The organism is Ruoffia sp. FAM 26255 (assembly GCF_045528525.1).
In the GTDB taxonomy this organism is placed as follows: Bacteria; Bacillota; Bacilli; order Lactobacillales; family Aerococcaceae; genus Ruoffia; species Ruoffia tabacinasalis.
In genome coordinates this window covers 1-57671 of the sequence record NZ_JBGQQX010000001.1, presented here as the reverse complement: position 1 = coordinate 57671, position 57671 = coordinate 1, and the positions used below count along the sequence as shown (strand labels likewise).

Below are 57671 nucleotides of genomic sequence, written 5' to 3'. Positions count from 1 at the left end.
TCAAGCAGCATCGCAAGCTCAAGCAGGTTATTCACAATTGGTTGAAGGCCAAGCGGCACTTGATGCCGGTTATAGTCAATTGGCTGCCGGAAGACAAGAATTGCTAGACCAATTAAGTCTTGCTACAAACGATCAGATACCACCAGAGCAATTGTTAGCTGCAATTGAAGATCAGATTGATGTTATTAACGGCTTCCTTCAAGTTCTTGAGCAATCGGATACCGGAACAAATCCGGATATTGTATCTTGGATTAATTCATTAAATATTGAACGAGATATCTTAAGAGAGAATCTTCAAGAGCTCACAGGTATAGTCAATGAATTAGGTGAGGCTGAAGAGCTAGAGCAAACGTTAGCTGATTTGGAACTTTCGACAGAACAAATCACTTTACTAGAACAACTTGTTGGAACTGAATTGAGCCCAGCAACTTCAATTGATGATGTTCTACAATTATTAAATAATCGAATAGCTGAGTTAGAGACTCAAACAGAAACACTCCCAGAAAACCCTTCTGGAAGTGACAATGAGCTAATTAATAAAATAGCTGAAATACGTGAATTAGAACAGCAATTAACAAACATCGAAACGGAATTAAACCAACTCCAAACAGAATACAATAATATTGGAGATATTTCGGGACTTATTGCACGAAGAGATGAATTGTTAACTCAGATTGAGTCTTATAATCAACAAATGGCTGAATTATCACAAGCAATCAGTGCATTAGAATCACAATTACAAAATCCAGAATTAACTGAAGCGGAATCCATTCAAATTGAAAGTGATATACAAACACAAAGAAATGAATTGAATGAATTTAGCACTTTACTTCAACAAAATAACTCAGAACTGGCAGAGTTGAATCAACAAATTGAACGATTCAATTCTTTAGAAGCTCAAATTGAAGAGCTTAATAGTCAGCTCAGTCAAACGGAAGCGGCTCTGACGACTGCGCAAGCTGAATTAGATCAACTTCTCGAAGATGGTGGTTTAAATGAACTACCTCCGGAATTGGACTTAGGTCAAATTCAATCTGAATTGACTCAATTAGTTGAGGCAGTGAATATGTTGCAAACGGGACAAGCGACACTCGATGAACAAAGTTCTGTATTAGCAGCTGGTTGGAATGAATATTATGCTGGTTTGAGTCAATTAGAAGCAGCGCAAAGTACGATTAACCAAGGTTGGACTGAGCTGAATGCTCAAAGTGCGGCAGGTCAAAGTGAGTTAGATACAGCATATGCTGCTATCACTGAAGGTCGACAAGCTTTAGATGAAGGTATTTCACAATTTAATGAAGGACAAGCGAGTCTTGTCGATGGTAAACGGGTGATCGACGAGTCATACAATACGCTTATTGCAGGGCAAAGAGAACTTGAAACAGGTCGTGAAGATGCTCTAGCTGGTCGAATGGAATTGATGCAAGGTGACGCTGAGTATAACTTAAATCGTTATGAATTTATCTCAGAAGAAGAAGATGCCTTAGAAGATTTAGAGCAGGCTGAAGCAGATATTGCTGAAGCTAAAGAATCTCTAAATGATTTAGAAGAGCCAACCTATGTAGTGGAGAAACGTGGAAGTTCAAGTGCCTATCAAAGTTTAAATGATAATGCAGAACAACTAAATGTCATCTCTAATATATTCCCAGTGTTTTTCTTTGCGATAGCTATCTTAGTGACTTTCACAACAATTAAACGTATGGCAAGTGAACAAAGGAATTACATGGGAACAATGAAACAACTAGGGTATAACAATGGAACGATTATCCAGAAATTTGTTGTCTATGCCGGTATTGCCGGAATATTAGGTATCGTTGTTGGGTTAATCATCGGTTATGCAGTCTTTCCAGGTGTTATCTTAAATGCATATAATATGTTGTATTATTTCGATGCGCCTGAGATTGAAATCTTATGGGAATGGAATATTCTTGCAGCACTGATAGCCTTGGCGACAGCTTTATTCCCTGCAATCTATACGCCACTTAAAATGTTGCGTACCCAACCGGCTAATCTACTACAACCGGAACCACCGAAATCAGGTAAGAAATTATTACTAGAACGTGTACCAAGTATTTGGAATCGATTATCATTTAATACCAAAATGACAGTGAGAAATCTACTAAGATACAAAGGACGTAACTCGATGACACTTATCGGAGTTGCAGGGTGTACGATGTTGATCGTAACAGGTTTCGGAATTAGTAATACAATATCTGGTGTTGTGGATGGTCAATTTAATCAACTCCAAACATATGATGGCATGGTATACCTTAATGACGATTTAGAAGATTCTGAAGTTGAGGACATGAATCAAACACTCACAGAGATGGATGGCGTAGAGGGCTATATGCCAGCGCTACTTGAAACGTATGATGCAGAATTGGAAGATGGTCAGACACAATCCGTTACTGTAACAGTTCCTCTAGGTGATTTAGAATCATTCTCGGACTACGTTACATTACGCGAAAGAGGCCAGGAACCAATTCCAAATGCCATCGTAGATAAAGGTCCATTTGTCACGGAAAGAATGGGTGAGTTACTGAATTTATCAGAAAACGACTCATTTACCTTAGAAAATGAAGACTTTGAAGAGTTTACTGTAGAAGATTTTACAGTTGTAGAAAACTATGCTTCTCACTACCTCTATGTTAATCCTGAACAATATGAAATTATCTTTGGGGAAGAACTAAGTCAAAATGCTTACTTAGTTCAATACACAGAAGGTGTCAGTCAAAAAGAAACTGAAGAATCGATTATGGACAATGATAATGTCTTAACGACTGTCGATTTGAATACACTTGCTGAAAGTATCGCAGATCAAATGGGAAGTTTAGATTTAATTACATTAGTTCTAATTATCTCAGCGGCTTCATTAGCCTTTGTCGTTCTGTATAACTTAACAAATATTAACGTTGCTGAACGAATCCGAGAATTATCTACGATTAAAGTACTTGGATTCTATGACCGAGAAGTAAGTATGTATATCTTTAACGAGGTATTGGTACTAACAGTCTTAGGTAGCTTAGTTGGTTTAGTGCTCGGAACGATCTTAAATACTTACTTATTAAAAACAATGCAAATGATGGACGTCTTGTTCCATCCAAGTGTTTCAATAGGCGGTTACATCGCTTCATTCTTCATATCCTTAGCATTCTCTGCAATAGTCATGGTGGCTATGCACTTTAAACTGAAAAAAATCGATATGGTTGAAGCACTTAAAGGTGTAGATTAATAACAAAATATTTTCCAAAAAACTTTCAATGAATTCTAAGTTAATTGACTTTAGAATCGTTGGGAGTTTTTATTTTGAAATAAAAATAATTTGCTTGTTAGAAGAATGTTACAAAACTAATATATATATGGAATGACAACAGTTTAAAGAATTTATCCTCTAGTTTGTAACTGACAAACTGACACATTCTATGCTACAATAGAAAGGACAAGAGGAATGACAACATTTCTAGGAGGTAGAGTTAATGCAGTGTCCAAATTGTGGTAGAAACGTAAGAAGTAAAAATCAATGTGCCTATTGTGGGCATGTCTTCAATAAACAAGAAGTAGCAGAATTAAAAGAAGAAACACGTAATGAAGACGTAGTACAAGAAACACCGCGTCGTTCTAGTGGAGGATTCAGTCGTGTGTTATGGGGAATTATCAAACTAGTTCTTGCCGTAGCTATTGTTTTCTTAGCCTTTTTATATGGCCCACGAATTATTAATCAAGTTGTAGATTATTTCCAGACGTCTGATACAGAAGTTGTTCAAAATACACCTGAAGAACCTGTAACGGAAGCGCCTGTTACTGAGGAATCTGAAGGGGAAGAACCTTCTGAAGATACACAAGATTCTGAATCAGAAACAGAAGATTCAGCTGCAACAAGTGAAACAGAAGAATCAACGGAGTCACCTGAATCAGAAGAAAGTAACGCTGACGGTCAATTATCTATTGTGAATCAAGAAGTAAACTTAGATGAATACCCATTAACGAATGTCGCACTTGAATTCAATGAGTCATTAGATAATGTGGATAGTACAACATTTAACTTTACTATTGATGCTAATGGAGAAACAGTAGAACTAGAAGATGATTATTCATTAGTTAAAGATGGCCAAACACTAACAATCAGCTTTAACGATCCTTCTGTAGCAGTACTTTCTACAGATGCTCAAGAACAAGTCCTTAACGTTGAATCTGAATCATTAGGTGTAAGTGAAAGTATTTCCTATGAAGTACCGACAACTTCATTAGATACAGAACAAGCTGAATTCTTTAACTCAACGATTACAGATAACTTAGCTTCTATTGGTGATGTATCAGCAGTTGTTTACCCGCAAGATGCTGAAGTGCCATATGTTTATGATGACCAAAGCGTTGAAGCAGACGCATTAATTTCATGGTTTGTCTTAGGCTTTACATTCAATGCGATTGAAGACGGTGAATTAACACTTGAAGATCCAGTCGTAGTGTCATCTGATTTAGTAGCTGAAAATGACGAAGGAATCGTAGCCACTGCTGAAGAAGGTACAGAATTTACTATTCAAGAATTATTATCAGCAGTCGTTGAAGCAAATGACGTGTCAGCGATGAATCATTTAATTCAAGAAACAGGTGGACCAAACGCCTTTAACTTATGGTTAAATGAATCAAATTACTTCTCAACACGAGTAACACAAATGTTAACAATGCAAGAATCAGGGCAAGTGACTGGTGCAGTAACAAGCGCACAAGATATTGCTCAATTACTTAATAAATTAGCAAACAATGAATTAGTATCAGAAGAAGCAGATGCAACAATTAAAGAATTGTTATTAAACACGCCAGTGACAACAAAATATCCTGAAGGTCAAATTGCTGGATATCAAACGCGTTATGAAATTGCATCAGCAGATACAAACACTGCACAACAAAACTATGCAGGAATTGTTGAATTAGAAGACACTTACTATATTACTGTCATTCTAACTTCTAACTTCACGAGTGCTGAAGAGGTTGTCCCAGCCATTTCAACTTCTATTTCTGACATTGTGACTTACTTTGAAACTGGGCAAACACCAGAAGAAGTAGCCGAAGAAGAAGCGGCTGCTCAAGCAGAGGAAGAAGCGGAAGCACAAGCCCAAGCAGAAGCAGAGTCATTAGCTGCTGAAGAAGCGGCTCAATCTCAAGTGAATGTTGTTGATGAATCGTCACCAGAAACAGGTACAGTAGGAGAAGATGGAAGAACTTACTCAAATCAATATGTTGATAACATCGGATCTTACGTGAACTTACCTGAAGAAACAGTTTATGACGAAACAACTGGAGAAACTAGACCAGCTGAATGGTTCTTCGATGAATCAGACGGAAGATACTATTACCGTTAATTAAATACTAAAAACCGCCTAGGTATTATCTGATATAGATAACGCCTAGGCGGTTTTGTATTGTTATCAAGTCTTAAGAATCTTGTTTACGGTTTGGAAGGGTTCGGTTCACAGCAATGGCAACACCCGTTCCAAACACTGTATCTAAAATCCGGCTAATACTATAAACAAGCCAAGTGTCTCCAGGTGTACCTAAGTATACAACTAAAAATGTTGCCGTCGAATTAATAATACTTTGCTTATTACCAAATAAAGTGCAAAAATTAAGCACTAATAGGACTCCTAAACCTCCAGAAACTGAAGTATAAATATCATTATTCAGTATAGGAAAATTCCGTCTTAAAAAAATTAAAGTTGTAGCAATTAACACGCCAATGGTGTTACCAAAGATACGGTATTTTGCATATTTATAAGTGTCTGTCATATTCTCACGTATGGCAAACACTGCTGATAGAGCGGCCAAAGTTGCATGTCCTAAATTAAAGACTGAGTATACGATAATAATTAAAGAAACTGAGACAGCACTTTTTCTTGCTCGCCAACCGAGCGACAATCTATCTTTAAATGATTTGTTCTCTTCCATCAATGAATCCTTTCGATTTTTTCTAAACCTAATAGTATCAAATATTATAAATTTGTCTATAAATCATTTGGATATATCACGTATAGGGTGTATAATATAATTAAAAATACACGTAAAGGGTGATATTATGAATCCAGCATTAATTCAAATCGTAGTTCAGGTTATTCGTGAAAAGTATATGAGTGAGAAAGCATTTTACACTGAAAAACTAGGTATCTCCCCACAAAGTTGGGATCGTTGGAAGAAAGGTGAACAAGGTCTTAAATACGATAATGTTCAAATTTTATCGACATTATTCACAGATTATGAATGGATGCTTGTGCAAAAGGTTGTAAGAACCACAGAAATCATGCCAGAAGTTGTGAACAATCCAGTCAAAGAGTATAATTTCTTAAAATACCAAATCGCCAAAAAATGGGTTAATAATGGGATTGCACGCTTAGAATGGCATCAGAGTGATGAGAACACGGAAGAAAGTGTAAGAAAATCAAACATGGTTATTCTACAATTGATTGTTGATTATAATTTATGGGGTTATAATGATATTATTGAATTGAGATTACCGGGAATTATTCGCCAACAAATTGGACATGACGAGGTAAAACTTTTACAATGGTTTGTGGATGAAAGTGAGAAGTTACAAGAAAGCGAATAAAAGTGAGGCATTATGGCCAAAAAGAAGAAGAGAAAATTATTTAAATTTAAAAAACGTCCCACTCGACGTAAAAAACGCAAAACAAATTACAAACAAGCATGGAATCGATTTAAAACCGATTTTCTACAAAAGATTGGGATATTATCCATCTTTTTTGTAATTTTTACTTTATTAAGTGGGATAGTTATTTATCGATGGGTTGATACGGCAAACCAAAGGCACGGTGAATTGATGCAACGTGAAGTTGATTATGAACAACGAATCGGCTTTATCGAATCGATTGTACCAATTTCACAAAGACTTCAAAGACAATATGGTGTCTTAGCCAGTGTTTCAATGGCTCAAGCAGCTTTAGAAAGTGATTTTGGCCGGAGTCAGCTTGGGGCAGAGTATAATAATCTTTACGGTGTCAAAACGGACGCCACTGATCCAGATGGCGTAGATTTTCAAACGTTAGAATATTTTGATGATGAATGGGTTGAAATTACCGACCGATTTAAAGTTTATCCGAGTTGGGAAGCTTCGATGGAAGGCCATGCCATTCTAATCAATGAGGGTACCTCTTGGGACCCAACGTTTTATCAAGCGGTTCTCAACGGTGATAACTATGTAGAACAAGCCAATGGATTACAAGAATCCGGGTACGCAACTGATCCTACTTATGCCGACAAGATTATCGAAATGATTGAAACTTATGAATTGAATCAATATGATCAACCAATCTAATTAGAAAAATACTAATTTATCAGTGCTAGAAATTGTATGATGTGTTATTATTATAGGAGCATTTAAATATACAATATTGAAGGGAGTAGACAGGATGGCGCAAAGACATTATCCAGGTGAGACATTAGGAATTATTGGCTCATCAATTTCTGCAGCTGTCTTGGCTCAAGCAGCAGGTAAATTAGGTTACCGAGTTGCTAGTTTGGTAACATCTGAGAATAATCCAGTGAGACAATTTGCGACGTGGCAAACAGTTACCGAATCATATAATGAGCAAGTCTTAAATTATTTTAGTGAACGGGTAGATGTCGTAACGGTTGAAATGGGTATTCTATCGAATAGAGAATTTCAATTATTGGCAGCACAAACGGATTTAACTTTATCAGAGGATTTAATTGCCATTACGACAGACCGACTGATCGAGAAGGCCTATTTAGATTCTAACAAGTGTTTGGTTGCGCCATTCTCTATGGTTACTAATTTAACAGATTTAAAAGAAGCAGTTGAATATATTGGATTCCCGTGTATTTTAAAATCAACTCAACGGCATGTTGATAATGCGAATGAGCATATTATCTTGTATGGTGAAGAGGATTATGATGAAGCAAGTGCAAAACTAGAAGCGACCACATGTATTTTAGAGGCATGGATTCCAACTGAGAAAAAAGCCAGCGTGACAGTTATTCGTAACGAACGTGGTGAAATTTTAATTTATCCTATATTTGAAGTGCGTGAACAAGGAGATCTGCTTGGAAGACAAGTGCGTTTCCCAGCACAAATATCTAAACCGGTAGAACTTGAGATGAACCGTTTAGCGCAATTATTAGCGGAATCATTAAATTTAGTTGGTTCATTGACGTTGAAGATGTTAATCACTTCAGCAGGAGTTGTTTATATAAACGAAGCAAGTATCGGTTTATCGGATGAAGCTATGTTTACGATTGGATCTATGAGTATTTCTCATTATGAGGCAGCAGCGAGAGCTATTTTAGGCTTGCCTTTACCAACATTGCATCTTAAGAGTAGAGCAGCGATTGCTTTACCGGCAACCGTCTTGAATGAAGAGAATCTCTTAACACAACTTATGTTAAGAACAGATTGGGGCTTTGCTTTGTTTAATCCAATAAATAATGACTCTAAACGTTTGATTGGACAAGTCATTGTAACAGGAGATTCATTATCAGAGTGTGAACGCCAAATACAAATTACAGAATTAACTGAATAGAAAATTAAATGTCCTTCTTGAGCCATAAACTCAAGGAGGTATTTTTTTAATGAAAGCGATAAAAATATTAGATTGTTTGTGACAAAGTTGAGTCCTATCAGTCACAGAAAAATCATCAAATGTTTGTTAGGACTATACACTGATTTTTGATATAATCTACTATGTATGATTTTTTAGAGTGAACAACCTACTAGATAAATTGGAGGTCATAATATGTCATCGTTAATCGAAAGTATTAACCGATTGAATAATAAACAACAAGAAGCTGTATATACAACCGATGGGCCAGTACTAATTGCTGCTGGAGCTGGGAGTGGAAAGACCAGCGTATTAACCCATCGGATTGCTTATTTATTAGAAGAGAAAAAAATAAAACCTTGGAATGTGTTGGCGATTACCTTTACAAATAAAGCAGCCAATGAGATGAAAGAACGTGTTGAGAAACTAGTTGGACCTGAAGCATCATCAATTTGGGTATCCACTTTTCACTCGATGTGTGCACGTATTTTACGTCGAGAAGCCACTCAAATTGGATATACACAAAACTTTTCGATTATTGACCAAGGTGAGCAACAAACATTAATGAAACGCGTGCTAAAAGAATTAAATCTTGATAGCAAACGATTCAACTACAAAGAAATGCTTTGGGTGATTGATGCAGCAAAAAACGAAGGGCAAATGCCTGATGCTTTTGCAGCTGAGAACACTGATTACTTAGGCAATATTCAATCGAATGTCTACAAGTTATATCAACAAAAACTAAAAACAAGTAATGCGATGGACTTTAATGATTTAATATTATTAACTGTTAAACTACTTCAAGAAAATGAAGATGTCCGTCTGTTCTATCAAAATAAATTTCAATATATTCACGTCGATGAGTACCAGGATACGAATGAGACTCAGTACTTATTGGTGAAGACATTAGCGGATTTACTGAAAAACATTTGTGTTGTTGGGGATGCTGATCAAAGTATTTATGGTTGGCGTGGAGCAAATATGGAAAATATTATGAACTTTGAGAAAGATTATCCAGATGCCAAAGTGATTTTACTAGAGCAAAATTACCGTTCAACTCAATCGATACTAAATGCAGCCAACAGCGTAATTGAAAAAAATATCAACCGTAAAGACAAAAAACTTTGGAGTGACAAAGCACAGGGGAATAAGGTTAAATTCTACTTAGCGGAATCTGACTCAGAAGAAGCAAGATATGTTATTCAACAAATCTTTGAAACGAAAGAGGATCAAAAACGTTCGAATAGTGATTACGCCATTCTTTACCGTACGCAAGCTCAATCACGTAACTTAGAGGACCAATTGTTAAAAGCTAACTTACCGTATAAGATTGTTGGAGGCTTGAAATTCTACTCACGTAAAGAAATTCAAGATACGTTAGCGTACTTAAGACTGATTGATAATTTAGCGGATAACTTAAGCTTTAACCGTATTGTCAATGTGCCAAAACGAGGAATCGGACCTACAAGTATTGCTAAATTAGCTGAATTTGCTGAAAGTTTAAACTTAGGTTGGTTTGAAGCTATTGACCAACTAGGAAATTCAAATTTAACTGCAAGTTTACAAACTAAATTTGTTCGCTTCAGCGATATGATCAAACGCTTAAGACAACAAGCAGAGTACTTAACTTTAAGTGAATTAGTTGCAGAAGTTTGGGAACAATCAGATTACAAGCAAAGTCTTCAAGAAGAAGGGACTTTAGAGGCAACGAATCGTCTAGAAAACTTAGACGAGTTCGCATCTGTAACGAAAGAGTTTGACCAAATGGACTTAGAGGATATTATCGAAACCGATCCTGACTTTGTTGATGAAGCAGATGGCGCTACTGAAGAACCACTGGATACACAGTCACCAAGAATTCGTCTAACTTTATTCTTAACAGAATTATCGCTTGTTTCAGATACGACGGAAGAAGAAACTGTAGACCAAATTACCTTAATGACGATGCATGCAGCTAAAGGATTAGAGTTCCCTTACGTATTCATTGTCGGAATGGAAGAAGGCTTATTCCCATTAAGTCGGGCGTCTGAAAGTGATGATGAATTAGAAGAAGAGAGACGACTCGCTTATGTTGGAATGACACGGGCCGAAGAGCAGTTATACCTAACAGCAGCTAGAAGTCGATTACTTTATGGTAGATATCAACATAATGCCCCAAGTCGATTCGTATCTGAGATAGACCAAAGTTTGATTGAGCATGTCGGTCAATCTTTCCAAACGGTTATTCGTTCTCAAAATACTAGACAGCAAGGGCGAAAACGTTCAAGCCAAGCGGCAAGAAATGTTCTATTAAGTCAACGTCCAAAAGGCGGCTCAACTGGAGCATTGAAGAAAAAAGTGACTAACAATACAGATACAAATTATATAGTCGGAGATAAAGTCGACCACCGAACTTGGGGAGTTGGAACCGTCGTTAATGTTAAAGGTTCAGGAAGTGATGCATTACTAAGCATTGCCTTCGATTCACAAGGTATTAAAGAGTTGCTGGCATCCTTTGCCCCAATAAGCAAAGTAGAGTAGAGAGTGAATGTTTTTACTGATAGAAACAGTAAAGAATGATATACTTGACGAAGAAATGAAGACTGCTATTAACGTAAATGGCTTTTTAGGAGTGATGGTATAAATGGTTCAATCGAAAGATTTAGAACAAGCAAAAGAAAGACTCGAGCAGCTAAAAAGTGAGCTGAATCTTCACGCATATAATTATTATGTGCTAGACAAACCAAATATCACGGATGCAGAATACGACCAAATGTATAATGAACTGGAAAATCTTGAAAAAGCACATCCAGAATGGATTACATCTGACTCTCCGACTCAAAGAATTGGGGACCAATTATTAGAAGGTTTTACGAAAGTAGAACACGCCGAAGCGATGTATAGTTTGGGGAATGCCTTCAACGAGGAAGAAGTTGGAGCATTTATTCAACGTGTACAAAACCAAACCGAGCAAGAAGTTGAATTTATGGTCGAGTGTAAAATCGACGGCTTAGCGATTGCTTTAACTTATGAAAATGGCACCTTTGTTAGAGGAGCAACACGTGGAGATGGCACGGTTGGAGAAGATATTACTACGAATCTTCGTACCATACGTTCATTACCACTGAAGTTGAAAGAACCTGTATCTGTTGAGGTGCGTGGTGAGGCTTATATGCCAAAAGATGTGTTTAAGCAACTGAATGACGAACGCGAAGAAACGGGTGAAGTACCTTTCGCCAATCCACGGAATGCTGCAGCAGGTGGGTTAAGACAAATTGATCCAAAAGCTGTATCAAAACGTCGATTGAATATGTTCTTATATAGTGCTTTATACAATGATGATTTTGATGTAGAGTCACAAGCAGAATTATTCGAGCAATTACAATTTTTAGGATTTAGAACAAACCCATTACGAAAATTATGCAAAAATCAAACTGAAGTGATGGATTTTATTCATCAAATTGAAGAAGAACGCCATGATTTACCATATGAAATTGATGGTATCGTTATTAAAGTCAATGACGTTGCCCTACAGCAACAACTTGGTTATACCGTCAAAGCCCCAAGATGGGCGATCGCTTATAAATTCAAAGCGGATATAGCGGAAACAAAATTAAATGAAGTTGAATGGACTGTAGGGAGAACAGGTGTTGTTACACCAACAGCTGTGATGGACCCGGTTCAATTAGCTGGTTCAACAGTTCAAAGAGCATCTTTACATAATGTGGATTTAATCGAAGCATTAGACGTTCGCATTGGAGACACCGTAGAGATTCATAAGGCGGGAGATATCATCCCAGAAATCGTGAGTGTTGTTATGAGCCAACGTCCAGAAGACTCACAACCATTACCGATACCAACAACGTGTCCACGCTGTGGCGCTGAATTAGTACGTTTAAATGAAGAAGTTGCCCTAAGATGTGTGAATCCCTTATGTCCAGCGCAGAAGTTAGCGAAGATGATACATTTCAGCTCAAGAAACGCAATGAACATTACTGGTTTAGGTGATAAGATTATGGAACACTTAATCAATCAAAAATTGGTTTCGGATCCGAGTGACTTATACACATTAAAGCAAGAAGATTTCTTAACACTTCCCAATACAAAAGAAAAATCCGCAACAAAATATCAAAATGCGATTGAAGAATCAAAGAGTAATTCTTTAGAAAGATTACTCTTTGGTTTAGGTATCCGACATGTCGGGTCAAAAGCAGCACGCTTAATTTCTGAAAAATTCAGAAAGATTGAAGCAATTCAGAAAGCATCGATTGAAGATATCGAGACCATTGACGGCATTGGACCAATGATTAGTCAAGCGATTGTTGAATATTTTGACATGGATGAATCTAATGAACTGATACTAAGATTACAAGAAGCGGGAGTTAACACAGACTACTTAGGTATTGTGCCTGAAGAGATTGATTTGAAGGATAACTTCTTTGCCAATCAAACAGTTGTCCTCACAGGTTCGATGGAAACTTTAACGCGTGGGGAAGCCAAAAAACGATTGGAAAACCTCGGAGCAAAAGTGACTGGAAGTGTATCAAAAAATACAAATTACCTAGTTGCTGGTGAAGCAGCCGGAAGTAAATTGACAAAAGCACAAGAGCTTGGAATTGCAATCATGAACGAAGAAACTTTTCTAGAAAAATTAAAAGAGAGCGAGTAATTACATGAATAAAAAGATAAGAATGAATGTATCTATACTACTTGCTTGCTTAATGCTAACAGGAGGCGTGACGCAAGTAAGGTCCCAAGCACAAGAAGATGAGCCGACAAATCCTGATGAAGTAACGGTTCAAACGACGACCAATCAATTATCAAGCGAGTTTTATCGTGCAGTAATCATCGACGGTCAATACCAAATTGGTGCATCAGCGAGCTCAAACAATAATTTAAGTTCAGCAGCGAATAGTCGTGCGTTTGAGGAAGGCTTACTTCGAATAAGTAAACAAGTCTTTCCAACTGAGCAGTATTTTATGCAAGAAGGCCAAATTATTGATGAAGCTACAATGACAAGCTGGTTAGCGAGAGAGTCTGCAACAAATCCAGAAGGCTTGAATCCAGCTCTACCGGAAGAAGTTGCAGAAACTCAATCAAGTTTAGAAGAATCACTGGCTTCAGAAGAATCCGTTGATCCAGCTGATGACCCAGAGGATGTTACAGAAGAAGGCGCAGAAGAGAACGAGCAAATCGTGACAAATGTGCAATCAACTCCGATATATTTATCACAAGTCTCGGAGAAAAATTTAATGGTAGAGACTGAAGACGGTTTTGCTTTAGGTGGAATTGTCCTTGGACTTGCGATGAATAGTACTTATGAATATACTGATGCTGACGGCGTGATTCACAAACAAGAAATCTCAGTAGGTGAAATGCGTGAACGTGGGAGACAATTTGCAAATATCATTGTGGGTCGTTTAAGAAACACGGAAGAATTACGTTCAGTACCTATCGTCGTTGGTATTTATCGAACAGCTCCGAATGATGAAGTTGTTGGCGGAACTTATGTAATAGATGGTATTTCGCGAGAAGGAAACTCTGTGACTGATTGGACAGAAAACAATGAATATCGTATTGCTTTACCAATCATTGAAGCGAGTGACCAAAGCGATCAATACGCATACTTTGATAATTTTAATAATGAAATTATTAATTTCTTCCCTAATTTAAATGGTATCTCTGGAGAGGCCTTATACATTGATGGAGGCTTGGCTTCCCTAAATGTAGAAATTGTCTCACAGTTCTATAAACAAACAGAAATTACAGCGTTGACTCAACATATTACCGATGTCTCGCAAAGAACTTTACCTGAAGGGGTAGCCATTGAAATTAAAGTCATATCTGACGCTGGCGTAGAAGCCTACGTAGGCCGACCAGCAGGGGCGACACAATATCAAAGCCATATTTTCAAAAAATAAACTGATAAGGAAGGATGAATTGAATGTTAAGTCAAGATCAAATCAAACACGTCGCTAAGTTATCAAAACTTAGTTATACAGACGATGAATTAGATAACTTTGTCCCAGAATTTGGACGTATTATCGATATGGTTGAACAGTTACAAGAAGTAGATACTGAGGGAGTTAAACCAACGTATCACGGTAATCAATTAATCAACGTATTACGTGAAGACAAAGCCATTGAACGCAATAAAACAGAAGCACTACTTAAAAACGCACCATTATCTGAAGGTGGTTTTATTCAAGTACCAGCCATCTTAGAAAGTGGGGAAGTTTAATATGAGTAAATATCCAACAACAATTATTGAAATCCAAGAAGGGTTAAGAAATGGCGATTTTACAGCGGTTGAATTAACGGAAGCAATCTTTGCTTACATTGAAGAGACTGATGAGAAAGTAAATTCATTCTTAGCTTTAAATAAAGAAGCAGCCTTAGAAGCAGCAAAAGCTGCCGATGAAGTAGGGTACGGTGAAGACGCACCATTATTAAACGGTGTGCCAATTGGGATTAAAGATAATATCGTTACTGAAGGTTTAACAACAACCGCTTCATCTAAAATGTTAGAAAACTTCAACCCAACTTATGATGCGACAGTCATTAAGAAGTTAAAAGAAGCTGGAGCTATTATTATTGGTAAATTAAACTTAGACGAATTTGCGATGGGTGGATCAACTGAGACATCTTACTTCAAAACTTCTAGAAACCCTTGGGATTTAGAACGTGTACCAGGTGGATCATCAGGTGGATCATCATCTGCTGTTGCTGCTCGTCAAGTTCCCGCAAGTCTTGGTACAGATACTGGGGGGAGTGTTCGTAACCCTGCAGCCTTTACAGGGATTGTAGGAATGAAACCTTCATACGGTTCTGTCTCTCGTTACGGCGCGATTGCCTTTGGTTCAAGTTTAGACCAAATTGGACCAATGACAACGACTGTTGAAGACAATGCATTAGTATTAGAAGCAATTGCAGGCTTCGATAAACTTGATGGAACAAGCCGTCCTGATACTGAATTAGATTACAGATCAAAACTTGGTCAATCAATTGAAGGCATGCGTATTGCGATTCCTAAAGAATACCAATCTGAAGCAGTTAATGAAGAGATTCGTGATGCAATTAGTAAAGCAAAAGAATACTTTATTTCTCAAGGTGCAATCGTTGACGAAGTATCATTACCACATACACCTTACGGAATTAATGTTTACTATATCCTTTCTTCTGCAGAAGCATCATCAAACTTACAACGATTTGACGGAATCCGTTATGGTTACCGTTCAGAATCTGCGAAAACACTTGAAGATATCTATGTTCAATCTCGTAGTGAAGGTTTTGGTGACGAGGTTAAACGTCGTATTATGTTAGGAACTTACAGTTTAAGTTCAGGAGCATTTGATAAATACTTTAAGAAAGCCGCTCAAGTTAGAACATTAATTATTGATGACTTTATTAAAGTCTTTAGCGAATATGACTTAATTATGGGACCTGTTACAACAAGTACTGCCTTCAAGATTGGTGGCCGTATTGAGGACCCAGTTGAAATGTATGTATCGGACTTATTAACAGTTCCTGTCAATTTAGCAGGACTACCAGCAATGTCAGTTCCAGCAGGCTTTGATAGTAACGGAATGCCTATTGGCTTACAATTAATTGGTAAACATATGAATGAATCAACACTTTACCAAGTTGCTTATGATTTTGAGAAAAATCATGATTACGTTAACCAAGTACCGGAATTTTAGGAGGGTGATATAATGAATTTTGAAACTGTCATTGGATTAGAAATCCACGTAGAGTTAAAGACTGACTCGAAAATATTTAGTACTTCACCAGCTCATTTTGGTGCAGAACCGAATAGTAACACGAATGAAAAAGACTGGGGATATCCAGGTGTCTTACCAGTATTAAATAAAGGTGCTGTAGATTACGGTATGAAAGCAGCACTAGCTTTAAACTGTGAAATTGCGCGTGAAATGAGTTTTGACCGTAAAAACTATTTCTACCCCGATAACCCAGCTGCCTACCAAATTACACAAGATGCACAACCGATTGGAACAAACGGATATATTGATATCGAAGTTGAAGGCGAACGCCGTCGTATTCGTATCAACCGTGTCCATTTAGAAGAGGATGCAGGTAAAAACACTCACGGAACAGATGGTTTCTCTTACGTTGACTTAAACCGTCAAGGTACACCATTAATCGAGATTGTTTCTGAGGCAGATATGCATTCACCAGCAGAAGCGTATGCTTACTTAGAAGCTGTTCGTGAGAAAATCTTATTTACTGAAGTTTCTGATGTTCGTATGGAAGAAGGATCACTACGTTGTGACGCAAATATCTCGCTTCGCCCATTTGGCCAAGAAGAATTTGGTACAAAAACTGAGCTTAAAAACTTAAACAGTTTTACATATGTACGTAAAGGTCTTGAACACGAAGAAGTGCGCCAAGCAAATGTATTAAGAAGTGGTGGCGTGATTGAGCAAGAAACACGTCGTTATGATGAGACAACGGGTGATACAATCTTAATGCGTACGAAAGAAGGAGCGGCTGATTACCGTTACTTCCCAGAACCAGACGTTCCACCAATTTACATTACAGAAGAATGGATTGCGGAAGTCAAAGAATCATTACCAGAAATGCCAGATCAAAGACGTCTACGTTATGTTAATGAATATGAATTACCAGAGTATGACGCGATGGTTCTTACTCAGACAAAAGTAATGTCAGATTTCTTTGATAATACGATTGCAGAAGGTGCAGATCCTAAACAAGCATCTAACTGGTTAATGGGTGAAGTTTCAGCTCACTTAAATAAAGAACAAATCGCTTTAGAAGATACTGAATTAACACCAGTAAACTTAGCACAAATGATTAACTTAATTGCTGATGGAACAATTTCAAGTAAAATTGCTAAGAAATTATTCAAACACCTTGTTGAAAAAGGTGGCGACGCAAATAAAGTTGTTGAAGAACAAGGAATGGTTCAACTTAGTGACCCAGCTAAATTACAACCACTCATTGACGAAGCAATTGCTGCTAACCCTGGATCAGTTGAAGACTACAAGAACGGTAAAGATCGTGCTTTAGGATTCTTTGTTGGACAAATTATGAAACAAACTCGTGGTAAAGCTAATCCACAAGTTGTGAACAAACTGATTTTAGAAACTTTAGCTAACATGTAATTTTAAATTTTAAGCGTCTAAATGTCTTGTGCATTTAGGTGCTTTTTTTGCATATAATAATTTTATCTCATATAAATCAATTTGATTTTACAAGAAAATATTTTAGGAATAAACTTAATATTCGAGGGGAAAATCCCGAACGTTAACCTTTTTAACAATAAGAAAAGGTTAAGTTTTTATTAAGGACAAGTATTCAAATGATTTTTTGAATAATGTGTGAATTATCAACACAAATCATTTCAAATATGTTACTCTATAATTGCGAAACTTTAGAGAGGTAGGTAAGTAATGAAAAAGACATTATTAATTATCGTTTCAACTGTGCTTATTATGGGAGTTGTATATTTTGCAGGTGTTGGGTTTTACTCTGAGAAATTTTCAGCGAATTCCACTTTTGGAACAGTTGATGTGAGTAATTTAACATTAAGCGAAGCACAGGCGAAAGTTATTGAAGATTTGAATGACAAAGAATTTGTTCTTGAAGAAGATGGGCAAGAAGTTGCTCGTTTGAAACTAGGTGAACTAGAACCTGAATATAAAACTGAGTCAGAATTAGAAGCGTCATACTTATCACAAGATCCAACGACTTGGGTCAATGGCTTCTTTGAAGACAAAGAGTACAATCAGGGTTTAGAAGAGCAAATTAACTTCAGTGAAGAAGAAATAATTAATAGCTTGTCAGCCCAAGGTCTTTCTAATGAAGAACGTGAAGCGGCGACAGATGCAGGTGTAGATTATGACGAAACTGAAGGTTATTATGTAGTTGAAGGGTCTGCTGGAAACCAAATCGATCCTAGTCGTCTTGAATCAGCAATTGTTGAAGGGATTCAAAACGAGAATTATACCATTGATTTGGAAGAAGCATATGCTCAACCAGAAGTAACTGAAGTAAGTGAAGAAATTACATCAGTGATGGATGAAATTGAATCCGTATCATCAGTGAATATCACTTATGAAATTGCTGGTGAAGAAGTAACAATTCCACAAGATGAAATTGAAAACTGGATTTATTTTGATTCTTCAAATGAATTAATTATTGACGCTGAATCTGTGAAAGCATATTTAAGTACTCTAAATGAGGAATATTCAACATTTTACAAAGACCGTACTTTCAATAGTACTTTACAAGGTGAAGTGACTGTACCACCTGGAATTCTAGGTTGGTCAATTGATACAGATGCAGAGGCGGAAGCATTAATTAATGATATTCATGCAGGAAATGATGTAAGTCGTGAACCAATCTATTATAGCTCTGGTGGTATTGCTGGTGCAGCAAATGATATTGGATCAACTTATGTTGAAATCGATTTGAGTAATCAATATATGTTCTTATATGTTGATGGTCAACTTATTCTTGAAACACCAATGGTTTCAGGTAAGATTGGTGCTGAGACAGCACCGGGAGCAAATGTTGTTAATGAGATGTTAACTGATACAAACTTAGTTGGTTACAACCCATTCTCCAAAGTAGAATATTCTACGCCAGTTAATTACTGGATTCGCTTTGACGATAAAGCACAAGGAATCCATGATGCATCTTGGCAAGCATCATTCGGTGGTAATGTATACCAATCAAGCGGTTCGCTTGGGTGTATAAACACACCATTAGGTGCAGTTGAAGTAATTTACAATAACGTTGATTACGGTACACCAGTAATGGTTTTCTATTAATATAAAAACAAAATCCTCACCCGGCAGAGTCTATTATGACTTTGCCGGGTGAGGATTTTTTAGTTTGCAATGAAAATATTTCCTTGAGAAATTCTCAAGGCACCTTACCATCCCTTAGAATTTTTCAGGGATCCAATTCGTGAAAAACGATGCTTGAGAAACTCACAGGGCACCTTTCAATCCCTGAGAATTTTTCAGGGATCCAATTCGTGAAAAACGATGCTTGAGAAACTCTCAAGGCACCTTACCATCCTTGAGAAATATTCAGGGATCCAATTCGTGAAAAATGATGCCTGAGAAAATCTCAGGGACACAACTAGACAAAGTTAAACCAAAACAGTATTACTTACTCTGAAGTTTTTCTTCATCATTCAGTGTTTCTATAATACGTTCTGCAGTCGGTTGAGGAACACCGATATGACGGTACTCTTCAATGTCTGCTTCTTTCATTCTTTGTAAGTTTTTAAAGTGCTTTAATAATTTTGTGCGGGTCTTCGGTCCAACACCTTCAATACTATCTAAGATTGATCCAAACTGAGATTTCGAACGGACATTTCTATGATAGCTAATCGCATAGCGATGGACTTCATCTTGGACTCTTTGTAGGAAGTGGAAGACTTGGCTTGTTGGTTCTAAAGGAATTATTTCCTCACTATAACCGTCCATTAAGGCAGCAGTTTTATGTTTGTCATCTTTTACCATACCAGCAACCGGAATTGTGATGCCTAATTCATTCTCCAACACATCTCTAGCTGCTCTAATTTGAATTTTCCCACCATCCATTAGGATTAAGTCAGGTAATTGTTTCTCTTCGCGTAGCAGTCTTGTGTAACGTCTACGAATGACTTCTTGAGTTGATGCGAACTCATTGGCACCTTCGACAGTTTTAATTTTGAATTTACGGTAGTTCTTTTTCTCAGGCTTCCCGTCGCGGTAAACAACCATACCTGATACTGCGTTTGATCCTTGGATATTAGAATGGTCAAACGATTCGATATAGTTTGCTTGCGGAATATTTAAAGCATCTGATAATTCGTCAATGGCACCTAAAGTTTTTCTTTCGCTCATCTCTATTAATCTGAATTTTTCATCCAAAGCAATGCGACTATTTTTTTCGCAAAGTTCTAATAAGCTACGTTTTTTCCCACGAAGGGGTGTCGATACTGGAACTTCAAGATATTCATTTAATAAATGATTATCAACATCACTTGGAACGAGTACCGCTTTAGGCATGAGTTGTGATTCTTCTTTATAGAATCGCGCAATATAAGTCGTAACTTCTTCTTCTGGATTATTATAGCTAGGGAAGATGGCGGCTTTACGTTTCAGAATCGAACCTTGTCTTAACATAAAAGTTTGAATAGATAACCAACCACGATCAAGTGTGTAACCAAATACATCCATATTGTCATAGTCTTGACTCATAATAACTTGGCGTTCAATCGTTTTCTCGATATAACTAATCTGATCACGGTAATCCGCCGCTTGTTCAAAGTCTAATTTTTCTGCAGCAGTGTCCATTTTTGAACGTAAGTCATTTTTAATACTGTCGACGTTGCCTGCAAAGAATTTTTTGATATTCTCAATCTGAGCATCATATTCCGCTTGTTCTACTTTATGATCACAAGGTCCAATACATTGGCCAAGGTGATAGTAAAAGCAGGCACGCTTTTCGTTTTTAGCACATCTTCTTAAAGGATATGCTCGGTGCAATAATTGTTGGGTACTAGTTGCGGCATAAACATTTGGAAAGGGACCAAAGTAAGTTCCCCCATCTTTTTTCACTTCATTCGTAATAATTAATTGAGGATCTTCTTCTTTAGTAATTTTTAGATAAGGATACATTGTTGAGTCTTTGAGTCGAATGTTATAAATTGGCTTATATTCTTGAATAAGATTAATCTCAAGAATCAGCGCTTCTTTATCACTGTTAGTTATAATTGTTTCAAAATGATCGATTTCAGATACTAATTTTGTTGTCTTAGCATCATGAGCACCCCTAAAGTAAGAACGCACACGATTACGTAAATTCTTAGCTTTACCTACATATATAATGGTATCGTTCGCGTTTCGCATTAAATAACATCCTGGTAAATCAGGTAAGAGTTTTAGTTTTTGCTCAATGTTATATAAAACTTCACTGCGATTTTTAGTAGTCTTTTTTTCATTAGGGGTTCCTTCGTTAGTTGGATCTTGACGCATAAAGACACCTCCTATAAATGGGTTTTGTTATTCTATTATTGTCAACATACTATTATACACGATAATGTCAAGTTTTTGCTAATAAATTGACTACTAAAATGTAGTTAATTTTTTTATCTATTGTTGTCCTTTTTAATATGCTATATAAAATAATTCACTAGAACTATCCCAAAATATCAAGCTTATAGCCGAACCTGTGGTATAATGGCATTACAGTAAATGAAGGACGTGTGTGTATGAAATTTAACGAATTTAATTATAATCGACCAGACCTAGAAATTTTCAAAAATGACTATCAAGAAAATATTGACAAAATAAAAAATGCAAACTCTGTCAAAGAAGCTTTAGAAAGCATTCGTGAGATTCAAGCATTACAAAATAAAATTAATACTCAATCAGAGTTAGCAGAAATTCGTTTCTCTATTAAAACGAAAGATGATTTTTATAAAAAAGAAAGTGATTTTTGGAATGAACAGTTACCAATTATATCGGAATGGGAAACGGATTATTATCGTGCAATTTTAAACTCGCCATTTCTTTCTGAATTAAACCAAGAAATTGCAGCACCATTTTTTGATATTATTGAGAACTCTCTAAAAGTATTTGACCCAACTATAATACCTTTACTACAACAAGAGAATAAATTAGTTTCAGAATATGATTCACTTATCGCATCCGCGGAAATTGATTATAAGGGAGAGACTTATAACTTATCTGGTTTGGTCCCATTCATGCAGTCAACTGACCGTCAAGAACGAAAAGCGACTTCTGAATTATATGCAAACTTTTTCCAAGAGAACTTATCGGAATTTGATCGTATTTACGATGAATTAGTTAGAGTTCGTCATGAGATGGCAACCAGACTTGGTTTTAAAGATTTTGTAGAGATGGGCTATGCGAGAATGAACCGCTTGGATTATACGCGTTCGGATGTTGAAGTATTCCGTCGTGAAGTTTTAGAACAAATTGTCCCATTATCATCTTATATATTTGACCGTCAAGCGAAACGTTTGGAGTTAGATGAATTAAAATACTACGATCTAAACTTAAGCTTTCCAACAGGAAATGCGAAACCTATTGGAACAGCCTATGAGTTAATTCAAAAAGCTGAAAAGATGTATTCAGATATGTCACCTGAAACGGCGGACTTTTTCGACTTTATGGTTAAACATGATTTAATGGACTTATTAACTAAGCCAGGTAAGCAAAGTGGAGGTTACTGTACTCACATCCCGAATTTTAATGCTCCATTTATTTTTGCTAATTTTAATGGGACTTCAGGAGATGTGGATGTATTAACGCACGAGGCTGGACATGCTTTCCAACTTTATCGTTCACGTTGGATTAATGAACCGGAATTAATTTGGCCAACACATGAAAGCTGTGAAATTCATTCAATGAGTATGGAATTTATCGCATGGCCGTACATGGATGAGTTTTTCGGTGAGAAAGTAGAAAAATACAAATACGCTCATCTTTCAGAAGCGGTGACTTTTTTACCTTATGGCGTCTTAGTAGATCACTTCCAACACGAAGTCTACGAAAACCCAATAATGACACCAGAAGAACGTCGTTCAAAATGGCGTGAATTAGAGAAACAATACACTCCTTGGAAAGAATATGATGATAATGAGTTTTATGAGCAAGGTGGTTTATGGTTTAAACAAGGCCATATCTTCAATTCACCATTCTACTATATTGATTACACATTGGCTCAAGTTTGTGCCTTTCAGTTCTGGGAGCGAAGTCATGTTAAAGAAGACGATAGCTTCTGGTCAGATTACTTAAATATTTGTCGTGTAGGTGGTACGAAATCATTCCAAGAAATTGTCAAACTCTCGAACTTAAAATCACCTTTTGAAGAAAACAGTCTTTCACAAGTTACTCAAGCCATTCAGACTTATTTAGAAGCTATTGACGAAGAGCAGTTAATATAAGAGGAGGAGTTCAATGATAAACGTAGGAACCATTGGTACTTCATGGATTACAGAACAATTTATTAAAGCGAGTCAACTGACCAATCTATATAAGATTAAAGGAATCTATTCACGAAGTGCTTACCGAGCAAAAGATATTGCGACGATTTACAAGACAGACTACTATACGGACCAATTAAATAATATTTTGTTCGATCCAGAAATTGATTTGATCTATATCGCAAGTCCCAATAGTTTGCATTTTGAACAAGCAATTCAAGCGATAAAAGCTGGAAAGCATGTCATTATTGAGAAGCCAATGTTTTCAAGTGTTGAAGAATGGCATCAAGCACATGAAGAAGCGAAACGCATGAATGTCTTCATTTTTGAAGGTGCTTTACATATTCATACGCGTAATTATCGACGAATGAAGCAGTTAGTTCAGAGTAAGATAAAGGATTCAGAGCAACCATTTTTAGGTGCTAACTTTAATTTTGGCCAATACTCATCCAAATATATGCAATACCGTGATGCAATGGAACATCAACAGATTGCACCCAATGTATTCAACCTAGAGTATTCAGGTGGGGCATTGATGGATTTAGGTGTATACCCTGTATATGTTGTCCTTGATTTATTTGGTTTACCTAATTCAGTACGATACAACGCACAAAAAGGGGAGAATTGTGCCGATATTTTCGGTACAATTTTATTCATATATAATAATTTTCAAGTGTCAATATTTATCTCTAAAGCTGTACATTCAAAACTACCAAGTGAAATTTATATCGATGATGAGACAATTATTGTCCATGATGTGAGTCGTATTAGTAAGGTTGAATTAATTAATAAAGAAGGACAAAAGGCAGATGTCATAGATTATAAGCCAGAAAATTACATGTATGATGAGTTAATGAACTTTGCTGAAGTGATTAATAATCCGGATAGTATTCACCAAAAAGTGCGCTATGAAGATTGGAAACAACTAAGCTTACAAGTGGCACAAACAATGGAGTTACTGCGTAAATCAGCGAATATTTCTTTTGACACTGAAGAACAGAAATAGAAGATAAGAGAAGGAGCATATAATGCTTAATACATTTAGAACTGAACTCCAAGAATTTTGGAAAGAGAAAGAATTTCAAGAACCTACACCGGTTCAAGAGCAATTATTTAAAGAAGCATCAGAGGGGAACGACGTCATTGCTGTATCCCCAACGGGTACGGGTAAGACATTAGCTTACTTACTACCTATATTGAATCAAATTGAAGCAAATAAAACGTTGCAAGCAATTATTCTAGCGCCATCACAAGAATTAGTGATGCAAATTGGTGAAGTGGCACGCGAATGGGGTAAAGTTGTAGGCATTAAAACACAAACGCTCATCGGTGGTGCAAATATTAAACGCCAAATCGATAAGTTAAAAGATAAGCCAGAACTTATTATTGCAACACCTGGACGCTTTATCGAGTTAACAAGCAAGACGAAAAAAATAAAAGTTCACCTAGTAAAAACCATTGTTTTTGATGAAGCAGATTATTTATTTAAAGATGAACATAAAAGAACGATCGAATCAATTCAACAAACACTGATGCGTGATGTTCAAAAAGTTTATGCAAGTGCGACAATGACAGAGGAATTTGTCAATGATCGAAAAGCGGAGAATAATGACATTAAAGTCATCCGCATTGATTCGCAAGAATCAGTTAGCCATATTCAACATTATTTCATTACGGTTAATAATCGCTATAAAGTGGATGAACTGAAACGTTTAGCTCAGATGGATAACATGCGAGCCATTGTATTCTTCGAACAGATTAATCAAATTGAAGAAGTGGCAGCGAAGTTAATCTATGAGAATGTATCTGTCGTTGTCTTACATAGTGATGCGAGTAAACAAGAACGTGAGTATGCGATTCGAGCATTTAAAAATCATGACGTTACTTATCTTCTAACAACCGATGTTGCTAGTAGAGGGATGGATATCTCAGAAGTTCCTTACGTCATTCATTATAACCGTGTCCAAGATAGCCGAACGTATATTCATAGATCAGGACGGACAGGTCGAATGAACCGTGAAGGTATTGTTATCTCATTATTAAATCAACAAGAAGCGAATGATTTAGCAGCCATCTTAAAAGGAGAGAATATTCCATTAACCGAGAAAGTATTAAAAAATAGAATATTAATTGATCCAACTGAAACAAAAGGGTCGAAAAACCAAGATAAACAAGCTCAAAATAGAAGAAACCGTGTGTAAATTTACAAATTTACATAAACTTTACATTCATTTAGCTCTAAATTTACAATCGAGGGGTATAATCAGAGTAGGAAAAGATTAAGTGGCTTTGTAGTGGGAGGATAATATGCGTATAGCAATCGTAACAGAAACTTTTGTCCCAGCGACGGATGGTATTTGCACTCGCTTGGCAAACTTTGTTGTTCAATTAAAAGAAATTGGTCATGAAGTTATTGTTATTTCACCGGATCTTGGTATAAGCGACTATAAAGGAGTACCAGTGTACGGGCTTGAAACAGTGACATTTCCATTATATGGATCGCGTCCATGGGGTTTACCTTCTCGAAAGGTAAAGTCTATTTTCAAGAAATTTAAGCCAGATGTGGTACATGCTGTGAATCCAATCTCATTGGCTTCATCGGCTGTTCACTATGCAAATAAGTTAAATATCCCTTTAATAACGTCATATCATACTCATTTACCGAATTACTTAGACCATTATAATATGAGTTTATTTAAACCAGTTCTATGGGATTATATTCGTTTTTGGCATACAAAGTCTGACGTTAATATTACAGTCTCACAAAGCTTAATGGATGAACTGAATGATGAGATGATTCCCACTCATGGTGTCTTACCTCGAGGAATTGATATTGAAGGGCGTCATCCAGAATATTTTGATCAAGAATTATATAATGAATTAACGGACAATAATCCAAATAATAAATTATTAGTCTACGTTGGAAGATTGGCTCCAGAGAAGGATATCGATCATTTACGTGCAATCTTTGATGAGCGAGATGATTTATGTCTAGCCATTGTCGGAGATGGGCCAGACAGAGAACGCTTAGAAGAAGTCTTTGCTGGAACGAAGACGCACTTTTTAGGCTTTAAGCATGGTGAAGATTTGTCTAAAGCCTTTGCGACAGGAGATGCTTTTGTCTTCCCATCAACATCAGAGACCTTTGGTTTAGTAATCTCGGAAGCGATGGCGTCAGGCATACCTGTCATTGCCGCTGAAAGCGAACCAACCGTTGAACAAATTACGGATAAGGAGACAGGCTTAATCTATGAATCTGGTAATACTGAAAGTTTAATGAAGGCAATTAATAGTGTGGATAATCCATTATTAATGCAAAAACTTTCACTTAAAGGGCGTTCGGAAGCGCTAAAATATACTTGGAATAATGCGACGCTAGAGTTATTAGATTTTTATTCGCAAACGATCGAAGCGCATCAATACAAATACGACGGTATTCGTAAACAAGCTTAAGTCTGTTTAGAAAATGAATGTATTTTTTAGAATATTAACTGCCAATTAGCGGTTAATATTCTTTTTTAATTATTGTGATGAATTTAAGCAATTAATTAGTTCATTTTTCATAGATATAGTAGACTAATATAGGGAAGTAGGGTAAGAATCGTGAAAAAACAAAAGTATACTAGAAAAGATTGGCCAACAGAATGGACAGGGTTAAACCCACGCTCAATGAAGGCATATCGTAAATATGTTAATCGCGAATTTCCTGGCTATTGTGGTACATATACCGCTGCTGCTTTGACGCATTACGTTATTCAGCAAGATCGTGAGAAAGAATTGCCCATGGATGATTTAATTGTTGGATTAAAACCACTCATTGATGGACGTTTTTGGTATAAAGGAACCTACCCTTGGGATTTAATCGGCGGTTTAAGAGACTTACTCGATGATGCAGGTTATAAGCCAAGATGGCACCTTATTAGTAACCCAATCGTTACGAAAGAGTTAACTCAAGCGAATCCTTACCCAGTTATTGTTGGAACAACCAAAGCGTTTGGAAGTAAATATGGCAATCATTGGCTATTAGTTTATGCTTTTGGTTATAACGACTCAGGTCAATTGTTTTATAAAGCATATGATAATCATGGTAAAATTAATGCAGTGATTCCTGCCAGTCAAACAATGGCTGCAGTATGGTTAGAAAGAAAGGACTGAATATAAATATGGTAGAATTTGATTATATAGTTATTGGTGGAGGAAGTGGCGGTATTTCTTCTGCGAACCGTGCAGCAGAGCATGGAGCAAAAGTAGCTGTGATTGAAGCCGTCGATTTAGGTGGAACGTGTGTAAACCGAGGATGTGTACCTAAGAAAGTTAGCTGGTATGCCTCAAGAGTTGCGGACAGCATTCACAAATATGGACCAGGATATGGTTTCCATGCCGAAAACACGCGCTTTAACTTTGATGAGTTTCTTGAAGCACGTGATGGATACGTCAGTCGTTCAAGATCGGGTTATGAGAATAACATTGAGAAAAATGGCATAACTTTATATAGAGGTCACGCATCATTCGTTGATGGACACACCGTTGAAGTAAACGGCGAAACATTAACAGCTAAAAACATCTTAATCGCGACAGGTGGACGCCCAAGTAAGGTAGAAGTACCGGGTGGAGAATTAGTTGATAACTCAGATGATTTCTTCAACTGGACGACTTTACCTGAGAAAGTAGCTGTCGTTGGTGCAGGTTACATTGCCGTTGAATTATCACAAGTAATGAGTAACTTAGGGGTTGATACGACATTAGTCACAAGATATGAAAAACCATTACGTTCTTTTGATGACATGTTAAGTGATTTGCTACTTGGCGCAATCAATGAAGATGGACCGACACATATGCCTAATACCACCTTTACTGAATACCGTAAAAATGGTGATAAAATCGAATGTTTAGTAGACGGCGAAGTGAAACTAGTTGTTGACCGTGTTGTTGCAGCCGTTGGACGTGTCGCTAATACTGAAAATTTAGGTTTAGAAAATACTGCCATCACGGTTGATGAAAAAGGACAAATCAATGTCAATGATGGTCATGAAACTGAAGAAGCTGGCGTTTACGCGATTGGTGATGTGATTGATCGTGTTGATTTAACTCCAGTTGCGATTAGAGCAGGGCGTACGTTATCGGAATATTTATTTAATAATGGGGCAACTTCAGCAATTGATTATACAAATATTCCAACTGTTATCTTTAGCCATCCAGCGATTGGTACAATTGGATATTCAGAGAAAGACGCGATTAAAGAGTTTGGTGAAGAGAATATTAAAGTGTATACAAATACTTTCTATTCAATGTATGCTTCAGCGGCTTGGCATCGTGAACAAAATAAATTTAAACTTGTATGTTACGGACCAGAAGAAGTCGTTATTGGCTTGCATGGTATCGGAGAAGGTGTTGATGAGATGATTCAAGGCTTCGGTGTAGCGATGAAGATGAAGGCTACAAAAGCCCAATTTGACTCAATTATCGCTATTCACCCAACAGGTGCAGAAGAATTTGTAACAATGAGATAAATAAAGAACCAGCGATTCCAATATGGGCATCGCTGGTTTTAGTTTTGATTGAAAATTAACCTTGAACAACTGATAGTGAAAGAGCAGCTGTGTTGATAGCAACTGTTCCACCAATAGGAAAAGTAAAGATGGGCTGAGCATGACCAAAGTTTACATTATAGATGACCGGTATATTTTGTAAAATCGAATGCTTATTCAATATGTAGTGAAGTGTATCTTCACTCATGTCTGATTCTTTAGGAAAGCGACCTATAATAACGGCAGCAGGTTCAGGATAAACTTGTAATAATGAAGCCAGATTTCTGGCAAAGTCAAAGGCATCGTTTTCTTCCGCACTTTCGATAAATAAGATCGCATCATCGACTTGAGGCATATATTGAGTCCCTTGAAGTAAATTAAAAGTATTTAAATTACCAACAATAGCAGTTCCGCTAGCTTTACCACTTGAGTATTCTGTCCATTCATTTTCTTTTAGATTCCGAGGTTTTTCTGGGATAAACCACTCATCACTCGAATAGAACTCGCTTGGATTTAAGTTATAAGAATGCTTAGTCATCGCCGCTAGCCAAGCATTTAACTGATATTCTTGGAGCTCCTTCATCTTAAAAGAAGAATAGGCTGGACCACTATAAGTTACTAAACCTGTTTTAGCAAAAATTGCATTTTGCAAAGCAGTTATATCAGAATAACCACAAAGTATTTTTGGGTTACTTCTAATTAATTCATAGTCTAGATACGGTAGTAATTCATTCGAATTAAACCCACCAATCGATGTTAAAATCATTTTAACTTGAGGATCACGAAATGCATCGTGTAAATCTTCGACGCGACTTTTAATGGAAGCTGAATTCATTTCATCCATCTCATCGATATGACTACTGTAGCTGATCGTGTAACCGAGATCCGCAAAGTATTTGACGAGCTTCTCGTTATCAGCTTCAGAATTCACGCGTTTAATTGAAGAGCTAGGGCTCAACACGCGGATTTCATCATTAAATTGTAATTTACTTGGGTATATTTTTCCCATGTTATCCCTCCAACTGACATAATACTTTACATATTATAACAGAAAGATGATAATCATTATATAAAACGAAAAACAGGGCAAGTAAGGGATAAAAATTGAGGATATATATTGTGAACTGAATGTTAACAAAAAAACATTGTTACATCAACGTTTTAAAGACTTATTTATATTTTTTTCAAAATGAAAGCCTGTTCTCAAGCCTTTATATTCGCAATAATAGCCACAAGTTGATATAATAAAGTTACAAAATAAAAATGTTTTGTATAATTAAAAAAAGGAGATGAATAATATGGGTTGGTTATGGTCACTAATCGTCGGTGGTATCATCGGATGGATTGCTGGAATGATTATGGGACGCGATATCCCAGGCGGTGTAATTGGTAATATTATTGCTGGTTTCGTCGGTTCATGGATCGGGAATCAATTTTTATCAGGCTTTGGTCCTGAAGTTGGTGGATTCTTCATTATTCCTGCACTACTAGGTGCGGTCGTTCTTATTGCAATTGTTTCATTTATCCTACGCCAAATGCGTTAATATTTATTTAAATGATTAAAGCTAGTCGGATTCTATCCGACTAGTTTTTTTAGTGTCATAAATAAGCAAATATAGGACGATTAAAACGAGCAACTCTTAAATATTCAATAATCCTTTTTTATTATGCTTCTTTTCTGTTAGTCATGAATTTTTTTGGTATAATTGTTTTTATAGCAATATTAGGGGGTTACAGGATCGATGGAAGATTCAAAGTTAAAAGTAGTCAGCAAAGAATTGGTTGTAACAGATGATTTGATAATCCCTGGAACGACTCAAATCGATTTGACAAAGATATTAGAGAAAGCCATGGAAGTAAGTGGCTTACATGATAATTATTTACAGAATCAATTGAATGTTAAATTCATTCAAGAAAATCATACATGGGTCATCACTCAATATGAGATTCGAATTCTTAAAGAAGCAGAACTTAATGCTACACTTGAGATTGATACGCGACTCATTGAAGTTAACCGTTTCTTCTGTACTCGACGTTATAGCGTTGTGAGTGATGGACAATTGTTATATGAAGTATTCGCTAAGTTCGCAGCCATTGATATGGAGAAGCGTCGAATAGTTAGAATTAATCCAGCTCCTTTAGAAACGGAAGATATTATTGACTCATCTTATACAATTGAATTTTCGAAGATTAAAGCATTTACGAATGTGGCAAACGAAGAAGATATTCGAGTTGGTATTGATGAAAGTGATATCGATGAGAACTTGCATGTGAATAATCTGGTCTATCTGAGGTGGGCGTACCGTACTATTCCGTCTAATATTAGCGAAAACTACAAGATGAAACGCATCGAAGTAAAATACGAGAAAGAAATACTCCCACAAGACACTGTGGCTATCTGTAATCAAGCTGATTTGGAAGAGAGTAAACAAACTCAACAAGTTATTATTAATGAGAGCAATAATAAGATAGCAAGTGTCATAAATATAGAATGGGAATAAAAGAAAGGGAATAAGAATGATTACATTAAAATCACAAAGAGAAATAGAACAAATGACAGAATCTGGAGAGATATTAGCAAGTATCCATGAAGAATTACGCGACTTTATCAAACCAGGGGTTACAACAAATCAGATTGATAAATTCGTTCAAAAACGTATTGAAGGCGCTGGGGCAGTCGCAGCTCAAATTGGTTACGAAGGGTATAAATACGCAACATGTATTAGTGTGAATGACGAAATCTGTCACGGTTTCCCATCAGGGTATGTACTTAAAGCCGGTGACATTGCGAATGTTGACTTTTGTGTTGACTTAAATGGTGCAATTTCTGATAGCTGTTGGACATACGCTGTTGGAGAATTAACTCCAGAGCACCAACGTCTAGTTGATGTCACTTATAAAGCATTAATGTTAGGTGTCGAACAAGCTGTTGTAGGGAACCGTATCGGAGATATCGGTCATGCAATTCAAACTTATGCAGAAGGCGAAGGTTTCGGTGTTGTTCGTGACTTTATTGGACATGGTATTGGTCCAACAATTCACGAAGAGCCAGCAATTCCTCACTACGGTTTAGCTGGGAAAGGTCTACGCTTAAAAGAGGGTATGACCATTACAATCGAACCAATGATTACAACGGGAACTTGGAAGATGAAGATGGATGATAACGGTTGGACTGCTCGTACGCGTGACGGTGGATACTGTGCACAATTCGAACATTCAATTGCAATCACTAAAGAAGGCCCAGTTTTAATGACAAAGCAAAAAGGTGAATAAAAAAATTGAGGGAGTCCATTCGGATTCCCTCAATTTTTTATGCTTTAAGTTCTTTACCTAAGGCAATGATATGTTGTTTTAATTCATCTTTAATTTCTGGATGATCCAGACCAATTTCGACACTCATTTCAAGGAAGCCAAATTTACTTCCTACATCGTATCTCTTACCATCAAAGCGTTTAGCAAAGACGCGTTGCGATTTGTTTAATGTATCGATCGCATCAGTTAATTGAATTTCGTTACCAGCACCAGGTGCTTGGTTTTCTAAAATTTCAAATATTTCTGGAGTTAATAAGTAGCGTCCAATAATAGCCAAATTACTTGGTGCATCTTCTGGATTTGGTTTTTCAACAAAACGCTCCACATTATAGATCCCTTCAGCATATTCACGTTCTGGTGCGATGACACCGTATTTGTTTGTATCTTCATAAGGTACTTCCATAACCGCAATGTTAGACGCATGTGTTTCGTCATAAACATTAATCAGTTGCTTCGTTAATGGAACCTCACTTTGCATCACGTCATCACCTAGCATAACAATGAATGGTTCATCACCAATGAAAGCTTTTGCTTGAAGAACTGCGTGGCCCAGACCTTTAGGATAAGCTTGGCGGACAAAGAATAAGTTAACATTGGTTGTATCGTTAACAATGTCTAACAAATCTTCTAAGCCATTTTCTCTAAGATGTTCTTCTAGTTCGATATTTGAGTCGAAATGATCTTCAATCGGACGTTTACTTTTACCAGTTACAATTAAAATGTCTTCAATCCCTGAAGCAACAGCTTCTTCAACAATAAATTGAATCGTTGGTTTATCTACAATAGGTAACATTTCTTTTGCCATTGCCTTCGTTGCAGGTAAGAATCGAGTTCCTAAACCAGCAGCAGGTATCACTGCTTTTTTTACTTTACTCATTGATAGACTCCTTTGTAATTAATTGATATAAGTTTAAATATTCTTGATTAATCTTATCCCATTTAAATCTTTGCATTTGTTCCATCGCTTGTTGAGACATTTGTGCATAATTTTGACGAATGTAATCAACCGCTTGATTGAACTCAGTTTGACTTTTATGATCCACACTCATCCCAATTTCTTTGTTGGGGAAGAAATTATCAAAGCCTTCACCTTTTGTATAAATGACTGGCAAGCCTTGGCTCATTGCTTCTACATAAACAAGACCAAATGTTTCAGGGTAGGAGAGCATTGCAAAAATATCCATCGAGCGATATAACTCTTTCATACTTTCCATATCTTGTTTACCATGATAAGTAACGACCGGCATTTGTTGTAACTCTTTTAGAATGGAATCGTCCCAACTTGGACCGATAATATGAAGTTCAGCAGGCGAGTGTTCTGGAGAATAACTTTGAACTAATCCAGCTAATTCTACGAAACGCTTCAATGCCATAATCTTACCGGTTGTGACGATTCTTAAAGGTTGATGCAAGTTAGACTTTTTATCTTTATAACGATTATCATGCCAATAATCACTGACACCATTTGGAATAATATGGGCTTTTTCTTTTAGAGTAGCTTGTAGAGAATCAGGGATGTATGTTTCAAAAATTTCGTTGTAAGTATTTTTTGAAATAAATACAATTTTTGAAGCATGCTTTAAGATGTTAATCCCAGTTTTTCTCATCCAAGGCATTCTTTGAAAGAATGTGCGCATATCGGCATTACGAACAGCAACGACATATGGAATATTATATTTCTTATGAAGTTGCAGTGCGAGCCAACCGTTTGAGAATAATGAATGCGCGTGAATTAATTGATAAGACTCAAAGTCATAACGAGTGAGTAAATCCGTTAATATTAAATGATGTTTAATCGGGAATACCCAACGAGTCAGTTGATGATGATTTCGACTGACCGTAGTATATTCTCCACTCGTTGATAACCTGTCTTCTGGATATTGATGCGGGATCGGTACATAAACATCAATATCAATATCCGACTCAACTTGGCGACTATATAATTGGTTAAATAGGCCGGAAGTTGAGAAGTATGAATTTATATGTAATATTTTCATGAAAAAATCCTTCTAAAATTATTCAGCCTCTAATTCTTCAATTCGAATCTCATAAGATTCGATTCGTTCTTCAAGACTTTCGATTTGTCCGAGTATTTCATTCGAAGAGGTATATGTATCAACTTCGGGAACCCTAAATATTTGCATAAATAAATATAAAGTAATAAAGAAAATGACAATGACGATAACTAAGAAAAACCAACCATTACGATCAAATCGTCGGTCAAATTGTTCTAATCGTTTTACTAGCTCCTGCTCTAACGCGTTTCCAGTTTTATTCTCATCTGACATACAACATACCTCCTAGTTTTTTGAGCTTAAAAAGCCCATTCCCCATTTCTAAAGATTGGAACAACTGTACCGTCTTCTTTGATACCATCAATGTTCATTTCTCCGTTACCAACCATGAAGTCAACATGGACGTTTGAACGGTTTAAACCAGCGTCTTCTAGTTGGTCACGATCCATTTTAGCTCCGCCTTGAACAGATGTTGCATAGGCTTGTCCTAAAGCTAAGTGGTTTGATGCGTTTTCGTCGAATAAAGTATTGTAGAAGATAATTCCTGATTGAGAAATTGGTGATTTGTGTGGTACTAAAGCAACTTCACCTAATGATTTTGAACCTTTGTTATCATTGATTAAAGCTTTAAGTGTTTCTTCACCTTGTTCTGCAGATACTTCAACAACTTCGCCATCTTTAAAGTTGAAAGTCATACCATCGATCACTGTTCCACCATAACTTAATGGTTTAGATGATGTAATTGTTCCTTCTGCACGACGGAAATCAGGTGCTGTAAATACTTCTTCTGTTGGCATATTAGCAATGAATACTTCGCCGTTTTCGTTCACACTTCCAGCACTTTCCCATACGTGATTTTTTGGTAAACCAAGTGTAAAATCAGTTCCAGGACCAGTGTAGTGTAATTGATCAAATTGTTCAGCATTTAAGAAGTCTGCTTTTTCGTTTAATGTTGATTCATGAGCATCCCATGCTTCAACAGGGTTTTCTTCATAAACACGAGTTGTTTTGAAAATTTGGTCCCATAATGCATCCACTTGTTCTTCAGTTGTCTCTAATTCTGGGAAAACTAATTTTGCCCATTCTTCACCCGCTCCGGCACATACTAACCAGCTCACTACGTTTGCTTGAGTGGCGTTACGTACTTTTTCTAATGCTTGAGAAGATGCTAATTGGCTTTCGCTAATTTTTTTAGGGTCAACACCTTTTAAAGCGTTTGGATTTGATGAGCGAAGTGCAATGCGTTTCGCGCGTTTATCTAATAGATCATGTGCTTCATCAACTTTGTATTGAGGAATATCCGTTAATGTTTCAACGTCTTGTCCTTCATAGTTAACGCGAGTGATGATGTCATCTGACCAGTTTACGATCACTTTTTTCGCACCAGATTTGTATGCATTTTTAACAACAAGGCGAACTAAAGGTGCTTGCTCAATATCAGCATTGATAAGTACGTAATCGTCCTCACCAACAGCAATCCCTTTATTCACGATTAAATCTGCATATTTGTTTAATAATGTATCAAAATTTTCTAACACAATAAATTCCTTCTTTCCCTCATTAGTTTTCATATTTGGCGACAATGTCATCAGCAAGTTTCTTAAGAAGTTCTTCATCTTCTTCTTCAGGGTAAAGATTAACCTTTACGCCTGTCCCGCCTTTAACGGCACCCGCTTTTTCAAATTGTTCTTCAAAGTCATCTACGGCACTGCAGAAGACAGGGTAGAAATCGTCACCTGAACCAAACACACCATACACTTTCCCAGACAGGTCCAATTCCGCCAATTCTTCATGGAATTCTTCCATCTCATCGGGTAGAACACCGTCAACACCGTATGTGTAACTTCCCACTAAGACGATATCATAGTCTAGGAAATCCTCTGGCTCTGAAAGCATTACATCTTCCATTGTTACATCGATGCCATGCTCTTCGAGCTGGGCAGACACAATTTCAGCACATGCTTCCGTATTACCAGTTAAACTTGTATAAATTATCAACGCTTCGGCCATGCATTGCCTCCTTATAATGTAATTCTAAATTATTATATCAAAGATATGTTTATTCTAACAGTTGTTATTCTTAAGAACAGTAAAACACCTACGGAATGAACCAATTATATGAACTTTGTTATAAATTTATTAAGACAATTAAAAGAGACAGAAGTTATGCTATAATATGCCAATGAACAAATAATTATGTGAGGTGTGAATATTGGCTATTTTAGTACCAGGTGGGGCAGGATATATTGGAAGCCACACTGTTGTAGAATTATTAAATAATGGATATGAAGTAATTATCGCTGACAATTATAGTAATAGTAGTCCGATCGCCATAGAACGAATTAAAGAAATTACTGGTAAAGATGTCGTCGCTTATGACGTTGATATTCTTGATAAAGATGGATTAAACGATATATTTGAAAAACATAATGTCGAAGCAGTGCTTCACTTTGCTGCATATAAAGCGGTTGGTGAGTCTGTTGAGAAACCTTTAATGTATTATCACAATAATATTGAAGGAACCGTGTCGCTTTTAGAAGTAATGACTAAGCACAATGTTAAAAAAATTGTCTACAGTTCATCGGCTACGGTTTATGGTACAGAGAATGTGTCTCCTTTAGATGAGACAATGCCAACTTATACAGCAACGAATCCGTATGGATACACAAAAATTGTGAATGAAAACTTATTAAAAGACGTGGCCTATGCGGACCAAGAGTGGGGCGTAACGTTATTAAGATACTTCAATCCAATTGGAGCACATGAAAGTGGTTTAATTGGTGAAGATCCTAAAGGCGTACCAAATAACTTAATGCCTTATATTACGCAAGTAGCTGTAGGTAAGTTAGAAGAATTAAGTGTCTTTGGTGACGATTATGATACACCAGATGGCACTGGCGTGAGAGATTATATTCATGTCGTTGACCTCGCTAAAGGACACGTGAAAGCGTTAGAAGAGTTACTCGATTATACAGGAACGAATATCTATAATCTTGGAACAGGCGAAGGTTATAGTGTTCTAGACTTAGTAAATGCTTTTGAGAAAGCAACGAATAAGCCAATTAATTATAAGGTTATCGCAAGACGTCCAGGTGATGTGGCTGAAGTTTATGCGAATCCTAACTTAGCCCACAGAGAAATCGGTTGGAAAGCTGAGAAGACCCTTGAAGAAATGTGTCAAGATAGTTGGCGTTGGCAACAAAACAACCCTAATGGTTATGTAGACTAGTAATGAGGCGATAAAGTGGTAAGGAAACAAAAATTAACAAGAGACAGTTATCCTACCTATGAAGGACGGGTTAAACAAAAGTCCAAGACAAAATGGTTCATTATTCTTTTTATCTTGATGATTTTAGTTATCATTGCTGGATTTTATATCTTCTATCAGTATTCGACGATAGAAGAAACTTATCAATCAACAGTATATGAAGAAGAAATTGTTCCTCATCTTGCTGAGCAACAGGACATAGCAGACGAGGCGCCATATACAGTGTTGTTCGTAGCTTTGGACAATGTTTATTATGATGGTGCTCAAGTTGAGGAAGCCTTATGGTCAACACTTTACTATGTTGATCCAGAACAAAATTCAATTCAAGCGGTGAATATTCCGATGAATTTAATCGTAAGAAGTAACGGCAATGAAGAGGTGAATCTTCTAACTTATGCTGACGGTGGCCTCACAAGTATTAAAGAGACGATAGAAAGTTTATTTGAAGTTGAATTGAATTATATTTCTGCAATGCGACTGCAAAACATTCGTGATATCGTAGATCCAATCGAACCTATTACGGTGAATGTCCCAGTAGATATTGAAGATTTATCAATTAATAGTAATCAAGCAGTTCAATTTAGTGGTATAGAAATCATGAATTTAATTGATGAAGGGAACGAATTACCTACTTTAGAGCAATCGGATCTTCATCATGCGATATTAAACAGCCTTTATACACATTTCTTTAAGTTTGAGAATATATTACAACTTCCAGAAAATTTTGAAAATGCTGAATATGTTATCCAAACTGAGGTGCCTTTTACAAAATTAGTTGAAATTTATCGCAATGATGATTATAATTTAACGAATGTCGACCTCAATGAGTTAGTTCAATTAGAAAGAACTCAAATGGAACATCGATATATATACTTTGCAGACTTGAATGAAATTAAAGAAGTTGTCTCAAGAATGGCTTCTGCTATAGACGAGTTTGCTAATAAGGACTGAGAGTAATTTGAAACGATTTTTTACAACAAATGGTAAATTTAGTATTTGGAAAACAATACGAAATTTAATCATTATAATTATATTAGTTGCTGCAGCTATTGGAGGTTACCTATATGGTAACGTTCTAAACGCAATTAATAATACGAATCAAGACGTAAATGTACAAAACATTCGTGATACAAATGTGCAGATTACTGAAGGAGATCCAATTAATGTCTTAGTAGTAGGGACTGATGGGGGCGCAGAAAGACAAGAGGACGACGGTTATGTGAGTCGATCTGATACTTTAATGCTTATTAATTTAAACCCAGAAACCGGTACAACGAAGATGGTCAGTATTCCGCGAGATACGATTACAAATATTGATGGTCAAGATGAACCCGATAAGATTAATCACGCGTATGCATATGGTGGGATTGATTTAACGATTGATACAGTACAAGATTTCTTACAAGTGCCCATAGATTATTATTTAGTAGTGAACATGGACGGCTTATCAGAAATGATTGACGCGATCGGTGGTATTGAAATTGTGAGTCCATTATCTTTTGAATATCGTGGAACAGAGTTCCATGAAGGTGAACGAAGAGAAGTTGATGGCGTTAAAGCGATGAACTTTGCTCGTATGCGTTATGACGATCCCCAAGGTGAGCTTGGACGTCAAAACAGACAAAAGATAGTGATTAAAGCCATCATTGATAAAGCATTAAGTTTAGACGCAGTTGTCCAATATCCAAGGCTGATTAATGTAGCAAGTCGATATGTAACGACCAATGTTGATTTAAATGAAGTATTATCAATCTATCAACAGTATCTGCCAGCATTGAATAATATATCTTCAGTACAATTTGAAACGTTAGAAGAAATTCAAATTGATGAGATTGCCTATTATCACATACCTTTAAATGCTCGGGTAAAAGTTGCGAATGAGTTTCGTTATGTGAGCAACATGCCTTCAATTACAGCAAGTGATTTAGAGGATCCATTAGGTATCGAAGAGAGTGAAGAGCGAGCTAAATCTTTAGCGGTTATTATTAATCAATACCCAACAGGACTTTCAGAAGAAGATTTACAAGAACTGAACGAAAGACAAACATCGTTAGAAACGGCTAGGGAAACAATTGCCCAACCCGCTCCTGTAGAGAATAATAACTCAACACCAAACAATAATGATTATTGGGAAGAACCAGAATATAGCCAACCAACACAACCGACTCAACCGAATTATCCGCCAGAGGATAGTTCAGCTCAACCACCGGTAGAAACTCAAGAGCCGGAAGTGCCTGAATCACCTGAATCACCTGAATCACCTGATTCTAGCGCACCAAATTATGATGACGGTGGGAATGAACAAGAAGGTAGTTATTCTGAAGAAGCTTCAAATTCTACCCAAGCGAATGAAGGACAAAGTTCAAGAACAAATGATTCGAGTATTAGTTAATTGCTAATACCCGAATAAAAAAACGCTGACGACAACACTCACGATGGATTAAATCTTATCATTGTGGGTGTTTCATCGCGTTATAGAGTCCACTTTAATAATAGATAAGTCAAAGTGCTCAGAATTTTATAGAATGATGTAAGGATGGGGATCATTAAGATGAGCCAAAAAGTGAATAAACGTATTCTTCATATTATGAGTAGTCATGGTGGTGGAATATCAACATTTATCCGTAATTTAGCAACAGAGATTCACCGCTTTGGAATTGTATTTGATGTGGTAACTTACGGGCCATGTCCACCAGAATTTGTTGAAGCCATTCGTCGTACAGGTGGCGATGTGTATCAAATCAAGAATCCGAAAAAAGAAGGATGGAGACAGTTTTACAAATCATTCTCACGTGTCATTAAGTTATATCATTATGATGTTATCCATTGTCATATAGCTGGCTACCGTGCTTTAGCTTACAAAACGATTAGTAACTTCCAAAGTGAGGCTGAATTTATTATTCATGCCCATCATTATGTCGATGACAATCAATTAAGTGTCGCACAACGCTTTTTACATTATCTTAACCAGATGATTAACCAAACTGTCTCTGCTAAATTTGTTGGATGCAGTCGCGATGCTGTTCAAGCGCTTTTCGGTTACAAAATCGACCGAAAAGACATGATTATCATACCGAATAGTATTGAGCCTGATGATTTTATATTTGAATCGGAAGAAGAAAATAACTTTCGTGAAAAGGGACGGGAACACTATGGAATATCAAAGGATACCATAGTCGTTGGACAAGTAGGACGACTTGCACCAATTAAAAATCATGCCCTAACTTTACAAGTAGCTGAAATAGCAAAACTAAAGAAATTAAATATGAAGTTCATTATCGCAGGTAGTGGAGAACTTGAAGAAGTGTTGAAAGAGCGAATTGGAGTGAATCAATTAGATGATTATGTTCAATTAGTTGGACGTATCTCACCGATTGCAGAGTTATTTCCGGTCATGGATGTGCTTTTCTTCCCGTCAATTAACGAAGGATTAGGTACTACGGCCATCGAAAGCCAAGCTGCAGGCGTACCCGTCGTCTTATCACATACAATTCCAATGGAAGTGGAGTTGGGGATCGATTTATTGTATCGAGTTAATTTAAGTGCAGCGCCAAGTGATTGGTTAAAAGAAGTGCTTAAAGCATCTCGAGAAAGTAAAGTAGATCCAAGTGAGCGCTTAATGGCACTTGAGAGAAATAATTACACTAATATTCAAGCGGCTAAGCTATATGCAACATCGATAGCTCAATACACTAATTATTAAAGGTGATATAAATAATGAAACAATTTATGAAAAGGTTAGCGGGCTTTAGCTTAGGACCAATCTTAGGCGCAGCCATCTCTTTGATTTTGTTCCCCATATTTACAAACGCACTCCCAATTGAGGAGTATGGTCGAGCGGGAACATTCGAAACCTTAATTTTACAAATCCCCAATTTTATATATATTGGGATGGATCAAGCATTTACCCGCGAATATAACCATATGGATAATAAAAGGAACTTGATGCAACAAGCGATGCTTCTACCTTTAATGTTAGGTGTGTTTCTTGTTGCAGTGTCAGCATTTTTTTCAGTTCCATTTTCTGAATGGCTGTTCCAATCAGGGGATTACTACTACATCGTTTGGTACGCTGGAGTTTGGGTGTTAGCAACGATTGTAGAGAGATTTTTACTTTTAAGTATACGAATGCAAGAAAAAGCCGTCGAGTTTTCGTCCTATAGTTTACTACTTAAAGTTGGAAACTTTATTGTATCTATGGGAATGATTTTCGCTGGAGTGAGAGACTTTAGAGCCGTTGTTTATGGTTTGATTTTTGGTCAAATCTTAGCCGACTTAGTCTTATTTGCACGTTACAGAAATTTATTGGATTTTCGCGGTTTTCAAATTGATCCAAAATTAATTAAGAAAATGTTCCTCTTTGGAACACCGATTATGATTGCGAGCTCTTTAGCTGCTGCACTTAACTCCATTGATATTATCGTCTTGACTGAGTTTTCAAGTTTAACGGATATCGGAATTTATAAAGCAGGGAGTAAAATCGGAAGCATTATCGGAATTTTAAAGACGGCCTTTGCGAGTTTTTGGATTCCGACAGCCTATCGTTGGTACGAAGAGAATAAATCGATGAAACACTATAAATTTATTAGTGATATTATCTTATTCTTATTATCTGGCTTATTCTTCGTTATCTTAGTCTTAAGATATCCAATCTCATTAATCTTAAGTCCAGATGGTGAATATGTAGATGTTCAATACATTATGGGGCTCTTAGCATTTCCTCATATTATGTATACTTTGTCTGAAACAACGACATTGGGAATCGTATTTTCAAGAAAAACACATTATAATATCTTTGTAAGTATTATGTCCTTAGTAGTAAGTGTCATTATTAACTTATCCCTGACTCCATTTATTGGTTTCAGAGGGGCCGCATTAGCTTCAACCGCAGCCTATGTTGTTTTCTATCTTGCAAGAACGTATTTTTCAAGTCGGACTGGTTTTTACTTTGGACAAAAGAAACAAATTATTACAATGTTAATTATGATTGTTGCTGGTTTAATTAATTTATATTTATTGGATTACAGCATTTTCATTACAATTGGTTTAGGTCTATTGGCATTAGTTGTCCAAATACCAACCATTAAAACAGCACTAGAAATTAAGAATCATCCTGGAGAATGGGATTTTACTTAAAAGTTAGAAGGTGAACAATTTGCGAAAATATTTAATACTGATCGTTGCTTCGGTCTTTTTAGGGACGGAGATATTAGCGATTCCGACACCGGTAGCACAAATTACGATTTATCGTTTACTGGTGATTGGTATGATAGCCATCTTTGGTTATCAAATACTCAAGCAAGATCCAAATATTAAAATCATCCCGAATAATACAGCCACCGTCATTACAGGTATTTATCTTTTTTGGTGGGCCTGGGGAGCAGTGTCAGTCATTTGGACGATTGATGTGATGAATTGGTTCCAAGCAATGTTCTTGCTTACATTAGGTGTAAGCAGTGTAGTTGGTTTGTACTTGTGGACGAATGATTTAGTCACTTGGAAAGTTCTGATTAAGACAGTTTGGATTATGATGACATTTTTAGCACTTTGGGGTTTTTATGAGATTCTTACGAATCACTATGTTTTCGCTAATTTAGAAGCGTTAGATAAGAACAATACCTTTGCTACTCAGCCATCATCTCGTATACCGGTAACGACCTTTACAAATCAGAATGATTACGCAACTTTATTACTCGCATACTTGCCAGTAAATTTAATTATGCTGAATCTCAATCGTCACTCGATTCGACGATATTTATATGTGATTCCAATACTATTAACAGCATATTTAATTTATCGAAGTGATTCACGAATGATTTTACTGAGTTTCGTACTTTTCTTTTTTATGGTTATACTATTACAATTTAATTGGGATATAAAAAGAAAGTATATCTTAAGCGCGATAGGTATCGGTCTAGCCCTTATCGTTGGCTTGATTATATTTGTTCCATCGCTAAATGATATGGTCTCGCACTTGTTTTATCTAGGTGGCGATTTCTATAATACAGGCGATTCACGCCGAATTAACCTATGGCGAAATGGGTTATTATTCCTAGCAGAAACCTTCGGATTTGGAGTGGGAGCTGGGAATATTGAAACATGGATGGATATGTCGCCGTTCTTACCGATTGATGAATTTACAAACATTCATAACTGGTGGCTTGAGATACTAGTCGGTTATGGTGTCATAGTATTTGTCCTATACGTTGTAAGTTATGGCTTATTAATCCAAGCTTTAAACCGACTCCGTCATCATGAATCAAAAGTCATTCGTCAAATTGCAATTAGTTTTATATCGTTCTTAGTTGTATATATCTTTGCGAGTATCACAAGTGCGAATAACATGTTGATTGAATGGCATTGGGTTTACTTTGGAATAATGATTAGCTTTGTGAAGTTAATGGAAATGAAGAACGTCACGAAACCAAAAAAGAATGAGGTATGAATATGAGTTTAGCAACAATAATAAATGAGTTATGGCGATTTTTTAAAGATAATGTCGTAAGGATATTAATTGGCGCCTTAGTTATATCTGTGATTACTGTCGGTGCACGTTATTTTATCACGGATATTTTATTATCTGACCGCCAAGAGGCTGCAGATTACCTTGAGGAGGTTTATACTCAAGAACCGAGTTCATTTAAAGCAGTGGTAACGATTGAAGATGGTCAAATCTTCTCTAATCCACATTTATTTGATGATTACTTTACAACACCTCAAGTAGTCGAAGCAGTTGAAGAAGCAACAGGAATTGAATTTCAAGAAACAATTGATAGTGAAAAAACATTAGAGTTATTTAAAACACCAACGTTTCGTGGATCCATTTCTGCGGTGAGAGATAATGCTTCCGGGGTTTTTATCTTCCGAGTGTTAGCTGGGAAGTCAGCCGAAGAAAATTTAGCGATAGCGAACGCCTACCGTGACTTATTAGCTTCAGGTGAAATTCCTTTTATGGATAACCAATTTGTAGATATCACTTTAGAACCTGTGATTGGTGAAGTATTGGATACTGAAGAATATCTAAGTTTACCAACGGTTAAAACATTGAGTGTATATCATTCAAATAATGCAAGGTCATTAATTGTATATGGGGCCTTAGGATTCATTGTTGGTCTGATTCTTATAAGTGGGATTGTCTTCTTACAAAGATTACGTAAGAGCAAGATTAATTACGCCTTTGAATATGCATGGGACTTAGATGACCAACATATACTTGTTCATAGTAGCCATGAAGATGCTGTGTATAATGTTCAAGACGCAATTCGTATACCAGCAGTTAACTTACGTTGGATTGTTTCTCAAAGTGCTTTATCTGAGGACTTTGAAAATACAAATGATTTATCAGAACGATTTATCTCGAAGTTACAAGAAATTAAAAGTGATGAACAGCCACCAAAACAAATTGTGATTGTCGTCCAAGCGAATCATACAGAAAAACGTTGGTTAAAAGACCAAATGACAATGGCGACTTTATACAATGTGCCATTGAAATTAGTTCACGTTTATTAATTAAGGAGGCTAAAATTTGCCAACTTTTGAAAAAGGTTTAGTATCCATTATCACACCGGTGTATAATGCAGAACGCTTTATTAGTGAAACCATTGACAGTGTTATTAAACAAAGTTACACCAATTGGGAAATGATCTTAGTTAATGATTGTAGCCAAGACAGTTCGGTTGAAATTATTGAAGAGTTTGCTAAAGAAGATAAGCGAATTAAATTAATTAATTTAGCTGAAAACAGTGGGGCAGCCGTGGCACGTAATACTGGAATCGAGAATGCCAAAGGAAGATATATTGCTTTCGTTGATAGTGATGATTGTTGGTCGGAGTCGAAACTGACAGAACAACTTGTATTTATGCAAGAAAAACAGGTTGGTTTTACATATACAGACTTAGCATTAATCAACGAATTAGGTGAGGTATTAAAAGACCGCGTCAATGTACCGGCTTCCTTCTCGTATACCGAGCTATTAAAAAATACAGCGATTGCCTGTTCGACGGTCGTCATTGATCGCGAATTAATTGGAGATTTCCGTATGCCTCTTGTTCGAAAAGGGCAAGACACAGCAACGTGGTTAATGTTAATGCGTGAACGAAAAGTTAAAGCATATGGCTTACAAGAAGTTCATAATTATTATCGTCAAGTTCAAGGTTCGATTTCAAGTGACCGAATCGGTGCTTTGAAACGGACGTGGAATACTTATTATAATTTAGAGAGATTACCATTACCAAAAGCAGTATATTATTTTTCACATTATGTATTAAATGCGGTATTACGCCGATTATAAGTCTAAAAGTCTGAGACGCAGCGGGCGCCTCAGACTTTTTTTATTTCTTTTCGATTGGATGTCTTAAGATAGTTTTGAGTTTGTCGGAATCTGTTTTTCGTGTAACTGACAAATAGATTTCATGATGATGCCTGATGTCATTGATATCTAAATGAGAGCCTTCTTGATTGTTATAGTCATGCATCTTAGACATAGACTGCACATCATTATCATAGAGTCCAATATGAAGCAATTGAACAGTTAAACCTTCAGTTATCGTTGTAAGATACACGTTTGAAGTGTTGATTTTCTTTTTGTTTAGACCTTCATTTTGAGCCCGTTCAAAGACTTGAGGTATGAAATATTCTGGCATTCGCAACTTCATAATCCATTGAAAATCTTCTTTTCTAGATGGAACTACACCATGTATACTGACTTCCCACCAATATCCATCAAGCGGTGGAACAATAAAAACAAAGAAATCATCAATTGTTTAGCCGTTTCGGTCACTCATCCGAATCGTGTAGGCTATATACTTGTTTTACTGCGGACTGATCTTTCCCGTCTAATTCATTCGGGTCACCCATACCATCAATCGTAATAAAATTCATCTTAGGTATATTAATACTATATTCTATTATACATTGATCCAGGCAAGTTGGTTTTAAGAAGATTTTTTTATTCTATTAATAATACTTGCAAGCGTTACCTTAAATCATTTAAACTATTAATATTGAATTATTGGAGGATATTATGAAAATTAGCTTATTAGAACCATTACGTGTACCAAAGGAATACATTGAAGAATTGGCACAGCCATTAAAAGATTTAGGCCATGAGTTTGTCTATCATGAAACAAAAACAACAGATCCAGATGAATTATATGAGCGTAGTAAAGACTCTGAAGTGGTGATTATTGCCAACAATCCGTATCCTAAAGAAGTGATTGAGAAATTAGACAAAACTAAATTTATCGATGTTGCTTTTACAGGGGTAGACCATGTAGATAACGCTAGTGCTAAAGAAAAAGGCATTAAAATCGCAAATGCATCGGGTTATGCTACTCAAGCAGTCGCAGAATTATCTATTGGTTTAGCTCTGAATGTTTTACGTGAAGTGAAACAAGGAGACTTAGATGTCCGTAAAGGCGACGATTTTCCAGGATTAATTCAAGGACAAGAAATTCATGGAAAAACAGTCGGTATTATTGGTACCGGGACAATTGGAATTCATACAGCAAAACTATTCAAAGCTTTCGGAGCTAAAGTCTTAGGGTATAACCGCTCAGAGAAACAAGAAGCGATTGATGCGGGTGTTGAATATGTAAGCTTAGATACACTGATTAAAGAAAGTGATATTATCTCAATCCATCTTCCAATGACTGAAGATACTAAGCACACAATCGGTGAAAGAGAGCTGGATAATATGAAAGAATCAGCTATCTTAATTAATGTAGCTAGAGGACCGATTATTGATAATGAAGCTTTAGCAAATGCTTTAAATGAAGGAAAAATCGCTGGTGCTGGTATTGATGTCTTCGACATGGAGCCACTAATTCCAAATGATTACCCGTTACTTCATGCAAAAAATGCATTGTTAACACCACATGTTGGTTACTTAACAAATGAAGCAATGGTCCTTCGTGCTCAAATTGCCTTTGACAACGTAATGGCATATATTAACGGCGAAGATAAAAACATCGTATCTATTTAATATAGAATGGACTCACAGTCAGATAGTATTGAGGACGATCGCTAATTAGAACCTTCAATATTATCTGGCTTTTTTGATATCAAACGCAATGTAGGAGGAAGTTTATGACAGAAAGATTGACAACAAGTCTCACTTGGCAAGAGAAAGATGAACACTTTGCTTACGATGGGCCTCTCGGTCCAGTATTAAATTCTGATGGGACAGCTGTATTAAGATTATGGTCACCGAGCGCTAAATCGGTCCAAGTATTATTGTATGATAAAGACAATCAAGAAAAACAAGTCGCAGTAGTGGAAATGAATTCACACGACAAAGGTTTATGGGAAGTGACATTGAATCAAGACACAGTGTCTGGTATCGATAATTTCAATAATTATTGTTATCATTACCAAATTAACCGTGATAGTGAGACCGTCTTAGCCTTGGATCCTTACGCTAAATCACTGGGTACTTGGAATAGCCACGACGAAGCATCGTATATTGCCAAAGCCGCGATTGTTGCACCAGAGAACATTGGGCAAAAATTAGACTTTGCTAAAGTTGAAAACTATAAACGAAGAGAAGATGCTGTAATCTACGAAGTTCACGTGCGGGACTTTACATCAGATCCATCAATAAAGGATGAACTACACCACCGTTTCGGAACGTTTGAAGCGATGGCGGAACGATTGGATTATATTCAGTCGCTTGGTGTCACGCATGTGCAGTTACTGCCTGTCTTAAGTTACTATCATGCGAATGAATATGAGACGGGTGAACGCTTCTTAGAATATAAATCAGCTTGGACGAACTACAACTGGGGCTATGATCCAATGCATTATTTCGCTTTAACAGGGATGTATTCAATTAACCCCGAAGACCCTTCATCCCGGATTCGAGAGTTTAAAGAACTTGTGAGTGAAATCCACGAAAGAGGAATGGCGGTAACACTGGATGTCGTGTATAATCACACCGCAGAGCTCCATATTCTTGAAGATTTAGAACCTGAGTATTATCATTTTATGGATTCAGATGGGACATCAAGAACTAACTTTGGTGGCGGACGTTTAGGAAGTACTCACTATATGACACGTCGCTTGATTGTTGACTCATTAAAGTACTTAGTAGAAGAATTTAAAGTTGATGGCTTTAGATTTGATATGATGGGGGATTTAGATGCAGAAACAGTTCAATTAGCCTATGAAGAAACAGCCAAAATTAATCCAAATATCTTAATGATCGGTGAAGGTTGGATTACGTACGCTGGAGATGAAGGTGCTGAAGACGTTCAAGCAGCGGATCAATTATGGATGTCAGATACAGAAGCTGTTGGCTCATTCTCAGACGAAATCCGAGACGAATTAAAATCTGGTTTCCAAAGTGAAGGGAAGCCACGCTTTATTACTGGCGGGCGCCGAAATGTGCAGAAGATTTTCGATAATATTAAAGGGCAACCGCATAATTTCGAAGCGGACCAACCAGGTGATGTCGTCCAATATATTGAAGCACATGATAACTTAACTTTACACGACGTGATTGCAGAATCGATTAATAAAGATCCAAATATCCATGTGGAAGAGATACACCAACGCATACGTCTGGGTAATTTAATCGTTTTAACTTCACAAGGGACAGCATTTATCCATGCCGGGCAAGAATACGGTCGTACCAAACAATTTAAGCACCCAGAATTTAAAACCATGGTAGATGAGTGGGGCGATATTCCAGATAATTCTACTTACTTTACTGATAAAAATGGAGACCCGATTGAGTATCCATACTTTATTCATGACTCTTATGACTCGTCCGATGCGATTAACAAGTTTGAATGGGAAAAAGTTAGAGGAGTGAATGGTTACTCAATTGAGAATACAACGATGGAGCATATGCGCGGCTTAATTCAACTCCGTCATTCAACAGATGCCTTTAGATTGGCGGATAAAGAACTCATTGATACAAATGTTCAACTATTAAATGTTCCAGAAATTCGTGAACGTGACGTTGCGATTGCTTATAAAGTGAGAGGAACTCAAGGGGACGAGTATATTATAGTGATTAATGGAAACAAACGTAGTCGTACGTTCACATTACCGGAAGAAGTTGAATTGGCGCAAGTGATTGACGATCAGGATCGGGTTGATACTGAACCTTTAATGCAACCACAAGGCATTGAAATGTTATCTTCAACACAAATTAAATTAGCTGGTTTAAGCGCAGTCATTTTCAAGAAATAAAGTAAACATAAGAAAAACGTCGGAATTCCAAATCGAATTCTGACGCTTTTTTGCTTATTTTCTCATGTTTAACATTTTGAATCGAACGTGCATGTATATCTCTAAGATTGAATCTGTAAAAAATACACCTAAAGCAATCGCTCCAGCGATTGAAAGAGTTTGTATGAGATAATAATTACTTAGATCATAGTCTCCTTGAATAAAGTAAAGAGCTGTCTGATAAATCGCAGACCCAGGCACAAATGGGAAAAAGGCTGGGATATAAAAGATGGTTACCGGTGCTTTAAAACGACGCGCGAAGAATTGGCCAATTAATGATACAACACTACAAGCAAAAAATGTTGCTAAAGCAGGACCCATTGGGTTTGCCAATAGAAGATATACAAGGTAGCCTATTGCTCCCGCATAACCCGTCTTAAAGATGAGGGATCTAGGTGCTTCGAGCGTAATGGCAGCTGTGATTGTGGCTACATATGACCCGATAACTTGGATAATTATACCAACCATGATGTAACCTCCCCGTAAAAGTAAAGGCCAATTGCGACTCCAATTGCTAAACTCAGTGCAATAACAATCGCGTCAGCGACACGAGCGACACCAGAGATATAATCTCCTTTCAACATATCCCGAAGGCCATTGGTCACAGCTGTCCCCGGATATAGAGGCATTAAACCACCAATGATAATAACATCAGTTGATATATCAAGTGGAACAACTGAAGCAATTACATTGGTTAAAAATGCAGTCACTAAGGTTGATGCTACGCCATAAATAAAGCCATTCAAATGGAATAAGTCTTTTAAAATACGTGAATAAGCTACAAGTAAGCCAGTAAAGATTGAAAAGACACTATCCCAAAAACCTCCACCTAAAAGAACAACAAAGGCAACCACTAAGATAACTGTTGCCAAATCTTTACTAAATACCGTGTAATCTGAATCATCTACCACCTCGAGACGTTCAGCTGCTTCATCAATCGTAATTTGACCACTTGTCAGTTGACGTGAAATATTATTTACTCGGTAAATCTTATTTAATTGGTTACTGCGGTCTGTTATTCGACGGACTAACGTAATACCTTCGATTTCAGGATCTGAATCATCTAAAGTAACATATAGACCTGTCGTATTTGTGATGACTTCCGTGTTAGAAAGCCCACTAGTTTGAAGAATACGTCGAACCGTATCCTCAACTCGATAACTTTCAGCATGAGACTCTAGCATAATTCTACCTGCTGTTGTTGCTACTTCAACTATTTTTTTATGTTTCTTTCTCATAAAGATATCACCCACCTTTTGTTAAATAATTCGTTAAGAGACATCCAAAATATGGTAACATAGAAATTGAGTAATCACTATTTAAATATAATTAAATTTTAATAAGGAGTGATTTCATGACATTGTTATATATATATTTAGTATTTGCCTTTGAATGCAAGGATGCCAATACAATTTACATATCCATTGATGATAAGGACAAGCCATTATATCAATTATATTTTAAATATGATAGAGAATGTACAAACTTTCAAAAAGTACTCCACAATTATTCAATGGAAATGGAACTACATAAATATTCGATTAAAACTCAACTCGAATTTATTTATAAATTTATTGAAACAACCCATTTATGTATGAGTACCAATATACCTTATCGAATAAAAGAAAGTAGAGTGAGGTAAGACGTATGAAAATCACAAAAATTGCACAACAACAGAAACAAGCAAATCGTTATTCAATCTTCGTTGATGACGAGTTTTTTATTGGTGTCGATCAAGAAATTCTAATCGAATACGCTTTGCGTAAAGACCAAGAAGTGGATCAAAACTTATTAGATAAGATTAAATCAGCAGAGAATGATCATAAATTATACTCTGCTGCGATTAATTATTTATCTTACGGAATGCGATCGATCAAAGAAATGCGCGACTATTTACATAAGCAAAGAGATAAAAAAGAAAAAGAAGAGGATTCAATTGCACCTTCAGAAGAAGTGATTGAGAATACCTTGGATCGCCTAATTCGACAAGGCTATTTAAATGATTTGGAATATGCAAAAAGCTATGTCCGAACAAATTACACACTAAAATCTAAGGGACCAAACATTATTCAAAATGAATTGAAAGTCAAAAAGGGGATCAATGAAATGACAATTCTAGATGCAATGGACGAGTACCCAGAAGAAGAACAAAGCGAGAATATCCAAACACTCATTGATAAATTCATCCGAACAAAAAAATCATTGCCACCCAAAATGATGCGTAATAAATTGTATACTCATCTACTCACCAAAGGCTTTGACAAAGATTTAGTGAATCAACATATGAGTGAATTAACCTTTGATGATGCTGAAGATGATCAAGCAGATATGTTAGAAAAAGAAGCAGACAAGTATTTAAGAAAACATCAACGCCGATTTAGCGGCTATGATTTAAAACAAAAGATGATTCAAAGTCTACTTAGTAAAGGCTTTGACTATGAAATGATTAAAATTTGGCTTGAAGATAACGAAGCCGAAATGAATGAATAGAAAGTGGATTAAATGACGAACAAAAGACAAAAGTTAATCGAACAGTATCTAATCAATTGGAATGAAAAAAAGATAAAAGCATTCCGAACTCAATTATTAGATTGGTATGATGCGAACAAAAGAGACTTACCTTGGCGACAAACGAAGAACCCTTACTATATTTGGGTTAGTGAGATTATGTTGCAACAAACGCAAGTCAACACAGTTATACCTTATTACGAACGATTTATTAAAGAACTACCTACAATAAGAGATTTAGCTGAAGTGGAGGAGTCTGAATTAATGGGTCTATGGCAAGGTTTAGGCTATTATTCACGTGTACGTAATATGCAATTTGCAGCCCAACAAGTGATGGCTGACTTTAATGGGGAGATGCCTAATACCTTGGAGGGCTTACTTTCATTGAAAGGTATCGGTCCATATACCGCCGGTGCGATTGGTAGTATTGCGTTTAATCTTCCAGAACCCGCGTTAGATGGTAACTTAATGCGGATTGTAGCTCGCTTATTTGAAATAGACCGTGATATCACTTTAAATAAGACGAAAAATGAATTCACTGGAATCTTATATCAGTTAATTGATCCGGAAAGGCCAGGGGACTTTAACCAAGCTCTGATGGATATTGGTGCCACCATTATGACGCCAACAAATTACCAACCTGAAGATAGTCCAATCAAAGAATTTGATCAATCTTATCAGAATAATACGAGTCATCTATACCCAGTAAAGAAAAAGAAAACAAAAGCAACCAAACACCACCGAATCGCCTATGCGATACGAAATCATAAGGGTGAATGGTTAATGCGCAAACATAATGACAAAGAACTTTTGACGGGTCTGTGGCATTTTCCAATGGTTGAAGTGAATGTAGTTATGGAAGGCGCGACGAGTTCTGAATTGATAGAGCCTTTAGTGAATCATTTAGATGAAAGTATTGATATCAGTGAATTAAAGCTAGACCGATCATTGATATTGGATGAAGAAGAAGGCTTTGAACTCTTGCCAACATTCGCACAAGTGAAGCATGTATTCTCACATCGGATTTGGCAAGTACAAGTGATACCATTTTTACTAGATGGGACAGCAGATTTGAATGAGGAAGACTTCAAATGGGTAAGCATTCAAGAGCTAGAATCCCTACCAGTATCAACTTTACAACAAAAATTGTTTAATAGTATCGTATCCGATCGAGAATAAAGAAAAAGTAGAGGAATAATATGAGCAGATTATTTAGATATTTTGAAGGCTACAAGCTTAGTAGTATCTTCGGACCTTTAATGAAATTAGTCGAAGCAGTTTTAGAATTGCTAGTCCCAATGATTGTAGCATTAATTATTGACGTTGCCATCCCAACTGGAAATGTAGCAAATATTATCAAATATATTTTGGTGATGTTTGGAATTGCTGCAGCTGGGCTAGCCTTTTCAATTACAGCACAGTTTCTATCAGCAAAAGCAGCTGTAGGTTTTGCTGAAAATTTAACCAATGATTTATTTGAATTTGTTTTACAATTACCAAAAGAAGTATATGGAACGATTTCTCCCGGGAGTATTGTCACTCGATTAACAAGTGATACGTTCCAAATTCAAAGTGGATTGAATACATTTTTCCGCTTATTCCTTCGTTCACCTTTTATTGTATTTGGTTCTTTAATTATGGCCGCACAAATTGATGGACGAATGACACTTATATTTTTAGCTATGATTGCCATTTTATTTGTTGTAGTAGGTGCTATTATTTATTTTGCCAATCCATTATATACACAAATACGAGAGCAATTTGATTTATTAGTGACATTAACACAAGAACAAATGAAGGGTATGCGTGTGATCCGCGCTTTTCAGCAAAAAGACCGTGAAGTGAATGAATTTAAAGCTCAAAACAAAAACGTCACTACCGACCAAATTCGTGTAGGTTTCATTAATGCTTTCACTAATCCACTCACTTATATAGTGGTGAATGTTGCTTTGATTATTGTTCTTTGGCAAGGTGGGAATTTTATTAATTCCGGATCATTGACCCAAGGTCAGCTAGTCGCTTTAGTGAATTATTTATTGGCTATCTTAGTGGAATTAGTGAAGATTGCATTTGTCATTACACAATTAAACCGAGCATACTCAAGTGCTAAACGTGTAGTGACTGTCTTTGAACAGCCACTAGAATCTGAAGTGTTTGAGAATAATAGCCAGCAAAATGAAGAGAAGCATACAGTTTTAAGTTTTCAAGATGTGACTTTTACATACCCGAATGCAACGAAACCATCGCTATCAAATATTGATTTCTCAATTAAAGAGGGCGATTTTGTTGGGATTATCGGTAGTACTGGTTCTGGTAAATCAACCTTACTTCAATTAATTACAAAAACTTATGATGCCCAAGAGGGTGGCGTTTTCTTCCAAGAAGATTACTTTAATACGGATTCAAAACGTGACTTAAGAGAGAATATAAGTGTTGTTCCAAGTAATGTTGCATTATTTAAAGGAACAATTCGAAGTAACTTATTATTAGGAAATCCTGAAGCGACGGAAGAGATGATGTGGCAAGCGCTAGAAGATGCACAAGCATTGGACTTTGTTCGCTCATATCCAGAAGGTTTGGATAAAGAAGTCGCTACTTTTGGACGTAATTTCTCTGGTGGTCAAAGACAACGTCTAACGATTGCACGAGCACTAATTAAACCGTCATCATTATTAATCTTTGATGATTCAACGAGTGCCTTGGATTATGTTACTGAAGCAAATTTTCAAAGAACGCTGAAAGAAAAGTATAACGACTGTACGATAATTATGATTTCTCAAAGAACACATAGTTTACAACAGGCAAATAATATCGTGGTCTTAGAAGAAGGAAGACAAATTGGCTATGCTAGCCACGAAGAGTTACTGGCAAATAACCCTGTGTACCAAGAGATTTATGCATCACAAAATGTGAAGGAGGTAGCGGATAATGGAGAACACTAATAAAAGCAGTTCAAGTATTTTGAAACGATTATTTTCTGATTTTTCTGGACACAAATTACTTGTTGTTCTTTCGTTAATATCAACAGTTATCCAAGTAGGATTGACTGTTTACCTCCCAATTTTAATCGGACAAGCCGTTAACCAGACGATTGGTGAAGGGCAAGTGAACTTTGATGTCTTATTACCAACGCTTATGAATATGGGAATTGTGATTGGACTCAATGCGATTGTTCAGTGGGTTAACCCAATTTTATTCAACAAAATTACATATGAAGTTATAGAATCGCTTCGTAACCGTGTGCTTGAAAAAGTTCACTCATTGTCTTTAAATTATATAGATCAACGCAGTACAGGAGATTTAGTGAGTCAAGTTACCACAGATACCGAGCAATTAGGTGATGGGTTGATTATGATTTTCAATCAATTCTTCATTGGTATATTAACTATTTTCATCACTATCTTTACAATGGCACAACTTGATTTAACCATGATGTTACTTGTTGTTGTGTTAACGCCGATTTCATTATTTATCTCACGTTTTATTGCAAAGAAAAGCTACTCACTTTTCCGCCAACAAACGAAGGCACGTGGGGAACAGGCGGATTTTATCGAGGAAAATATTCAACAAGCTGATATTGTTAGATTGTTTAATTCTCAAGAAGAAGCGACGGAAACTTTTACTAAACTCAATGCTGATTATAGTGAAAAGTCCAAGTGGGCAATCTTTTACTCGTCGACAATTAACCCAGGAACGCGTTTTATTAATGCTTTGATATACGCAGCGTTAACATTTTTAGGAGCCGTTCGAATTGTGAATGGAACGTTTACTGTGGGAGAGTTAACGACATTTTTAAATTATGCGAACCAATATACGAAGCCATTTAACGACATTTCAAATGTGCTCGCGGAAATTCAAAGTGCTCTGGCTTGTGCGGATCGACTATATACAATTATCGATCAGCCAGAAGAGGTAGAAACTGGACATAGATTGATTGATTCAAGTAATGTCGATGGAAAAGTAAACTTTAATCGTGCTTCGTTCAGTTATACAAAAGATAAAGAGCTGATTACTGACTTAACTTTATCAGTTAAAGCAGGTGATACGGTAGCAATTGTTGGGCCTACGGGCGCTGGTAAATCAACATTAATTAATTTACTGATGCGTTTCTATGACTTAGATCAAGGACAAATTTTAATTGATAATGAGCCGATTACCGACTTTACTCGCGAATCTGTTAGAAAGCAATTCGGGATGGTGCTACAAGAAACTTGGCTAAAAGGTGGAACGATTCACGATAATATCGCTTACGGTCATCCAAACGTATCTAGAGAAGAAGTGGTGAAAGCAGCCAAAGCGGCTCACGCCCATCGCTTCATTGAATTGTTACCTGATGGGTATGACACAGTCTTAACAAGTGGTGGTGCTGGGTTATCAACGGGGCAACAACAATTATTATCTATCGCGCGAATTTTTGTTTCAATTCCGACAATGTTAATTCTAGATGAAGCAACATCGTCGATTGATACAAGAACGGAAATTCTGATTCAAGAAGCATTTGATCGCTTGATGAGAGGGCGCACGAGTTTTATTATCGCCCACCGCTTATCAACCATCATGAATGCGGATATGATATTAGTTATGAAAGATGGTTCCATCGTTGAACAAGGAAACCACGATACACTTATGAAGGCACGCGGCTTGTATTATACAATGCAATCGTCTCGTTCGCCTGAGCAATAAAATAAAACCTTACTGAGTATGAGAAATCATATTTGGTAAGGTTTTTTTGATGGGTGTGTTGGTTGAGGTGTGTCGTGAGGATAGATGAGTGCAGGTTTAGTGTTAATTTAGTATTTGGGTTTGAGAGGAACGTGGGATTTTGGGTTAGCGGGACGTGTCATATGGTGACAAGGGAAATTGGGTGTTTAACGGGACTTGTCATGAGGTGACAAGGGAAATTAAACGTTTAACGGGACGTGTCTTTTGGTGACAAGGGAAATTGGTTGTTAACAGGACTTGTCATTTGGTGACAGTGGAAATTGGAAGTCTAACAGGACTAGTCATGAGGTGACCAGGGGAATTGGAGCTCTATCAGGACATGTCATATGGTGACAAGGGAAATTGAAAGTTTAACAGGACTTGTTATGAGGTGACAAGGGGAATTAGGAGTTTAACAGGACATGTCATGAGGTGACAGTGATAAAGCCCATATAATTGTGTAAAAGTAAAAAACCATAATAATCTCTTTGGTACAATGTAGTTGACAGACAAACATTGAAAGGAAGATTATTATGGCTCAATTAAATATTACCTTAAATTTAGAAG

At 36.6% G+C, this 57671-nt stretch carries 46 protein-coding genes (1 of these 46 running past the window's edge); 35 read left to right on the top strand and 11 right to left on the bottom strand.

From position 1 onward, the window contains the following. Together ACEN31_RS00230 and ACEN31_RS00225 are read left to right on the top strand one after the other, a co-directional pair. Positions 1-3232, top strand: partial view of an FtsX-like permease family protein gene (locus tag ACEN31_RS00230; RefSeq protein WP_407108270.1) — the 3' portion only. Its footprint begins 1133 nt before the window's first position; 3232 of the gene's 4365 nt are visible here — the last part of the coding sequence; its start codon lies beyond the left edge, outside the window; the stop codon is at positions 3230-3232. 244 nt (positions 3233-3476) lie between these two features. Beyond that, entirely contained in the window at positions 3477-5360 is a 1884-nt protein-coding gene (locus ACEN31_RS00225; RefSeq protein ID WP_407093584.1) for a serine hydrolase, read from the top strand. Positions 5361-5433: 73 nt separating this feature from the next. On the opposite strand, the gene ACEN31_RS00220 is transcribed toward ACEN31_RS00225, so the two are convergent. Next, a complete protein-coding gene (locus ACEN31_RS00220; protein WP_407093585.1) occupies positions 5434-5943 on the bottom strand; it encodes an FUSC family protein in 510 nt (169 codons plus the stop codon). 127 nt (positions 5944-6070) lie between these two features. Here ACEN31_RS00220 and ACEN31_RS00215 point away from each other — a divergent pair, with 127 nt between their 5' ends. From ACEN31_RS00215 to ACEN31_RS00170, 10 genes are all read left to right on the top strand, one after another. After that, complete coding sequence (locus tag ACEN31_RS00215; protein ID WP_138404329.1) at positions 6071-6598, top strand: hypothetical protein; 528 nt, start codon at positions 6071-6073, stop codon at positions 6596-6598. A 12-nt stretch (positions 6599-6610) separates the two neighbouring features. Next, positions 6611-7324: a glycoside hydrolase family 73 protein gene (locus ACEN31_RS00210; protein ID WP_138404328.1), complete on the top strand. Its 714-nt coding sequence runs from the start codon at positions 6611-6613 to the stop codon at positions 7322-7324. A 94-nt stretch (positions 7325-7418) separates the two neighbouring features. Further along, positions 7419-8549: an ATP-grasp domain-containing protein gene (locus tag ACEN31_RS00205; protein ID WP_407108269.1), complete on the top strand. Its 1131-nt coding sequence runs from the start codon at positions 7419-7421 to the stop codon at positions 8547-8549. A gap of 213 nt (positions 8550-8762) precedes the next feature. Further along, positions 8763-11087, top strand: coding sequence for a DNA helicase PcrA (gene pcrA, locus ACEN31_RS00200; RefSeq protein WP_407108268.1), 2325 nt, complete (start codon positions 8763-8765; stop codon positions 11085-11087). A gap of 103 nt (positions 11088-11190) precedes the next feature. Beyond that, the gene (gene ligA, locus ACEN31_RS00195) at positions 11191-13215 is read left to right on the top strand and encodes an NAD-dependent DNA ligase LigA (RefSeq protein WP_407108267.1); all 2025 of its coding nucleotides are present in this window, start codon (positions 11191-11193) and stop codon (positions 13213-13215) included. 4 nt (positions 13216-13219) lie between these two features. Next, positions 13220-14467 carry a CamS family sex pheromone protein gene (locus ACEN31_RS00190; RefSeq protein WP_407108266.1) on the top strand — a complete coding sequence of 416 codons (1248 nt, stop codon included), beginning with the start codon at positions 13220-13222 and terminating at the stop codon, positions 14465-14467. A gap of 23 nt (positions 14468-14490) precedes the next feature. Beyond that, positions 14491-14787, top strand: coding sequence for an Asp-tRNA(Asn)/Glu-tRNA(Gln) amidotransferase subunit GatC (gene gatC, locus ACEN31_RS00185; protein WP_138404323.1), 297 nt, complete (start codon positions 14491-14493; stop codon positions 14785-14787). 1 nt (position 14788) lies between these two features. After that, a complete protein-coding gene (gene gatA / locus ACEN31_RS00180; protein WP_138404322.1) occupies positions 14789-16246 on the top strand; it encodes an Asp-tRNA(Asn)/Glu-tRNA(Gln) amidotransferase subunit GatA in 1458 nt (485 codons plus the stop codon). A 12-nt stretch (positions 16247-16258) separates the two neighbouring features. Continuing rightward, positions 16259-17689: an Asp-tRNA(Asn)/Glu-tRNA(Gln) amidotransferase subunit GatB gene (gene gatB / locus ACEN31_RS00175; RefSeq protein ID WP_407108265.1), complete on the top strand. Its 1431-nt coding sequence runs from the start codon at positions 16259-16261 to the stop codon at positions 17687-17689. 288 nt (positions 17690-17977) lie between these two features. Continuing rightward, a complete protein-coding gene (locus ACEN31_RS00170; protein ID WP_407108264.1) occupies positions 17978-19360 on the top strand; it encodes a L,D-transpeptidase family protein in 1383 nt (460 codons plus the stop codon). Positions 19361-19702: 342 nt separating this feature from the next. Here ACEN31_RS00170 and uvrC read toward each other — a convergent pair whose 3' ends face one another. After that, positions 19703-21562, bottom strand: a complete 1860-nt coding sequence (gene uvrC, locus ACEN31_RS00165; protein WP_407108263.1) for an excinuclease ABC subunit UvrC — start codon at positions 21560-21562, stop codon at positions 19703-19705. A 236-nt stretch (positions 21563-21798) separates the two neighbouring features. Here uvrC and ACEN31_RS00160 point away from each other — a divergent pair, with 236 nt between their 5' ends. The 6 genes from ACEN31_RS00160 (at position 21799) to gorA (ending at position 29048) form a co-directional block, all read left to right on the top strand. After that, on the top strand, positions 21799-23499 hold the full coding sequence (locus ACEN31_RS00160; RefSeq protein ID WP_407108262.1) for a M3 family oligoendopeptidase: 1701 nt from the start codon (positions 21799-21801) through the stop codon (positions 23497-23499). 13 nt (positions 23500-23512) lie between these two features. Beyond that, the gene (locus ACEN31_RS00155) at positions 23513-24544 is read left to right on the top strand and encodes a Gfo/Idh/MocA family protein (protein WP_407108261.1); all 1032 of its coding nucleotides are present in this window, start codon (positions 23513-23515) and stop codon (positions 24542-24544) included. Positions 24545-24566: 22 nt separating this feature from the next. Beyond that, entirely contained in the window at positions 24567-25739 is a 1173-nt protein-coding gene (locus ACEN31_RS00150; protein ID WP_407108260.1) for a DEAD/DEAH box helicase, read from the top strand. A 106-nt stretch (positions 25740-25845) separates the two neighbouring features. After that, a complete protein-coding gene (locus ACEN31_RS00145; RefSeq protein WP_407108259.1) occupies positions 25846-26991 on the top strand; it encodes a glycosyltransferase family 4 protein in 1146 nt (381 codons plus the stop codon). A 150-nt stretch (positions 26992-27141) separates the two neighbouring features. After that, positions 27142-27693 (top strand): dihydrolipoamide dehydrogenase, encoded by a 552-nt coding sequence (locus tag ACEN31_RS00140; RefSeq protein ID WP_407108258.1) that lies wholly within the window; start codon positions 27142-27144, stop codon positions 27691-27693. A gap of 8 nt (positions 27694-27701) precedes the next feature. After that, entirely contained in the window at positions 27702-29048 is a 1347-nt protein-coding gene (gene gorA, locus ACEN31_RS00135; RefSeq protein WP_407108257.1) for a glutathione-disulfide reductase, read from the top strand. Between the two features lie 55 nt (positions 29049-29103). Here the strand turns inward: gorA and ACEN31_RS00130 are convergent, their stop codons facing one another. Beyond that, positions 29104-30075: a S66 peptidase family protein gene (locus ACEN31_RS00130; protein ID WP_407108256.1), complete on the bottom strand. Its 972-nt coding sequence runs from the start codon at positions 30073-30075 to the stop codon at positions 29104-29106. A 289-nt stretch (positions 30076-30364) separates the two neighbouring features. On the opposite strand from ACEN31_RS00130, the gene ACEN31_RS00125 reads away from it, so the two are divergent. The 3 genes from ACEN31_RS00125 to map all read left to right on the top strand — a co-directional run bounded on the left by ACEN31_RS00125 (position 30365) and on the right by map (position 32339). After that, positions 30365-30610, top strand: a complete 246-nt coding sequence (locus ACEN31_RS00125; RefSeq protein WP_407108255.1) for a GlsB/YeaQ/YmgE family stress response membrane protein — start codon at positions 30365-30367, stop codon at positions 30608-30610. A gap of 198 nt (positions 30611-30808) precedes the next feature. Further along, positions 30809-31567 (top strand): acyl-[acyl-carrier-protein] thioesterase, encoded by a 759-nt coding sequence (locus ACEN31_RS00120; protein ID WP_407108254.1) that lies wholly within the window; start codon positions 30809-30811, stop codon positions 31565-31567. Between the two features lie 16 nt (positions 31568-31583). Beyond that, on the top strand, positions 31584-32339 hold the full coding sequence (map, locus tag ACEN31_RS00115) for a type I methionyl aminopeptidase (RefSeq protein ID WP_407089396.1): 756 nt from the start codon (positions 31584-31586) through the stop codon (positions 32337-32339). Between the two features lie 37 nt (positions 32340-32376). Here map and galU read toward each other — a convergent pair whose 3' ends face one another. Genes galU through ACEN31_RS00090 form a run of 5 tightly spaced genes read right to left on the bottom strand, consistent with a single transcriptional unit; the run spans position 32377 to position 36403 of the window. Then, complete coding sequence (gene galU / locus ACEN31_RS00110; RefSeq protein ID WP_138404968.1) at positions 32377-33255, bottom strand: UTP--glucose-1-phosphate uridylyltransferase GalU; 879 nt, start codon at positions 33253-33255, stop codon at positions 32377-32379. Then, positions 33248-34375, bottom strand: coding sequence for a glycosyltransferase family 4 protein (locus ACEN31_RS00105; RefSeq protein WP_407089397.1), 1128 nt, complete (start codon positions 34373-34375; stop codon positions 33248-33250). Before ACEN31_RS00105 ends, galU begins: the two co-directional genes overlap by 8 nt. Before the next feature lie 18 nt (positions 34376-34393). Beyond that, the gene (locus ACEN31_RS00100) at positions 34394-34666 is read right to left on the bottom strand and encodes a hypothetical protein (protein ID WP_138404970.1); all 273 of its coding nucleotides are present in this window, start codon (positions 34664-34666) and stop codon (positions 34394-34396) included. Positions 34667-34692: 26 nt separating this feature from the next. After that, positions 34693-35934: an aminopeptidase gene (locus ACEN31_RS00095; RefSeq protein ID WP_407108289.1), complete on the bottom strand. Its 1242-nt coding sequence runs from the start codon at positions 35932-35934 to the stop codon at positions 34693-34695. Between the two features lie 19 nt (positions 35935-35953). Next, positions 35954-36403 (bottom strand): flavodoxin, encoded by a 450-nt coding sequence (locus ACEN31_RS00090; protein ID WP_138404971.1) that lies wholly within the window; start codon positions 36401-36403, stop codon positions 35954-35956. 202 nt (positions 36404-36605) lie between these two features. On the opposite strand from ACEN31_RS00090, the gene galE reads away from it, so the two are divergent. The 8 genes from galE (at position 36606) to ACEN31_RS00050 (ending at position 45951) form a co-directional block, all read left to right on the top strand. Then, a complete protein-coding gene (gene galE / locus ACEN31_RS00085; protein WP_407108253.1) occupies positions 36606-37622 on the top strand; it encodes a UDP-glucose 4-epimerase GalE in 1017 nt (338 codons plus the stop codon). A 15-nt stretch (positions 37623-37637) separates the two neighbouring features. Continuing rightward, positions 37638-38612, top strand: coding sequence for an LCP family protein (locus ACEN31_RS00080; protein ID WP_407089400.1), 975 nt, complete (start codon positions 37638-37640; stop codon positions 38610-38612). Between the two features lie 7 nt (positions 38613-38619). Then, a complete protein-coding gene (locus tag ACEN31_RS00075; RefSeq protein ID WP_407108252.1) occupies positions 38620-40053 on the top strand; it encodes an LCP family protein in 1434 nt (477 codons plus the stop codon). A gap of 159 nt (positions 40054-40212) precedes the next feature. Next, positions 40213-41364, top strand: coding sequence for a glycosyltransferase (locus tag ACEN31_RS00070; RefSeq protein WP_407108251.1), 1152 nt, complete (start codon positions 40213-40215; stop codon positions 41362-41364). A 14-nt stretch (positions 41365-41378) separates the two neighbouring features. After that, positions 41379-42797, top strand: a complete 1419-nt coding sequence (locus ACEN31_RS00065; RefSeq protein WP_407108250.1) for a lipopolysaccharide biosynthesis protein — start codon at positions 41379-41381, stop codon at positions 42795-42797. A gap of 19 nt (positions 42798-42816) precedes the next feature. Next, complete coding sequence (locus ACEN31_RS00060) at positions 42817-44106, top strand: O-antigen ligase family protein (protein ID WP_407108249.1); 1290 nt, start codon at positions 42817-42819, stop codon at positions 44104-44106. 2 nt (positions 44107-44108) lie between these two features. Next, a complete protein-coding gene (locus ACEN31_RS00055; protein ID WP_407108248.1) occupies positions 44109-45170 on the top strand; it encodes a hypothetical protein in 1062 nt (353 codons plus the stop codon). Between the two features lie 16 nt (positions 45171-45186). Further along, positions 45187-45951, top strand: coding sequence for a glycosyltransferase family 2 protein (locus ACEN31_RS00050; RefSeq protein ID WP_407108247.1), 765 nt, complete (start codon positions 45187-45189; stop codon positions 45949-45951). Between the two features lie 40 nt (positions 45952-45991). Here ACEN31_RS00050 and ACEN31_RS00045 read toward each other — a convergent pair whose 3' ends face one another. After that, positions 45992-46303 carry a hypothetical protein gene (locus ACEN31_RS00045; RefSeq protein ID WP_407108246.1) on the bottom strand — a complete coding sequence of 104 codons (312 nt, stop codon included), beginning with the start codon at positions 46301-46303 and terminating at the stop codon, positions 45992-45994. A gap of 380 nt (positions 46304-46683) precedes the next feature. On the opposite strand from ACEN31_RS00045, the gene ACEN31_RS00040 reads away from it, so the two are divergent. Both ACEN31_RS00040 and ACEN31_RS00035 read left to right on the top strand, forming a co-directional pair. Beyond that, on the top strand, positions 46684-47643 hold the full coding sequence (locus ACEN31_RS00040; protein WP_407089409.1) for an NAD(P)-dependent oxidoreductase: 960 nt from the start codon (positions 46684-46686) through the stop codon (positions 47641-47643). Positions 47644-47747: 104 nt separating this feature from the next. Next, positions 47748-49856 (top strand): pullulanase, encoded by a 2109-nt coding sequence (locus ACEN31_RS00035; RefSeq protein WP_407108245.1) that lies wholly within the window; start codon positions 47748-47750, stop codon positions 49854-49856. Positions 49857-49910: 54 nt separating this feature from the next. On the opposite strand, the gene ACEN31_RS00030 is transcribed toward ACEN31_RS00035, so the two are convergent. Continuing rightward, positions 49911-50363, bottom strand: coding sequence for a threonine/serine exporter family protein (locus ACEN31_RS00030; protein WP_407108244.1), 453 nt, complete (start codon positions 50361-50363; stop codon positions 49911-49913). Then, positions 50351-51133, bottom strand: coding sequence for a threonine/serine exporter ThrE family protein (locus ACEN31_RS00025; RefSeq protein ID WP_407108243.1), 783 nt, complete (start codon positions 51131-51133; stop codon positions 50351-50353). The genes ACEN31_RS00030 and ACEN31_RS00025 overlap by 13 nt, the downstream gene beginning before the upstream one ends. Positions 51134-51542: 409 nt before the next feature. Here ACEN31_RS00025 and recX point away from each other — a divergent pair, with 409 nt between their 5' ends. Genes recX through ACEN31_RS00005 form a run of 4 tightly spaced genes read left to right on the top strand, consistent with a single transcriptional unit; the run spans position 51543 to position 57086 of the window. Next, positions 51543-52385, top strand: coding sequence for a recombination regulator RecX (gene recX, locus ACEN31_RS00020; RefSeq protein ID WP_138404983.1), 843 nt, complete (start codon positions 51543-51545; stop codon positions 52383-52385). A 12-nt stretch (positions 52386-52397) separates the two neighbouring features. Continuing rightward, positions 52398-53582 carry an A/G-specific adenine glycosylase gene (mutY, locus tag ACEN31_RS00015; RefSeq protein ID WP_138404984.1) on the top strand — a complete coding sequence of 395 codons (1185 nt, stop codon included), beginning with the start codon at positions 52398-52400 and terminating at the stop codon, positions 53580-53582. 20 nt (positions 53583-53602) lie between these two features. Beyond that, positions 53603-55345: an ABC transporter ATP-binding protein gene (locus tag ACEN31_RS00010; protein WP_407108242.1), complete on the top strand. Its 1743-nt coding sequence runs from the start codon at positions 53603-53605 to the stop codon at positions 55343-55345. After that, a complete protein-coding gene (locus ACEN31_RS00005) occupies positions 55332-57086 on the top strand; it encodes an ABC transporter ATP-binding protein (protein WP_407108241.1) in 1755 nt (584 codons plus the stop codon). The genes ACEN31_RS00010 and ACEN31_RS00005 overlap by 14 nt, the downstream gene beginning before the upstream one ends. The last annotated feature ends 585 nt before the right edge of the window (positions 57087-57671 follow it).

Bases quoted from the DNA above. Each gene is read 5' to 3' on its own strand.
- ligA (WP_407108267.1), top strand. From the start codon at position 11,191: ATGGTTCAATCGAAAGATTTAGAACAAGCAAAAGAAAGACTCGAGCAG.
- gatC (WP_138404323.1), top strand. From the start codon at position 14,491: ATGTTAAGTCAAGATCAAATCAAACACGTCGCTAAGTTATCAAAACTT.
- pcrA (WP_407108268.1), top strand. From the start codon at position 8,763: ATGTCATCGTTAATCGAAAGTATTAACCGATTGAATAATAAACAACAA.
- ACEN31_RS00035 (WP_407108245.1), top strand. From the start codon at position 47,748: ATGACAGAAAGATTGACAACAAGTCTCACTTGGCAAGAGAAAGATGAA.
- ACEN31_RS00220 (WP_407093585.1), bottom strand. From the start codon at position 5,943: ATGGAAGAGAACAAATCATTTAAAGATAGATTGTCGCTCGGTTGGCGA.
- ACEN31_RS00090 (WP_138404971.1), bottom strand. From the start codon at position 36,403: ATGGCCGAAGCGTTGATAATTTATACAAGTTTAACTGGTAATACGGAA.
- mutY (WP_138404984.1), top strand. From the start codon at position 52,398: ATGACGAACAAAAGACAAAAGTTAATCGAACAGTATCTAATCAATTGG.
- ACEN31_RS00210 (WP_138404328.1), top strand. From the start codon at position 6,611: ATGGCCAAAAAGAAGAAGAGAAAATTATTTAAATTTAAAAAACGTCCC.
- recX (WP_138404983.1), top strand. From the start codon at position 51,543: ATGAAAATCACAAAAATTGCACAACAACAGAAACAAGCAAATCGTTAT.
- gatA (WP_138404322.1), top strand. From the start codon at position 14,789: ATGAGTAAATATCCAACAACAATTATTGAAATCCAAGAAGGGTTAAGA.
- ACEN31_RS00130 (WP_407108256.1), bottom strand. From the start codon at position 30,075: ATGGGAAAAATATACCCAAGTAAATTACAATTTAATGATGAAATCCGC.
- ACEN31_RS00010 (WP_407108242.1), top strand. From the start codon at position 53,603: ATGAGCAGATTATTTAGATATTTTGAAGGCTACAAGCTTAGTAGTATC.
- ACEN31_RS00150 (WP_407108260.1), top strand. From the start codon at position 24,567: ATGCTTAATACATTTAGAACTGAACTCCAAGAATTTTGGAAAGAGAAA.
- ACEN31_RS00225 (WP_407093584.1), top strand. From the start codon at position 3,477: ATGCAGTGTCCAAATTGTGGTAGAAACGTAAGAAGTAAAAATCAATGT.
- ACEN31_RS00105 (WP_407089397.1), bottom strand. From the start codon at position 34,375: ATGAAAATATTACATATAAATTCATACTTCTCAACTTCCGGCCTATTT.
- ACEN31_RS00025 (WP_407108243.1), bottom strand. From the start codon at position 51,133: ATGAGAAAGAAACATAAAAAAATAGTTGAAGTAGCAACAACAGCAGGT.
- ACEN31_RS00100 (WP_138404970.1), bottom strand. From the start codon at position 34,666: ATGTCAGATGAGAATAAAACTGGAAACGCGTTAGAGCAGGAGCTAGTA.
- galU (WP_138404968.1), bottom strand. From the start codon at position 33,255: ATGAGTAAAGTAAAAAAAGCAGTGATACCTGCTGCTGGTTTAGGAACT.
- ACEN31_RS00120 (WP_407108254.1), top strand. From the start codon at position 30,809: ATGGAAGATTCAAAGTTAAAAGTAGTCAGCAAAGAATTGGTTGTAACA.
- gatB (WP_407108265.1), top strand. From the start codon at position 16,259: ATGAATTTTGAAACTGTCATTGGATTAGAAATCCACGTAGAGTTAAAG.
- ACEN31_RS00065 (WP_407108250.1), top strand. From the start codon at position 41,379: ATGAAACAATTTATGAAAAGGTTAGCGGGCTTTAGCTTAGGACCAATC.
- ACEN31_RS00160 (WP_407108262.1), top strand. From the start codon at position 21,799: ATGAAATTTAACGAATTTAATTATAATCGACCAGACCTAGAAATTTTC.
- map (WP_407089396.1), top strand. From the start codon at position 31,584: ATGATTACATTAAAATCACAAAGAGAAATAGAACAAATGACAGAATCT.
- ACEN31_RS00030 (WP_407108244.1), bottom strand. From the start codon at position 50,363: ATGGTTGGTATAATTATCCAAGTTATCGGGTCATATGTAGCCACAATC.
- ACEN31_RS00070 (WP_407108251.1), top strand. From the start codon at position 40,213: ATGAGCCAAAAAGTGAATAAACGTATTCTTCATATTATGAGTAGTCAT.
- ACEN31_RS00045 (WP_407108246.1), bottom strand. From the start codon at position 46,303: ATGCCAGAATATTTCATACCTCAAGTCTTTGAACGGGCTCAAAATGAA.
- uvrC (WP_407108263.1), bottom strand. From the start codon at position 21,562: ATGCGTCAAGATCCAACTAACGAAGGAACCCCTAATGAAAAAAAGACT.
- ACEN31_RS00215 (WP_138404329.1), top strand. From the start codon at position 6,071: ATGAATCCAGCATTAATTCAAATCGTAGTTCAGGTTATTCGTGAAAAG.
- gorA (WP_407108257.1), top strand. From the start codon at position 27,702: ATGGTAGAATTTGATTATATAGTTATTGGTGGAGGAAGTGGCGGTATT.
- ACEN31_RS00155 (WP_407108261.1), top strand. From the start codon at position 23,513: ATGATAAACGTAGGAACCATTGGTACTTCATGGATTACAGAACAATTT.
- ACEN31_RS00205 (WP_407108269.1), top strand. From the start codon at position 7,419: ATGGCGCAAAGACATTATCCAGGTGAGACATTAGGAATTATTGGCTCA.
- ACEN31_RS00145 (WP_407108259.1), top strand. From the start codon at position 25,846: ATGCGTATAGCAATCGTAACAGAAACTTTTGTCCCAGCGACGGATGGT.
- ACEN31_RS00170 (WP_407108264.1), top strand. From the start codon at position 17,978: ATGAAAAAGACATTATTAATTATCGTTTCAACTGTGCTTATTATGGGA.
- ACEN31_RS00005 (WP_407108241.1), top strand. From the start codon at position 55,332: ATGGAGAACACTAATAAAAGCAGTTCAAGTATTTTGAAACGATTATTT.
- ACEN31_RS00055 (WP_407108248.1), top strand. From the start codon at position 44,109: ATGAGTTTAGCAACAATAATAAATGAGTTATGGCGATTTTTTAAAGAT.
- ACEN31_RS00125 (WP_407108255.1), top strand. From the start codon at position 30,365: ATGGGTTGGTTATGGTCACTAATCGTCGGTGGTATCATCGGATGGATT.
- ACEN31_RS00040 (WP_407089409.1), top strand. From the start codon at position 46,684: ATGAAAATTAGCTTATTAGAACCATTACGTGTACCAAAGGAATACATT.
- ACEN31_RS00190 (WP_407108266.1), top strand. From the start codon at position 13,220: ATGAATAAAAAGATAAGAATGAATGTATCTATACTACTTGCTTGCTTA.